Consider the following 56073-nt stretch of genomic DNA (forward strand, 5'->3'; position numbering starts at 1 on the left):
ACCGCCCTCCTTCAGATCGGTGCCGCCGCTGTAGCTGTTCTCGCCGCTGAGCGTCAAGGTGCCTGCACCTGTCTTGGTCACGACACCGCTGCCGGAGACGGTGTTGTCCAGGGTGGCGTCGTCAGGCTGCTCGATGAGGAGTGCGGCGTCGTTGGCAATGGCGCCGCTGCCGAAGCTGGCGGCGCTGCCCGCCAGGGTGCCCGCGCTGATCGTGGTGCCGCCTGCGTAAGTGTTGGTGCCTGCGAGCCTCAGCGTGCCGGCACCGGTCTTGGCGAGCGCACCAGCCCCACTGATCGCGCCCTGATGGGTCAGCGCCGTGCCCGCGAGCGTCTCGATCGCGCCGCCCCGCGCGTCGAGCGTGGTCGCACGGTTCATGGTGAGGTCGGCGGTGGTCTGCAGGGTGCCGCCGTCGAAGCGAAGGCTGCCTGCAGCATCGCCAAGGTGGGCGTTGCTGGACACGGAGAGCACGCCCGCGTCCAGGCGCGTGCCGCCCCTGTAGCTGTTGTCGGCGGTCAGGAAGGTGGTGCCGGTGCCGGATTGAATCAACCCGCCCGTGCCGCTGATCGTGTCGCCGAGCGTCAGCGTGTCGGAGCGGTTGACGGCCAGCGTGCCGCTGATGTCGATCGGCCCCGCGATCGAGCCGACGGTGCCGCCGTTGCCGAGCTGCAGCGTGCTGTCCGCGGCAATGGTCGTGCTTGCCGGAGAGAGGTCCTTGTCGATGACCCAGGTTCCACCCCCTTGCCCGAGCAGCCTGCCGGTGAAGCGGATGTCCTGGGTGACGGCGTCGGAAAGAAGCTGCCGGCCTGTTCCATCCAACGTCAGGCTGGCTGCCGTACGGCTGCCCATGTCCAGCCTGCCTTGCAACGACGAGCCCGTGAACAGCGTCGCGTCGACAGTGGGGGCCGTATCGGTCGAGTCGAGCACCGCGTCTCCGACCAGGGTGCCCTTGTTGACAAGCATCGCACTGCCGAATTCGAAAGCGACGGAAGATCTTCCGCCTCCCGCGACGATCGTCGAACCAACGTCGTTCACGAGGGTGCCACCGGCTCCCAGGACGACGCCCTGCGATCCTGACCTGATGGTGCCGCCAGCTTCGTTGACCACCGTTCCAGGGGCAGTCATCAGGATGCCGTAGCTATCGACCCCGGAGCCGGCCGACTCGATCAGGCCGCCACTGTTGGTGACGGTTCCGCCGCCGATGATCAGCACGGCGATCTCATCGCCGTTGATGGTGCCGGTCGACGAATTCGTGATCGTGGCCCCCGCGAGGTTGAAGACCCCGTATCGGCCGACCCCCGCGCGCGTGATGGCGCCGGCATTGTGCAGGGTGGCCCCGTTGACGAGGATCACCTCATTGCTTATCTGGACGCCCGCATTTACCTGAAGCGTGGCGTTCCCGTTGATGGCGTTGTCGATGTAGATTTGTCCGGCGCCGGCCGCGCCAGTCGTCACGAGTTCGAGCGTGCCGCCGTCGACGAAGGTGCCGCCGCTGTGGTTGTTGGCCGCGCCGAGCGTCAGCGTGCCGGCGCCGTGCTTGAGGAGGCTGCCTGCGCCGGAAATGACACCGTTGACAGTCAAGTCGGCATCGGCCTGAAAACTCGCCCCGTCGCCGATCGTGATGGGACGCGCCGTGGTCACCGCCGCCGTGGTCTGCAAGGTGCCCCGATCCAGGAGGTTCAGGACGCTCGACGCCGCACCCAGGTTCTGGTCTGCAGAGATCGACAGCGTCGCATCGCCCGAGACGGTGGTGCCGCCGCTGTAGGTATTGACGCCCGAAAGGGTCTGGGTGCCGCTCGACAGCGTCACCCCGCCGGTGCCGCCGATGACGCCGGCAAACGTTCCGTTCGCATTGGAGAGCGTCAGGTTCCGGTCTCCGAGCGTCACGCTGCCGCTGCCCGCCAGGCTCGCGAGCGTGGCACCGCTGAGGGTGCCGCTGATGTCGAGGTTGCCATTGGCAATGACAGCGCTCGATGCAGCGATGCTGGCCTCGCCGCTGAGCGCCAGCGAGCCGTCGCTGATGGTCGTCGTGCCGGTGTACGTGCTGTCCGCGGTGAGCGTCAGCGTGCCGTCGCCGATCTTGGTCAGCGATCCCGCGCCGCTGATCGTGCCGGCGTACACGGCAGACACGGCACTGTTGGCATTGCCGCTGCCCTGATCGAAGGTGACGCCCGGGTTGGCGGCAGGCGACGCGGGTGCGAAGTTGATGTGGCCTGCGAAGGTGTTCGCATCGCCTTGCAGCGTGCCGTCTTCGATCGTCCAGTGCTGGCCGGCGCTGCCGTTGCCCGTGAGCCGCCAGTTGCCGGCGCCGGTCTTGGCGAGGTGCGCAAAGCCCACGTACTGCGTGCCGGTGTAAGAGGCCGGCAAGGTGCTCACGATGTTGGAGACATTGAAGGCGGCCGTCGGGCTCGCATCGCCGCCGAGCACCAGCGCGTCACCGCCATAAGCCGCCGGCTTGCTGACCACATTGCCGATGAATTCGTAGCCGGCGTGGAGGATGAGCGTGTTGTTGCCACCGGACAGCTCGACGGCGTTCGCACGCGTCTTCCCGCCATTGCCGCTCAGGCCGCCGCCGATGGTGCCGGCGTTGGTGATGCTCACATTGCCGGTTGCCACCACACCGGCACCGCCAACGCCCGGGAGAACAAGAGGGCTGGAGGGGCGATTCGGGGCGTAGTGGTTCGACGAGCCCCCCTCGCCGCCCTGGATCGTGCCCGTGTTCAGTACGGTGCCACCCGACGTGAGCAGGACACCGGCGCCGCCGTTGCCGCCATTGGGCAATTCTGCGAAGTTGCCCGCGCCGCCCGCCCCTCCGGCAATGACGCCGGTGTTGTCGATCGCGCCGCCACCGGTGAGCGCGATGCCCATGCCGCCGTCGCCGCCGGTGTTCTGACCCCACGTGCCCCCGCTGGATGCCCCTCCTTTTCCCCCCGACACGGAACCACTGTTGGAAAAGCTGATGGCGTCCGTGAACAAGGCCCCGCCGCCACCGGCGCCGCCGCCGCCGCTGCCCGCGCGTTGCCCGACGCTGCCATTGATCATCATGCCCCCGAGGCCGCCGTCCCCGCCGGCACCCCCTTGGATCTCCGACGAATTGCCTGCGAGCTCTGCGCCCGAGAGGACCAGGCCAAACCCGCCGCCGCCACCACCACCGCCGCCGCCGCCGCCCTCCACTTCTCCGTCTGCACCCTGCGCGCCGTCCTGGCCTGCCGCACCGAGCAGCGGGACGGTGTTGATCCTTTGGGTCGTGCTGGCCACGCTTCCGCCGCTACCGCCCGCCCCGCCCACGCCCGTCCAATGTTCGCCATGCCCGCCCGTGCCGCCTTGGCCTCCGACACCCGTCGACAAGCTGACGCCGCCGCCGCCGCCACCACCGCCACCGTAGCCGCTGAGATCGATCGAGCCATCCGATGCATCTGGAACAGCCCATGTACCGCCGGCGGCGGCGCCGTCGCGGCCCCCTCCCTCGCCGCCTTCGAGGCCGAGGGACTGCGCACGCGCCGTTGTCGTGGTGCCCAGGGCCAGCACGACGATGCCGCCCATCGCGCCGCCGAAGGTTCCGACCGCGGACAGCGTCAATGCCTGGCCTCCCAGAGCCGCCGTCAGCATGCAGGCCCTCGCGATGCGCGAAGCGCTGCTGCGCTTGCCTCGCGCGCGGGCATTCTCCGGAGCAGCGACCCAGGCGCCCAGCGCGGGGTTCCAAAGACTGCGATGCGTTCTGTTCATGAAGGGATCTCGGGTCGTTTTCCGATCACCCGTGCAACATGCACGTGGTGGGCAACGCCGCCCGCATAGCGACCATCGCTTCCGAATACACGCCGGGAACTCAGGACGCGGTTCGTTGGATCGAGTGGCTGGCAGCCAGGGGATGCTAGAAATCTCCGACGGAACAGTCAGGGAAAAGCGACAAAAAGCGAGAATTCATCGCCTCCGGCAGTCCCCTCCGAGCACGGCCATCCGCATGACAGGCCATCTGGTTTATTGACCAGCCGGGGCAAAGCTTCTTCACTAAGGGCTGTGCAGAAACCGCCCCACCCGCCTCCCGGCCAACCCGTGCCGGGCCGGCAGCAGATCCGCTTCGCACGCGGCCACGACGGCGTGCGGCTCGCCTATGCCTTCTGCGGCCAGGGCCCGCTGCTGATCAAGGCCGCCACCTGGCTCTCGCACCTCGAGTTCGACTGGGAAAGCCCGGTGTGGCGCCACCTGCTCGACGGGCTGTCGGCCAACGCCACCTTCGTGCGCTACGACGAGCGCGGCTGCGGCCTGTCGGACTGGGAGGTCGAAGACCTCGGCTTCGACAGCTGGCTGCGCGACCTCGAGACGCTGGTCGACGCACTGGGCGCCGAGCGCTTCGGCCTGCTCGGCATCTCGCAAGGCGCCTCCATCGCCATCGCCTATGCGGCCCGGCATCCCGATCGGGTGAGCCACCTGGTGCTGCACGGCGGCTATGCGCGCGGGCGCCTGGTGCGCAATCCCACGCCCGAGCAGCGCGAAGAGGCCGAGATGATGCGCAAGCTGGCCGAGCTGGGCTGGGGCAAGCAGGACACCGCCTTCCGCCAGTTCTTCACCAGCCAGTTCATCCCCGGCGGGACGCCGCAGCAGCATCGCTGGTTCAACGAGCTGGAGCGCATCTCCACCTCGCCGGCCAATGCGGCGCGCTTCATGCGCGAGTTCGACAACATCGACGTCGTCGCCCGCCTGCCCGAGGTGCGCTGCCCCACGCTGGTGCTGCACAGCACGCGCGACGTTCGCGTGCCCTTCGCCGAGGGACGGCTGATCGCGAGCGCGATTCCCGACGCGCGCTTCGTGCCGATCGACAGCGGCAACCACCTGGTCCTGGAGCATGAGCCGGGCTGGGCTCATTGGCTGGCCGAGGTGCGCAGCTTCCTGGCCGAGGCGGCGCCCGCGCCCGCCGCTGTGTTCGAGACGCTGACGGCGCGCGAGCGCCAGCTGCTCGAGCTGCTCGCCCAGGGCCGCGACAACGCCCAGATCGCGGCCACGCTGGGCTTGTCGGAGAAGACCGTGCGCAATCGACTGACGAGCGTGCTCGCCAAGCTGGAAGTCGACAGCCGCGGCCGCGCGATCGTGCTGGCACGCGACTCCGGCTTCGGCAAGCTGCCCGCCTGAGCGCCGAGGGGCCGGCCGCGTGCGCGTGGCGCAAATGTTCAAGACCGCGCGGAAGGCGCTGCCTATCCTCGGCCTGACTTGTTCCTTCATCGACCGGATTTCGCCATGACCACCAGGCTCCTGCACCTCGCCGCCGTCACCCTCCTGGCCACGCTCGCGTTGCAAACGCCGCCGGCAGAGGCCATCGACTCGGCCTCCCTGCCCTCCTCGATCCGCCTCGCCAACGCGCGGGCGCTGATCGAGGCCAGGGACTGGAAGGGCGCCATCGCCGAGCTGCAGGGCGTGGATGCCCCCAACGACCCCGACTGGAACAACCTGATGGGCTTCAGCCACCGCAAGGCGAAGAAGCCCGACTACGTGGCGGCGGAGCGCTTCTACGATGCCGCCCTGCGCATCGAGCCCAGCCACCGGGGCGCCCTTTCGTATTCGGGCGAGCTCTACCTCATGCAGGACAACCTGGCGAAGGCCGAGCAGCGCCTCACCACGCTGAAGCTGGTGTGCAACAACGCCTGCCTCGAACAGGACCGGCTGGCCCAGGCGATCGCGCGCTACAAGGCCGCCGGCAACAAGTACGTGCCGGAGCCCGAGGAGCCTGCGCAAACCAGCGCGCGCGCTGCACAATGAGCGGATGAAACTCGCCCGACGTCTCCTCGCCTGCGCGGCGCTGGCCGCGGCTTTCCTCCACCCGGCCATCGCGGCGGACAACGAGTCCACGCCGCCAGCGCTCAAGCTGGCAGCGGCCCGCTCCCAGATCGAGGCCAAGGACTGGTCGCGCGCGATCGCCGAGCTCAAGCGGGTCGACGACCCGGGCAGCGCCGACTGGAACAACCTGATGGGCTACAGCCTGCGCAAGAGCAAGACGCCCGACTACGCATCGGCCGAGCGCTTCTACGACACGGCGCTGCGCATCGACCCCAACCACCGTGGCGCGCTGGAGTACTCCGGCGAGCTCTATCTCGTGCTGGACGATCTGCCCAAGGCCGAGGAGCGGCGCGAACGGCTGGCGCGCCTGTGCGCCCCTCCCTGCGAAGAGCTCGAGGACCTGTCCAAGGCCATCGACAAGTACAAGGCGGCCAAGGCGGCGGGCATCAAGTACGTCCCCGAAGAGTAGCGCCGGCATTCAGCCGTGCAGCAGCCAGCGCGACAGCACCTCGTGCCGGCCTTGCCCGATCAGGCTGCGCACCAGCACGAACTCGTTGGCGGTCCAGCCGATCGGCTCGATCGCGCGCGGGGCCACATGGGTGTCGTCGTAGAGCAGCGTCAGGTGCGGCGTGTAGTGGGCCGCGTCGCCGTGGTCTTCGCCGGCCCGTGCCATCGCCCGGCCGAGCGCCTGCTGGAAGGCCTTCGCCGCGATCAGGCCCTCGTCGCCCAGCAGCACCAGCGGCATGTTGCGCGGCCTGCGGGCGAAGCTTCCCACGCGATCGAAGACGAGCTTGAAGGACGGGATGGCCGTCAGCGCCTCGGCCGCTGCGCAGGCAGCGTCGGCCTCCGCCTGGGGGAAGCCCGTGAAGTTGCCCACGAGGTGCAGGGTGACGTGGAAGCGCGATGGGCCGAGCGCCTTGCCCTTGATCCCGTGATCGCGGCGCAGGTCCGCGATCAGCCGCTCGATGCGGGCGATGGCCGGCGCATCCGGCAGCAGCGCGAAGAACAGCCTGTCGGTGTAGCGCGGCGCGGGCGCAGTGCCTTCGAGCGAAGGCGGCCGCGCACCGCGCCCCGGCGTCACGACTCGTCGCCGCGCGCCTCGAGCGCCCGGTTGATGCTGAGCGCCGCCAGCGTGCACGCGGCGCCCGACAGCAGGTAGACGCTGACGTAGGCGAGCCCGAAGTTGGCCGACAGGCCCAGCGCCACCAGCGGCGCGAAGGCGGCACCGATCAGCCAGGCCAGATCCGCCGTGAGCGCGGCCCCGGTGTAGCGGTACTTGCGGATGAAGTTCGATGTCACGGTGCCGGAGGCCTGGCCGTAGGAGAGCCCCAGCAGCACGAAGCCGACCAGCATGAAGACGTTCTGCCCGAGCGTGCCGCCACCCAGCAGCGTCGGGGCGAAGCCGCTGAAGACGGCGATCATCACGGCCAGGGTGCCCAGGGTGCGGCGGCGGCCCACGCGGTCGGCGATCCAGCCCGAAGCGACGATGCCGCCGGCCGCCAGGAAGGCGCCGACGACCTGGATCATGAGGAACTGGGTGATGGACTGGTCCGAGTAGAGCCGGATCCACGACAGCGGGAAGACCGTGACCAGGTGGAACAGCGCATAGCTCGCGAGCGCCGCGAAGGCGCCGATCAGCAGATTGCCGCCCTGGGTGCGAACCAGCTCGATCACGCTGGTCGGCTCGAGCTCGCCTTCTTCCATGAGCTCCTCGTACTCGTGCGTGACCACCAGGCGCAGGCGCGCGAACAGCGCCACGACGTTGATCGCGAAGGCCACGAAGAAGGCGTAGCGCCAACCCCAGGCCAGGAAGTCGTCCAGCGACAGGCTGGCATACAGGAAGGCGAAGAGCCCGCTGGCCACGACGAAGCCCACCGGCGCCCCCAGCTGCCCGAGCATCGAGTACCAGCCGCGGCGGTTCGGCGGCGCGTTCATCGCGAGCAGCGAGGGCAGCCCGTCCCACGAGCCGCCGAGCGCCAGCCCCTGCCCGACGCGCAAGATCGACAGCAGCACGATGGAGAGCGCGCCCGCGCTCTCGTAGCCGGGCAGGAAGGCGATGCCGACCGTGGAGGTGCCCAGCAGGAACAGGGCGATGGTCAGCTTGGTCGCGCGCCCCCAGCGGCGCTGCACATGCATCGAGATCACGGTGCCGATCGGGCGTGCGATGAATGCGAACGAGAAGATGACGAAGGCGTACAGTGTGCCCTCCAGCCCCTGCTCGAAGGGAAAGAACAGGGCCGGGAAGACCAGCACCGAAGCGATGCCGTAGACGAAGAAGTCGAAATACTCGGAGGCACGGCCGATGACCACGCCGACGGCGATTTCGCCGGGGGCGACCTTGGAATGGTCGGCGGTGATGAGCCGGGCATCCCTCTCGAGGGATTCGGACGAGGGATCGGGATGGGTGTGACTGATGCTGGACATCGCGGTGCTACGGGTTCAGGGAGCCTTGCAGGAATCCATCAGGGTCGCATCAGATGCAGTTTTGCGCCATAGGACAAAACGTCCAATCGCCAACCGCCCCCGATGGGGCTACATTCTGCGCGCATTGGCCATTCGCGTCTTCTCGCGGTGCGCGCTCATCTTCCCATCCTGGCATGCCACTCCTACCCATCCTTCGCCGGTCGGCCCTGCTCGTTCTCGCCCTGCTGCTGGCGGGCTGCAACATGGTGGTGCTGAACCCCTCCGGCGACGTGGCCGCCCAGCAGGGCCGGCTGGTCGTGATCTCCACGCTGCTGATGCTGCTGATCATCGTGCCGGTCATCGCGCTCACATTTCTTTTTGCATGGCGGTATCGCCAGTCCAACACCGAGGCCACCTACAAGCCCGACTGGGACCACTCCACCCAGTTGGAGCTGGTGATCTGGGCCGCCCCGCTGCTGATCATCATCGCCCTGGGCGCCGTGACCTGGATCAGCACCCACACGCTGGACCCCTACCGGCCGCTCGATCGCATCGGCGTGGGCCGCCAGGTGCCCGAAGGCACGAAGCCCCTGGTGGTCGAGGTCGTCGCGCTCGACTGGAAGTGGCTCTTCTTCTACCCCGAGCAGGGCATCGCCACCGTGAACGAGCTGGCGGCGCCGGTCGACCGGCCGATCCAGTTCAAGATCACGGCCTCCTCGGTCATGAACTCCTTCTACGTGCCCGCCCTGGCCGGCCAGATCTACGCCATGCCCGGCATGGAGACCAAGCTGCATGCGGTCATCAACAAGCCCGGCGAGTACGAGGGCTTCTCGGCCAACTACAGCGGCGCCGGCTTCTCGGGCATGCGCTTCAAGTTCCACGGCCTGCAGGGCGGCGAGTTCGACCAGTGGGTGCAGAAGGCCAAGGCCGAGGGCAAGGCGCTCGGCCGCAACGACTACCTGCAGCTCGAGCGTCCGAGCGAACGCGAGCCCGTGCGCCGCTACGCCAGCGTCGCGCCCGGCCTGTATGACGCCATCCTCAACCGCTGCGTCGAGCCCGGCAAGATGTGCATGCGGCAGATGATGGCGGTCGACGCCACCGGTGGCGCCGGCAAGGCCGGCCTCTCGCCCCTGGCCCTGACCGAGGTGCCGCGCGGCGAGCAGGGGCTGCCGATGCGCACCGTCGCTGCCGAGATCTGCACGGCCGACAACCCGACCGGCGCGCCGCTGCCCGCCCGCACGACGATCCAGTAAGCCACCCGATCCCGGAGATCACCCCACATTCCAGGCGCGGCCCCGGGCGGCGCCTCACCCTTGGTATCCGAGACGCAAGATGCCCGACCACCCCGCCATGACCCATCCGATCTTCGGACGCCTCACCTGGGAGGCCTTCCCCTACCACGAGCCCATCCTGGTGGCGACCTTCGCCGCCGTGGTGCTGGGCGGCCTCGCGCTGATGGGCGCGATGACCTACTTCCGCGCCTGGGGCGTGCTTTGGCGCGACTGGATCACCAGCATCGACCACAAGAAGATCGGCATCATGTACATCGTGCTGGGGCTGGTGATGCTGCTGCGCGGCTTCGCCGACGCCATCATGATGCGGCTGCAGCAGGCCATCGCCTTCGGCGACAACGCCGGCTACCTGCCGCCGCACCACTACGACCAGATCTTCACGGCGCACGGCGTGATCATGATCTTCTTCGTCGCCATGCCGCTGGTCACCGGGCTCATGAACTACGTGGTGCCGCTGCAGATCGGCGCGCGCGACGTGGCTTTTCCCTTCCTGAACAACTTCAGCTTCTGGATGACCACCATGGGCGCGGTGCTGGTGATGGCGTCGCTGTTCATCGGCGAATTCGCCAAGACCGGCTGGCTCGCCTACCCGCCGCTGTCGGGCATCCTCTACAGCCCGGACGTGGGGGTGGACTACTACATATGGTCCCTGCAGATCGCGGGGGTCGGCACCTTGCTCTCGGGGGTGAACCTGATCGCGACCATCGTGAAGATGCGCGCCCCCGGCATGACCATGATGAAGATGCCCGTCTTCACCTGGACCGCGCTGTGCACCAACGTGCTGATCGTCGCCGCCTTCCCGGTGCTCACGGCCGTGCTGGCGCTGCTGTCGATGGACCGCTACGTGGGAACGAACTTCTTCACCAACGAGCTCGGCGGCAACCCGATGATGTACGTCAACCTCATCTGGATCTGGGGTCATCCGGAGGTGTACATCCTGATCCTGCCGGTGTTCGGCGCCTTCTCCGAGATCGTCTCCACCTTCAGCCGCAAGCGCCTGTTCGGCTACGCCTCCATGGTGTATGCGACGGTGGTGATCACCATCCTGTCGTACCTGGTGTGGCTGCACCATTTCTTCACCATGGGCTCGGGCGCGAGCGTCAATTCCTTCTTCGGCATCACCACGATGATCATCTCCATCCCGACCGGGGCGAAGATCTTCAACTGGCTGTTCACCATGTACCACGGGCGCATCAAGTTCGAGGTGCCGATGCTGTGGACGATCGGCTTCATGGTGACCTTCGTCATCGGCGGCATGACGGGCGTGCTGCTGGCGGTGCCGCCGGCCGACTTCGTGCTGCACAACAGCCTGTTCCTGATCGCGCACTTCCACAACGTGATCATCGGCGGCGTGGTGTTCGGCGCCTTCGCCGCCATCACCTACTGGTTCCCGAAGGCCTTCGGCTTCAAGCTCGATCCGTTCTGGGGCAAGTGCTCCTTCTGGTTCTGGCTGGTGGGCTTCTACTTCGCCTTCATGCCGCTGTACGCGCTGGGCTTGATGGGCGTGACGCGCCGCCTGAACCACATCGAAGACCCTTCGCTGCAGATCTGGTTCCAGATCGCCGCCTTCGGCGCCTTCCTGATCGCACTGGGCATCGCGAGCTTCCTCATCCAGCTCGTGGTGAGCTTCATGCGGCGCGAGTCGCTGCGCGACACCACCGGCGACCCGTGGCACGGCCGCACGCTGGAGTGGTCCACCTCCTCGCCGCCGCCGGCGTACAACTTCGCCTTCACGCCGCGCATCCATGACAACGATGCCTGGTGGGACATGAAGCAGCGCGGCTACGAGCGGCCGCAGGAAGGCTTCGCGCCGATCCACATGCCGAAGAACACCGCCGCCGGCTTCGTGCTGGCCGCCATCAGCGCGGTGATGGGCTTCGCGCTGATCTGGCACATGTGGCTGGTGGCCGGCGTGTCCTTCGCCGTGCTGATCATCGCGACCATCATCCACACCTTCAACTACAAGCGCGACTATCACATTCCGGTGGACGAGGTCGTCCGCACGGAAGCGGCGCGCACCCAACTGATGGCCGGCCATGTCTGAGATCACCGCCACCGCCCCCCGCGCCGCCGGCGCTGCGGCCACGCACGCGCACTTCCACGTCTTCGACGACCACCACCATCCCGAGAACGGCACGCTGCTGGGCTTCTGGCTCTACCTGATGAGCGACTGCCTGGTGTTCGCCTGCCTGTTCGCGATGTACGGCGTGCTGGGCCGCAGCTATGCCGCCGGGCCTTCGGGCGCCGACCTGTTCGACCTGCCGCTGGTGGCGCTCAACACCTCGCTGCTGCTGCTGTCCTCCATCACCTACGGCTTCGCGATGCTGGAGATGCTGAAGAAGCGCGTCGGCGGCACGCTGGTCTGGCTGGCCGTCACCGGCCTGCTGGGCGCGGGCTTCATCGGCATCGAGCTCTACGAGTTCGCGCACATGATCCACGAAGGCGCGGGCCCGCAGCGCAGCGCCTTCCTGTCCTCCTTCTTCACGCTGGTGGGCACGCACGGGCTGCACGTCAGCTTCGGCATCATCTGGCTCGTCACGCTGATGGTCCAGGTCGGCAAGCACGGGCTGATCCCCGAGAACCGCCGGCGCCTCCTGTGCCTGTCGATGTTCTGGCACTTCCTGGACGTCGTGTGGATCGGCGTCTTCACCTTCGTCTACCTGATGGGGACCCTGAAATGAGCGAAGCGCACGACGTTCACGACCACGACCCGCACGTCGAAGACGACCTGCACATCAGCCTCAAGGGCTACATGACGGGCTTCGTCCTGTCGGTGATCCTGACCGCCATTCCCTTCTGGCTGGTGATGGGCAACGTGTTCGACAAGCCCGGCACCACGGCCATCGTCATCCTGGCCTTCGCGGCCGTGCAGATCGTGGTGCACATGGTGTACTTCCTGCACCTGAACGCCCAGTCGCAGGGCGGCTGGAACATGCTGGCGCTGATCTTCACCGTCGTGCTGGTGGTGATCACCCTCAGCGGCTCGCTGTGGGTGATGTTCCACCTCAACCACAACATGATGCCGGCATCCATGCACGAGATGCGCAACATGCCTTGAGCCTGACGCTGCCCGACACGCCCCCGGGACCGCGTTCCACGCCGGCGCTGGCGCTGCTCGCCCTCGCCGGCGTTCTTCTTTTCGCGCTGTTCGCGGGCCTGGGCGCGTGGCAGCTCGAGCGGCGGGCGTGGAAGCTGGCGCTGATCGAGCGCGTCGAGGCACGCGTGCATGCCGCGCCCGTCGACGTGCCCGAGCCCGCGCGCTGGCCGCGCATCGATGCGGCCGACGACGAGTACCGGCATGTGCGGCTCGCGGGCGTGTTCCTGCACGAGCGAGAGACGCTGGTGCAGGCCTCGACCCGGCTGGGGCCCGGACACTGGGTGCTGACGCCGCTGCGCACCTTGCAGGGCCAGGTGGTGCTGGTCAACCGCGGCTTCGTCCCGCCGGAGCGGCGCGAGCGTGCGACGCGCAGCGGCAACGAGCCGGCCGGCGAGGTCCGCCTCACCGGCCTGCTGCGCATCAGCGAGCCCGGCGGCGGCTTCCTGCGCCGCAACGATCCGGCGGCCGGCCGCTGGTTCTCGCGCGACGTGCAGGCCATCGCCGCCGCACGCGGGCTGGCGGACGTCGCCCCCTTCTTCGTGGACGAGGACGCCCCCGCGCCGCAGCCCGCCGGCGCCGAGCCGCGCTGGCCGGTGGGCGGCCTGACGGTGATCGCCTTCCCCAACAGCCACCTGGTTTACGCCCTCACCTGGTTCGGCCTGGCGCTGGGAGTGCTGCTGGCGGCCTGGCTGGTGGCACGCGCCGACCGCGCCGCAAGAAAAGCCCGCGATGCAGCCGCAGACTGAAGCCGACGCCACCGGCCTGAAGAACATGCAGCAGCTGATTCAGCTGCGCTGGATCGCGGTCGTCGGCCAGGTCGCGACCATCCTGGTCGTCCACTTCGGCTTCGGCATCCGGCTGCCGCTCGGGCCGATGCTGGGGGCGCTGGGCTTCCTCGCCATCTTCAACCTGGTCAGCCTGTGGCGCTGGGACCGCCACGAGGACGTGACGGACCTGGAGCTCTTCGTCGCGCTCCTGGCCGACGTCGGCACCCTGACCGTGCAGCTCTACCTGAGCGGCGGCGTCACCAACCCCTTCATCTTCCTGTTCCTGCTGCAGGTGTGCCTGGGCGCGGTGCTGCTGGGGCCGGTCTATACGCGCACCCTGATCGGCGTCACGGTGGCCTGCTTCGTCGGGTTGATCCTGTTCCACCGCCCGCTGGAGATCCCGACGGAGAACGGCCGCGGCCTTGCCAGCCCCTACATCCAGGGCCTGCTGCTGTGCTTCGCGCTCGATGCCGCGCTGCTGGCCATCTTCATCGCCCGCATCAACCGCAACCTGCGTGCGCGCGACGCCCGCCTGGCCGACCTGCGCCAGCGCGCCGCCGAGGAGGAACACATCGTCCGCATGGGCCTGCTGGCCTCCGGCGCGGCGCACGAGCTGGGCACCCCGCTGGCCACGCTGGCGGTGATCCTGGGCGACTGGCAGCACATGCAGCCCTTCGCCGCCGAGCCCGAGCTGCGGCAGGAGATCGAGGAAATGCAGGCGCAGGTGGCGCGCTGCAAGACCATCGTCACCGGCATCCTGCTGTCGGCCGGCGAGGCGCGCGGCGAGGCACCCGCGCAGACCACCGTCATCGCCTTCCTCGACGAGCTGGTGGCCGAGTGGCGCGCCACCCGCCCGATCGAGGCGCTGGCCTATTCGGCGGCCTTCGGCGACGATGTGGCCATCGTGTCGGATCCGGCCTTGAAGCAGACCATCTACAACGTGCTCGACAACGCGCTGGAGGCCTCGCCCCGCTGGGTTGGCCTGGAGGCAACGCGCGACGGCGACTGGCTCAGCCTGACCGTGAGCGACGCCGGCCCGGGATTCGCTCCGGAGATGCTGGCGGAGCTCGGCAAGCCCTACCGGTCGAGCAAGGGGCGGCCCGGCGGCGGGCTGGGCCTGTTCCTGGTCGTCAACGTCGCGCGCACGCTGGGCGGCAGCGTGTCGGCGCGCAACCGCCCGGAAGGCGGCGCGGCCGTGACGCTGCGCCTGCCGCTGGCGGCGATCACGCTCGAGGATGCGAGCCATGGACGCTGAGCAACGGCTGCTGCTGATCGTCGAGGACGATGCGGCCTTCGCCCGCACGCTGAGCCGTTCTTTCGAGCGGCGCGGCTACGAGGTGCTGGTGGCCGCCGGCGCCGAGCAGGTGACGGCGCTGCTGAAGGAGCATTCGCCGGGCTATGCGGTGGTGGACCTCAAGCTGGCCGGCGGCGCCTCCGGCCTGGCTTGCGTGCAGATGCTGCACCAGCACGACGCCACGATGCTGATCGTGGTGCTCACCGGCTACGCCAGCATCGCCACCGCGGTCGAGGCCATCAAGCTGGGCGCCTGCCACTACCTGGCCAAGCCCTCCAACACCGACGACATCGAAGCCGCCTTCGGCCGCGCCCAGGGCGATGCCGAGGTGGCGCTGACCGAGCGCTCCACCTCGATCAAGACGCTGGAGTGGGAGCGCATCCACGAAGTGCTGGCGGAGACCGGCTTCAACATCTCGGAGACGGCGCGGCGCCTGGGCATGCACCGGCGCACGCTGGCGCGCAAGCTGGGGAAGCAGCGGGTCAAGTAGCGCCTTCAGTCTGCCTCGCTGTCCTCCTCCAGCGTCGAGAACAGCACCTGAAAAATCTCCCGCGTCGACAGCGAACCGTTCGCGTCCTTCTCGACCAGCAGCAGCTGCTGTGCCTCCGGCAGGCCGGCGGGGATCACCATCCGCCCGCCGGGCTTGAGCTGGTAGATGAGCGCCGGCGGGATCAGCTCCGGCGCCGCGGTGACGATCACCCGGTCGAAGGGCGCGTGCTCGGGCCAGCCGTGGCAGCCGTTGCCGACCTTGACCTCGACGTTGGCGTGACCTTGGCGGGCCAGCCGCTGGCGCGCCTGCCGGGCCAGTTCCTCGATGAGCTCGATGCTGTAGACCTGCTGCGCGAGCTCCGACAGGATCGCCGACTGGTAGCCCAGCCCGGTGCCGATCTCCAGCACGGTGTCGGTCGGCCCCACGCGCAGCAGGTCGGTCATCACGGCAACGATGAAGGGCTGCGAGATGGTCTTGCCATACCCGATCGGAAGGGGGGTATCGACATAGGCATAGGGCCGCAGCTCGATGGGCACGAAGACATGGCGCGGCACCTTGCCCAGGGCATCCATGACCCGCGGGTCGAGCGCGGCCTTGCCCAGGTACGTGGTCGCAAAAATGGTCTTGGCGGCGATCTCGGCGAGCATGCGCTGGTGCAGGGTCGTGAAATCCGGTTCGCTCATGGTGCCTCCTCGAGGCGGCGGTGCCGACGCCCCGATCGTACGCTTGCGCGCGGACGCAGGACACCGGGAGACACCTCTCCCCTTTCCGGAGGATGCAGGGCTTGCACCCCGACGATATCGTCCCGTCCGCTGTCACCGGAGGACCGGGCGCAAGCCTTGCGCCACACGGCGGCCGCGCACGACAATCCGACCCACTTCATGGCCTCGCAGGGCGTGCCGCGGCGCGTCGCGCGGCCGCCCACCGGGAGGAGGAGGCAACATGCGAGCAGAACTGGTGATCAAGGGCAAGAGCCTGACCGGCTCGAGCGACCTGACGCTGCTGGCGCCGATCAAGCCGGGGCTGGTGCCCTCGCTGGAAGCCATCACGTACAAGACGCGGGCCAAGCGCCTGCTCAAGACGCTGCAGGGCGGGCGCGCCTCGCTGCACGAGTACGCGCTGCTGCGCCCGATCTCGGATGCGGTGGAGCGCGTGGCCAAGATCCATTCCTTCCGCATCGCCGTGCTCGAGCCGGAGGACAAGATCCTGCTGGCCGTGACCTTCGACGGCACCTGGGAGGCCTACATCCGCGTGCTCTGGCAGAAGGTGGGCACCCTGCTGGACGTGATCTTCTGCAACACCGAGGGCTACGTGGTGTCGCATGACGCGGACTTCGACGCCTGGGCCGGCTGGGTGCGCCAGGTGCAGATCGAGACCGCCTTCTACTACAACACGCACGGGCTGACCGTCGAAGACGCGCGCTACCTGCGGGACGAGGAAAGCCTCCATCGCCAGCCGCCCGCGCCCTCCTCGCCGGATGCACAGGCCGAAGCGCTGGCGGCAACGCGCCTGCGCGTGCGAACCCCCGAAGAGATCGCCTGGGAGGCGGCCAGCGCCAACACGGGACTGGCGCTCGACGCCAGCCGGCAGGCGCTGCAGTCCCTGGCCGTGCTGTTCCGGCTCACGGACATGTACCTGCCGGGCACGTCCGACGGCCGGGTCCTGCAGCGGGCTGCGCGCGACATCCTGCGCGAGTTCGTGGCGCTCATGGATGACGAGGATCTGCCCGAGGAGTTGAAAGAAGCCATGAAGCTGCGCTTCGAGCGCCACCTGCGCTGGCTGATGCCGAAGGACGACCCGGAGGTCACCCGGCCGCGCGAGGTGCCCGCGCTGCCGCCCCGGGCGCAGGTGGACGATCCCGCCGACGTGCAGGGCGGCATCCTGCGGCCCTACGAAAGCATCACGCATGGCTGCCTGCTGCTGGTCGCCTTCGACGTGCGCGGCGCCGGCGCGGGCCTGCTCGACGAACTGGTCAAGTCGCTGACGAGGGCCACCGGCCAGCCTCCGGCGGGCCAGCCGATCGTCAATGTCGCGCTCACCTACGAAGGCCTGCGCTTTCTCGGCATGCCGGAGGAGCAGCTGGCCTGGTTCCCGCAGGAGTTCCGCGAGGGCATGGAGGCGCGCGCCAGCATGCTCGGGGACTTCCGCGCCAACCATCCGCGCCGCTGGCGGCTGCCGCAGCGCGTCGCGCAGGCCGGCGCACCCGCGCACGACACCGCGGTCGAGATGGCGGCCGTCCACCTCGTGATCCAGCTGCGCGTCGGGGCGCCGGGCAACGACGCGATGGACCCCACGGACGAGGGCCATCCCCTGCACGGGACGATCCGAAAGCTCTTCGGCGATTTCTTCCACGGCGGCACGCGCCAGGGCGTGCGGCTGCTGGCCATCGAGCCCTTGCGCCGCTACCTCAACGACAAGGAGCGGATCCAGGAGCATTTCGGCTTCGCCGACGGCGACGGCCAGCCGGTGCTCGATGCCGTGCCCGAGGGTGCCGTCTACCGCAACCAGGTCCACGTGGGCGAGCTGCTGCTCGGATACCCGAACGAGGCGGATGCCAAACCGCAGGGAAACAGCGAGGCGGAGCGCGAGCGCCTCCAGTTCTTCCACAACGGCAGCTTCCTGGTCGTGCGCAAGCTCCGGCAGGACGTGGCCGCGCTCTACCAGACCGTGCGCCGCGCCAGCCGCGAAACCGGGCTCGACGAGGACCTGATCTTCGCGAAGCTGATGGGGCGCCACCGGGACGGCCGGCCGCTGGTCGACGCCGAGGCGCTCAACGACTTCGACTATCGCGCCGATGCGCAGGGCAGGGTCTGCCCCTTCCATGCCCACATCCGCCGCGCCAACCCGCGGCAGGACGACATGGCCAATGCGCCGCAGGACCCGCCGGGGCGCCGGCGCCCGCGGCTGATGCGCCGCAGCATGTCCTTCGGGCCGCGATATCCGTTCCCGGATGTGGTTCCCGAACGCGGCTACGAGGACGATGGCCAGGAGCGCGGCCTGATGTTCATGGCCTACAACGCCAGCATCAGCGAGCAGTTCGAAGTGATCCAGCGCTGGCTGGTGGGCGGCAACAGCGCCGGGAATTTCTCGGGCCAGAGCGATGTGCTGCTCGGCGTGCCGGAGGTGGGCGAAAAGCGCAGCTTCCGCTTCGAGCATCCGGTGAACGGCGTGCCGCGCAGCCATCGCATCGCACTGGACGAGGCGCCCGGGCTCGACGAGGAGTCGCGGCCCTTCGTGCGCGTGGATTGGGGCGCCTACCTGTTCACGCCCTCGGTGCACGCGCTGCAGGAGCTCATCAGCCTGGCCGCGCTCGGCCCGCGTCCCCTGCCCGTCTGGTCGGCCGAGGAAGGCGAGCAACGCATCCAGGCGCTGCTGCAGCTCGAAGGGGCGGCCTGCCCGGCGGCCGCGATCCGCGCCTGGAAGAGCGTGCTCGAAGACCCGGAGGCGCAGGAAAAGTTCATCAGCGCCGGCGTCTGGGCCGCCATCCGCGAACGCCACGGCGGCGTCCTGCGCACGTCCTATGGCGTGCTGGTGGCCGATCGCGAGCGCGTGCTGGAGGTGCTGGGCGACGACGCGCACTACACGGTGGCCGGGTACCGGGAACGGATGGAGGGTTCGATCCGGCAGATCTACCTGGGCCTGGACCGCAGCGACGGCAGCGGCGAGTACGAGCGGCAATCGACCCAGGTCAACCGGGCCATCGGCGCCATCGACGAGAAGAGCGCCTTCCGCCTGGCCTTCGACTTCACCGGACAGGTGCTGCAGGAATTCATGAAGGTCGAGAAGGAGATCGCCCCCAAGCTGGGCCGCAGCCGCTGGGAGCTCAACCTCGACGTCAAGGAGGTCGCCGACAAGGTGCTGGCCCTGCTGTGCCGGGAATGGTTCGGGCTGCCCGTGCGCCGGCGCGGCGAGCCGCCGCCGCCCCTGGAGCCCGGCAGCTGGCGCTGGGACTGGAAGGAAGGCGATCCCGCCATCTATCCGAGCCAGTTCACCGCGCCCTCGCGCTACATCTTCCAGCCCCGTCCCAACGAGGACGTGAAGCACTACGGCGAGCGTTACGGCAAGGCGCTGACCCGATCGCTGCATGCCTTCATCCGGCCGTTCCAGGAAAGCAAGTCCGCGCCGAAGACGCCGCAGGGCGAGGACGCGGTGCTCGCATCGGCCATCCTCGGCGCCTTCCCGGACGCCAAGGCCGAGGACGACTTCGTGGCCCGCACCTTCGCCGGAGCGCTGATGGGCTTTCTGCCGACGGTGGACGGCAATCTGCGGCTCTCTCTCAACGAATGGCTGCGCGACGGCACCTTCTGGGCCCTGCGCACGGCCTGGGCGCAGCGCGGCGAGGGCGACGCCTACGAGAGGGCGAAGGCGCTGCTCGAGGAGCCGCTGAAGGAAGTCATGCAGCTGCGGCCCTCGCCGGAACTGGTGTGGCGCCGGGTCAAGGGCGGCGGCGTGCGGATCGGCAAGGAAAAGCTCGCCGACGGCGACACCGTGGTCCTGTCGCTGGTCTCGGCGACGCAGCAGAGCCTGCGCGAAGACAAGCCCGGAGCCAAGCGCGACGTGACGCCGATCTTCGGCGGCCGGCGCACCCCGGACGGCGCGCACCCCGCGCATGCCTGCCCGGGCTACGAGGCGGGCATGGGCGTGCTGCTGGGCATGCTGGCCGGCCTGGCGGACGTGAATGAACGCATGCGGCCCAGCCCGGCGCCGCTGGCCTTCACCTTCGAGGGCCGCCTCTGAACCACGGCGCGGCAAGGGCTGCGAAGGAGCGGGACATGAGCACCTACGACAAGGACCAGCCGGCCATCGAACGCGGGCGCCGGCTCGGCGATTTCCTGGTGGAGGGGCAGCGCCGGAGGCTGGCGCGCGGCGTCGGCGTCGCGCCCCTGGCCGCGGCGCAGAAGATGCTGGTCGCGCTGGGCGATTCCTGGTTCGCCTATTGGCCGCGGGGGGACGTGCTCGACGTGCTGGAGCGCAAGTTCCGCTACAACGTGGATTCGCGCGCCCGCGCCGGCAGCACGCTCGCGGAAATGATCTTCGAGGTGCCGCCTGGCGACCAGATCCCCGACCCGGACGACGCGGCCCAGGGCGAGCAGCTCAAGTGGCTGACCGCGCGCATCCAGGGCCTGACGCCGGAGGAGAAGAGCAGCCTGAAGGCCATCCTGCTCTCGGGCGGGGGCAACGACGTGGTGGGCGACAAGCAGACGCTCAAGTCGCTGATCCATCCGGCGGCCGACGGCCATGCGCAGCCGGTCAAGGAAGAGATGCTCGTGAAGCTCGTCGACGGGCGCCTGCGCGAGCTGTTGACGGTCATGCTTTCGGCCATCACGACCGTGAGCGTCGCCTCGGTCGGGCGCAAGGTGCCGATCCTGCTCCACGGCTACGACTACCCCGTGCCCGATGGCCGCGGCGTCTTCCTGAACGTGTGGCTGAAGCCCGGCCTGGTCGAGCTGGGCTACAACGCGCTGGAAGACCGCAAGAAGATCCTGAAGACGCTGATCGACCGGCTCAACGTGATGCAGATCGCGCTGCTGCAGAACCCGGAGTTCCAGCACGTGCTGCACGTGAACCTGCGCGGCACCCTGTCCACCCTGGATGCGGACTACCAGGAGTTCTGGCAGAACGAGCTGCATCCCACGATCCCCACCGGCTTCGAGCGGGTGGCGGACAAGGTGGCTGCGAAGATCCCGGCTTGAACCTAGAGCATGTCGCGCGTGCGCTCGGCACGCTCCAGGTGCCAGCGCATGCCCATGAGCTCGAAGGCGGTGCAGGCCGAATCGAGCAGCCGCTGCGCCTCGGCGACGCGACCGCGTCCCACCTCGATCTGCGCGCGGCACAGCTGGGTCGCCGCCAACTCGTGCGCCGAACCGCGCACCTGCGCCGAGCGCTCGGCACCGGCGAGGTAGTGCTCGGCGCGCGCAAAGTCGTTGAGCTTGGCGGCGGCACGGGCCAGGGCGCGGCAGCCCAGGGCCTCGCCGATGCGGTCGTGCTGGCGCACCCGCATGAACAGCCGCGCCGCGTGACGCCGCGCCTCCTCGTTGCGGCCGGTGGCGACCGCGCCGTCGACCAGCCAGCCATGGTTCAGCGAAGTGGCGAGCGCACCCTTGCGTGCGTCGATCCAGGCGGTCGCGTCGCGCACCGCCTGCAGGGCTTGCGGATCGCGCGTCAAGGTCCACTGTGCGTAGCCGGCCAGCGCACGGCCCATGGCGAGCTGCTGGCGGCTTCGCACGAGCTCGGCGATTTCCGAGGCGCGCTCGGCCACCCGCAGTGCCTCCTCCCAGCGCCCCTGCCACTGGTAGACCACGCTGATCCAGTGATGCACCGAGGCCGCGACCTGGTGCAGCGAATCGCCCACCAGGTGCAAGGCTTCGGCGAAGCAGTCGTCGGCCTGGGCGAAGTGCCCCTGGTCGCCGAGCAGGTAGCCCTTGCAGGCCAGCGCATAGGCCGAGCCGACGGCCAGGCTGCTGCCCGGGCGGCTCTGGCGCCGCTTGCCGTCCACCGCCGCATCCAGCAGCACCAGCGCCCGGCCGTATTCGCAGCCGGCCAGCAGCGCCTGGCCCAGCGTGGCGCGCACCTGCATGGCGAGCCGTGCGTCGCCGATCTGCGTGGCGAGGTCCAGCGCGGCTTCGCCGTGCGCGATCGCCGCCTTCGACATGCCCTTGGCATAGCAGATGTAGCCGAGCCAGTAGGAGGCCCGGGCGATCGCGTCCATGCTGCCGCTCTGGCGCGCCAGCGTCAGCCCGCGCTCGAAGATCGCCACGCCGTCGGCCAGGCCCAGCGGATCGAACACGCAGGCCATGCCGAGCTTCTGCGCGATCGCGCACCAGCGCAGCGCCAGCTCGCGCGAGGGCGGGCCCAGCTCGTCCAGCGCCTTCAGCGCGGCCGAGTACTGGGCCCGCGCGCGGTCCAGCGCCGAGGCGGCCATGGCCTTGTCGCCGGCGAGCTCGGCATAGCGCGCCGCCGGCTCGGACAGCGCGGCGGCGGCACAGTGGTAGGCCAGGGCCTCGTAAAGCTCCCCCTGGGCCGCGCCTTCGCCGCGCCCTTCGAGCACCTGCGCGATGCGGCGATGCATCTCGCGGCGCCGGTGCAGGCCGACCGCCTCGTAGATCACCTCGCGGGTGATGCCGTGCTTGAAGCGCAGCGTTCCGGGCTGCTCGCCCGCGAAGAGGAAGTCCTGCTCGGCCAGCGCCGCGACCAGCGGATCGTCGGCTCCGTGCCCGGTGAGCTGTTCGAGCAGCCAGGCCGGAAAGACGCCGCCGATGACGGCCGCCGCCCGCAGCAGTTCGGCTTGCGCCGGCGGCAGGCGGTCGACCCGCGATTCGATCAGGGCCGTGAGCCAGGCCGCGCTGCCCAGCCGGAGCTCGCGCAGCCACTGCGCGCCCTGGGCCGAAGCCGAGTGGCAGAGCTCCTCGATGAAGAGCGGGATGCCGCCGGCGTAGCGCTGGATCTCGGCGACCACGAAGGGATCGGCACCGGGCAGCAGGTGGCGGGTGGCCCGGGCGGCCTCGCCGTCGTCCAGCGGCTGCAGCTCGAGCGTGGTGACGGGTGTGAGGAACAGGCTCTCGCTGATCGCCGTGCGCGTGGCCGCGATGACGAAGATCGGGCCGCGCAGCGACAGCACCGCATCGAGGGCCTGCTGGCTCGCCTCGTCCGCCCACTGCCAGTCGTCCACCACCAGCAGCAGCGGCTGGCGGGCCGCGAGACGCTCGAACAGGCTTCGCAGCGCCGGCACCGTGGCGCCGGGGCTCAGCGGGCCCGCCTCTTCGCGCGGCGTCACCAGTTGCCGCGCCTGGGCCAGCACGGCGGCGCCGCCCTCCTCCTGCTCCAGCGCCGCCAACAGGGGATGCGCCTGCGCGGGCTCGGCCGGCAGGCCCGGCGAGAGGCCGAACAACGCGCGCAGCATGTGCAGAAAGGGTTGCAGGGGTTCCGCGAGGTAGGTGCCGCAGTAGCCCTGGAGCGCGAGGCATTCGCCGGCGGCGGCATGGCGGCGCAGTTCGTCGACCAGGCGCGTCTTGCCGACTCCGGGGCCGCCCGACAGGAGGACGCACTGCGCATCGCCGGCGATCGCCATGCGCAGGCGATCGCGCAGCAGGCGCAGCGCCGGCTCGCGGCCGACGAAGGGGCAGAGGCTGCGCCGCTCCATCGCCTCCAGGCGCTGCGGCGCGGGCGCGCGGGCGAGCACCCGGCGCACGGCCAGCGCCGGCGTGCTGCCCTTGAGCTGCACCAGTGCCGGCTCGCTGCAGGTGAAGAAGTGGGCGTGCGGCCCGAGCGTCTCCTCGCTGACGCAGATGTCGTCGCGCTCGGCGAGGTCCGACAGGCGCGCGGCGATGTTCGGCACGTTGCCCAGCAGCTCGAAGCGGCCGCGCTCCACGTCGCCGTCGGACAGGAGGACCAGCCCGGCATGGATGCCGGAATGCAGGGTCAGCGCGCCGGCCGGGAAGCGCGCGCCGGCGATGGCCATCCGGCTCACGGCCGCGTGCAGCTCGAGCGCGGCCTCGGTCGCGCGGCGGCCGTCGTCCTCGCGGGTTTCGGGATAGCCGAAGAAGGCCAGCACGCCATCGCCCTGGATGCGGGCGATGTTGCCGCCGTGGCGCGGAATGATCTCGCGGCACAGGCGGCGCAGCTGGGCGAGCATGCCGGCGTAGAGCTCGGACTCCATCAGCTCGCCGAGACGGGTGGATTCGGAGAGGTCCGAGAAGAGGATGGTCAGGTACCGGCGCCGCCCGGGAGCGTCGTCGGTCGGATCTTCGTCCGCAGCGGGTACTTCTTCGAAAGGTCGGAGCATGTGTCAGGGGCCGAGGGGGAGCATGCGGTCGGCGCCCGCCTGCGCTGGGATCGCCAAAACCTAGTACCTTCGTAGTCTAGGCTGTCACTGGGCGATTGGAAGCGCGGGGTATCCCACAAAAGCGTCATGCCGTCCAGCACGCGGGGGACCGACGGCCTGTCCGACCCCCTCGGACACCCGACCCGGCCACCGGCGCCCTCACTCCCACTCGATCGTCGCCGGCGGCTTGCTGCTCACGTCGTAGGTCACCCGGTTGATCCCGCGCACCTCGTTGATGATCCGCCCCGACACCTTCTTGAGCAGCGCATAGGGCAGCTCGGCCCAGTCGGCGGTCATGAAGTCGCTGGTCTGCACGGCGCGCAGGGCGACCACGTAGTCGTAGGTGCGGCCGTCGCCCATCACGCCCACGCTCTTGACCGGCAGGAACACGGTGAAGGCCTGGCTGGTCAGGTCGTACCAGCTCTTGCCGCTCGACGCGTCCTTGAAGTTGCGCAGCTCCTCGATGAAGATCGCGTCGGCGCGGCGCAGCAGCTCCGCATACTCCTTCTTCACCTCGCCGAGGATGCGCACGCCCAGGCCGGGACCGGGGAAGGGGTGGCGGTAGACCATCTCGGGCGGCAGGCCCAGGGCCACGCCGAGCTCGCGCACCTCGTCCTTGAACAGGTCGCGCAGCGGTTCCAGCAGCTTCAGGCCCAGCTGCTCGGGCAGGCCGCCCACGTTGTGGTGGCTCTTGATGGTGACGGCCTTCTTGCTCTTGGCGCCGCCGGACTCGATCACGTCGGGGTAGATGGTGCCCTGGGCCAGCCACTTGGCACCCTTGGCACCCGCGCTGGTCAGCTTGGCGGCCTCCTGCTTGAAGACGGTGACGAATTCGCCGCCGATGATCTTGCGCTTGGCCTCGGGATCGCTCACGCCGGCGAGCTTGCCCAGGAAGAGCTCGCTCGCGTCGACGCGGATCACCTTGGCGTGGAGCTGGCCGACGAACATGTCCATCACCATGTCGCCTTCGTTCAGCCGCAGCAGGCCGTGGTCGACGAAGACGCAGGTCAGCTGGTCGCCGATGGCGCGGTGGATGAGCGCCGCGGCCACCGAGGAATCGACGCCGCCCGAGAGGCCGAGGATCACCTCCTCGTCGCCGACCTGCTGGCGGATCGCCTCCACCGCCTCGGCGACGTGGTCGCGCATCACCCAGTCGGGCTTCGCGCCGCAGATGCCGAGCACGAAGCGCTCGAGGATCGCCTTGCCCTGCTGCGTGTGCGTGACTTCGGGGTGGAACTGCACGGCATAGAAATGCCGCTCCTCGTCGGCCATGCCCGCGATCGGGCAGCTGTCGGTCGAGGCCATCAGCTTGAAGCCGGGCGGCAGCTCGGTGACCTTGTCGCCGTGGCTCATCCAGACGTTGAGCATGCCGTGCCCCTCGTCGGTGGTGAAGTCGGCGATGTCGCGCAAGAGCTCGGTGTGGCCGCGCGCGCGCACGGCCGCAAAGCCGAACTCGCGCTTGTGGCCGCCCTCGACCTTGCCGCCCAGCTGGTGCGCCATGGTCTGCATGCCGTAGCAGATGCCCAGCACCGGCACGCCGAGCTCGAACACCGCCTGCGGCGCCTTGTCGGTGGTCTCTTCGTAGACGCTCGCGTGGCTGCCGGACAGGATCACGCCCTTGAGCGTGCCGTCCTTCGCATATTCGCGCACCCACTCGTCGCTGACGTCGCACGGGTGGACTTCGGAGAACACATGGGCCTCGCGCACGCGCCGCGCGATCAACTGCGTCACCTGGGAGCCGAAGTCGAGGATGAGGATTTTCTGGTGTTGCATGGCTAGAGGGTCGAAAGGTCCAGGATCTCGACGCCGCACGAAGGCGCGGCGACGAGCATCTTCTTGTCGAAGGTGGCGAGAGGAAGGTTGAGCGATCGCGCCAGCCACACGTAGCCCGCGTCGTAGGCCGAGAGGCCGGCATCCATGGCGATCCCGAGCCCCGCCTTGTGTTGCGGCGGCGCGAGCTCATGGAGCTCGACGCGGTGACGCACGGCCTCCAGCACGGCCCAGAGCCCCTCGACCGCCTCGGTGGGAATGCGACCGCGACGCACGCCGTTGGCAATGATGTTGGCGCACTCCCATTGCCAGAGGTTGGGCGCTTGGGGTTCGACCTGGTCACGCCGGATCATCGCGTAGAGACGCCGGGTCTGTTCTGTCGCCTCGTCCGGAAGCAGCCAGGCTGCCGTCACGGAGGCATCGAGCACGAAGGCCGTCATTCCTGACGGCCTTCGTCGCGCAGCTCGCGCACCGTCGGACCAGGACGGATCATGGCGTGCAGCGCATCGATCTGGCTCAGCTCGCGCTCGATCTGCTCATCCGTGATCACCGGCTTGCGGCGCACGGGGAGCATGCGCACCACTTCCTTGCCATGGCGGGTGATGCGAACTTCCTCGCCCTTCTCGACCATCTCGATCAGGGCAGAGAAGTTGTTCTTGGCTTCATAAATGCCGGTGTACTGCATAAAAAATGGCCAGAGGCAAAAAGTCTGGCCATTTTAACGACACTCAGGCCAGATATCCAAATCTGGCCAGAACAGAGCTATTCGGCGCGGTAGTTCGGCGCTTCCTTGGTGATCTGCACGTCGTGCACGTGGCTCTCGCGAATGCCGGCGGTGGTGATCTCGACGAACTCGGCCTTGTTCTTCATGTCCTCGATCGTGGCGCAGCCACAGTAGCCCATGCTGGCGCGCAAGCCGCCGGACATTTGGTAGATGATCGAGACCATCGAGCCCTTGTAGGGCACGCGGCCTTCGATGCCCTCGGGCACCAGCTTGTCGGCGTTCGGATTGCCGGTGGTCGATTCCTGGAAGTAGCGGTCGGCGCTGCCCTGCTGCATCGCGCCGATGGAGCCCATGCCGCGGTAGCTCTTGTAGCTGCGGCCCTGGAACAGCACGATCTCGCCCGGCGCTTCCTCGGTGCCGGCGAACATGCCGCCCATCATGACGGTGCTGGCACCGGCCGCGATGGCCTTGGCGATGTCGCCGGAATAGCGAACGCCGCCGTCGGCGATCAGCGGGATGCCGCTGCCCTGCAGCGCGGTGGCCACGCTGTCGACCGCCATGATCTGCGGCACGCCCACGCCGGCCACGATGCGCGTGGTGCAGATGGAGCCCGGGCCGATGCCGACCTTGACCGCATCGGCGCCCGCATCGGCCAGCGCGCGGGCAGCGTCGCCGGTGGCGATGTTGCCGCCGATCACGTCGACCTGCGGATAGTTCTTCTTGACCCAGCGCACGCGCTCGATGACGCCGGCACTGTGGCCGTGCGCGGTGTCGACCACGATGGCATCGACGCCGGCCTTGACCAGCGCCTCGACGCGCTCCTCGGTGCCCTCGCCCACGCCGACCGCCGCGCCCACGCGCAGCCGGCCGCTGGCATCGCGCGCGGCGTTGGGGAAGCTGGTCTGCTTGGTGATGTCCTTGACGGTGATCAGGCCCTTGAGCTCCCAGGCGCTGTTGATCACCAGCAGGCGCTCGAGCTTGTGCTTGTTGAGCAGCGCCTTCGCTTCGCTCAGCGTGGTGCCGTCGGGCACGGTGATGAGCTTCTCGCGCGGCGTCATGATCTCGCTCACCGGCACGTCGTAGCGATTTTCGAAGCGCAGGTCGCGGCCGGTCACGATGCCCACCACCTTGCCGCCGTCCACCACGGGGAAGCCAGAGATGCCGAGCTCATCGGACAGCTGCATGACTTGCAGCACGGTGTGGGTGGGGGTGATCACCACCGGGTCTCGCAGCACGCCGGATTCGTAGCGCTTGACCTTGGCCACGTGCGCGGCCTGCTCGGCGGGGGTGAGATTCTTGTGCACGATCCCGATGCCGCCTTCCTGCGCAATGGCGATGGCGAGGCGGGCTTCGGTCACGGTGTCCATGGCCGCGGAGACGAGCGGCAGGTTCAGCGTGATGTTGCGGGAGAGTTTGGTGGCGAGGGAGGTGTCCTTGGGCAGGACCTGGGAGAAGGCTGGCACCAGCAACACGTCGTCGAAGGTGAGCGCTTTGCCGAGAAGGCGCATGGGTGAGGCTCCAAAAGACGGATTGTAACGATGGCGCCATGCCCGCCCGGCGCGCGGGTTCATCCGGATGTTGGCCAAATGCCTCGCAACCGCGGCAAATGCTCGCCGGGAAACGTTGCAAAACGTAAGTCGAAGCTAAACTGCCACCCATGAAGCTCGCGCACCTGTTCATACTCGGATCGGCCTGCCTCCTCATGGCGACGGCCGCCCAGGCCCAATGGCAATGGATCGATCAAAACAACAAAAAGGTCTTCAGCGACACCGCGCCGCCGCCGGACATCCCGGAAAAGAACATCCTTCGCCGCCCGGGGCCCGCCGCATCGTCGCGCGCCACATTCAGTCCCGCGCCCGCTGCCGCACCGGATGCCGGCGCCCAGGCCGCGGCCCCAGCCGCTGCGCCCCGCCCGGCCGGCAGCCCCAAGCCCGCCGGCGTGGACAAGGAACTCGAGGAAAAGGCCCGCAAGGCCGAGGAAGCCGAGAAGGCCAAGCAGGCCGCCGAAGCGCAGAAGGTGGCGCAGGCCAAGTCCGAGAACTGCCAGCGCGCACGCCAGGGCAAGGCCACCATGGACAGCGGCATGCGCGTCGCCCGCCTCAATGCGCAGGGCGAACGCGAGATCATGGACGACAAGATGCGCGCCGCAGAGAACCAGCGCCTTCAGTCTGTGATCGACAGCGACTGCAAGTAGCCCGCGCGACCGCCTCAGTACCCCGCCTTGCCGCCCTTGCGCCGGCGCGCGAAGAGTCCCGTCCCCCTCGCCCCCTGCTGCTTGAAGCGCTCGCGCCGCGCGAGCTTGGGGTCGACCGTGAGCGGGCGGCACAGCTCGATGCGGTCGAGCGACTGCACCGGCTGCTCCCATTCCGCGGCCCGGCCCCAGATGCCCGGCACGAGCGCCTGCCAGTCGAGTTGCGGATAGCGTGCGGCCAGGCTGCTCGCCAGCACCGCATCGCGCACCGTGGCGCCGTCGGCCACGCCGAGCACCTCTTCGAACACCTCGCGCGGGGCCGGCGAATACGCGACCGTGACCTGGAGCATCAGCAGTAGATGTGCTCGGCGCGCTTGACGAAGGCTTCGACCAGGTTGGAGGCGATCTTGTCGAACACCGGCCCAACCAGGGCCTGCAGCGCGAAGTTGTTGAAGCCGTAGCTGAGGTTCAGCTCGACACGGCAGGCCCGCTCGCCCTCTTCCCCCACCGGCGTGAACTTCCAGACGCCGTCGAGATTGGAGAAGGGCCCATCGACCAGCCGCAGATGCACCTCGCGTCCCGGCACATGGGTGTTGCGGGTGGTGAAGCTGTGGTGGAAGCCGCTGAAGGCGAGGCCGACCTCGGCTGTCATGCCTCCTGCGTCCTGCTCGATCACGCGGGCCTTGTCGCACCAGGGGAGGAACTCGGGATACTTCGTCACGTCGGTGACCAGCTTGTACATCTCCTCGGCGCTGTACCAGATCAGGATGGACTTGTGGACTGCTTTCATGAAAAACGAATGGGGGCTGCGTTCCATTGTATGAAGGCCGCCGCGCGCCGCCGCACAGCAGCCCCGTTCGGCACCGCTGCCTCATTTCATAGAATCGGGCGGGTGTGTGCGTTTGACGGTTGTATGGATGCCATGCGCCCCCAAATCACGAAGCCATGGCCACCAAAAAACAAGACACTTCCTCCCGGATCGCGGACAACAAGAAGGCCGCGTACAACTACTTCTTCGAGGAGCGCTTCGAGGCCGGCATGGTGCTGGAAGGCTGGGAGGTCAAGTCCCTGCGCGAGGGCAAGGTGCAGTTGACCGACGGCTATGTCGTGATCCGCGACGGCGAGCTCTTCGTCATCGGCTGCCAGATCAACCCGCTGAAGTCCGCCTCGACGCACATCAACCCCGACTCGGTGCGCACCAAGAAGCTGCTGCTGCACAAGGAGCAGATCAAGCGCCTGGTCGGCAAGGTCGAGCAGAAGGGCTACACGCTGGTGCCGCTCAACCTGCACTGGAAGGCCGGCAAGGTGAAGTGCGAGATCGCGCTGGCCAAGGGCAAGGCCGAGCACGACAAGCGCGACACCATCAAGGACCGCGAAGGCAAGCGCGAGGTCGAGCGCGCGATGAAGAGCCGCCACCGTTGACAGCGTCCCCCAAAGGAACCACCGCCATGGCAGCCCAACCCCTCGATGCCGAGCGAACCAACCCCCTGCAGGGCGGGCCCAGCTTCTCGCTGCGCAACAGGCTGCTGCGCGCCGCCTGGAACGTGAGCTGGGCGCTGCTGGCCTCCTGGACGCCGCCGCAGATGCGCTTCTGGCGCCGCTTCCTGCTCAAGCTCTTCGGTGCGCAGCTGGGCGAATCGAGCGACGTGCGCGGCAGTGCGCGCGTCTGGTATCCACCCCACCTGCACCTGGCCGACCGCGCCCTGCTGGCGGAGCGGGTGAATTGCTACAACATGGCACCGATCACGCTGGGGCGTGCCGCGCTGGTCTCGCAGGGCGCCCACTTGTGCGCCGGCACCCATGACATCGCCTCGGCCACCTTCCAGCTCACGGCCAGCCCCATCCGCATCGGCGCAGGCGCGTGGATCGCGGCGGAGGCCTTCGTCGGCCCCGGCGTCGAGGTGGGCGAAGGCGCGGTGCTGGGCGCGCGCGGCGTGGCCTTCCGCTCGCTCGAGGCCTGGACGGTCTACGGCGGCAATCCAGCCAAGGCGATCAAGCCGCGGGTGCTGCGCGCCGAACGCTGACGATGTTTTTTTCGCGGCGCCGGGAATAAGCTGCGGGTTTCCGGCGTTCATGCAGCAATGGACTCACGCGCGCTCATCGACCAGATCCCCAGCCTCAGGCGCTATGCACGCGCGCTGACCGGCGATGCCTGGGCGGCCGACGACCTCGTGCAGGACACGCTGGAGCGCGCCTGCCACAAGTGGCAGCTCTGGATCGTCGGCAGCGATCTGCGTGCATGGCTTTTCACGATCATGCACAACGTGTATGCGAGCCAGGCACGGCGCGCGCCGCCACCGCGCGCCATGGTGGACATCGACGAGGTCGCCGCGCAGATGCCCGGCGCGGAAGGCGCGCGCGACCGCGCCATCGACCTGCAGCGCTGCCTGCTGCTGCTGCCCGAGGAGCAGCGCGCCGCGCTGCTGCTGGTGGCTCTGGAGGACATGTCCTATGCGCAGCTGTCCCGCGTGTTGAACGTGCCGCTGGGCACTGTCATGTCGCGCCTCGCACGGGCGCGCGTGCGCCTGCAGGACCTGATGGAAGGCGCACCGCCGCCGGCGGCCGGCCGTCCCGGGCTGCGCCGGCTCAAGTGAAGGCAGTGCCGTGAAGCCGCCGTCCTCCTCGGCGCCCGACACCGACCAGCCCGCCTGGCGAGCCCAGCGTGACGCACTGCGCCGGCTGCACGGCGAGGTGCTCGACGAGCCGATTCCGCCTTCCCTGCTGGCGGCCGCGGAGATGGTCGCGGCGCGCCAGGACCAGCATGCGCGCTGGATGCGCTGGAGCGGCATTGCCGCCGGCCTGCTGATCGCTTTCGGCGCCGGCTGGCTTGGGAGCCTGGAGTGGACCCACCAGCGCCGGGCCTTGCTGGCCAGCGGGTCCGCGACCCAGGCGTTCGTGCATGCCGCCGCGGTGGCCCATGTCGTCTATGCGCCCGAGAAGCGCCATCCCGTCGAGGTCGCGGCGACCGAGCAGCAGCACCTGGTGCAGTGGCTCTCGAACCGGCTCGACAAGCCGCTCAAGGTGCCCGATCTGTCGGCCCAGGGCTACGCGCTGGTCGGCGGTCGTCTGCTGCCCGGCGGCGAGGGGGCCCGGGCACAGTTCATGTTCGAGCGCAGCGACGGCCAGCGCCTGACCCTCTACATCGGCAGCCTGGACGCCGCAGCCGCCCAACAGCCGCGGTCTGGAGAAAGCGCATTCCGCTATTCGCAAGAAGGCCCGGTGCCGAGCTTCTATTGGGTCGACCAGGGTTTCGGCTATGCGCTGACGGGCAAGCTGCCCCGGGAGGTGCTGCTCAGCCTGGCCGGCGCCGTGTACCGTCAGCTCTGATGAATGGCCAGGACGCAAGACCGCCCCGCCATTTCCAACCTGTTTGTTCAACCAAGGAGAAACTTCTCATGAGACTGCTCAGCGCTTCGATCCTCGCGGCCGCCCTGCTCGCCGGCTGCGGCGGCATGTCAAGAACCGCATCGGTGCCGGACGCGCCGACCCGCACCGCCGACGGCGTGCTGATCGGCCCCTCCGGCATGACGCTCTACACCTTCGACCGCGATGTCGCCGGCAGCGGCAAATCGACCTGCAACGGACCCTGCGCGACCAACTGGCCGCCCCTGATGGCAGCAGACTCGGCCAGGCCGATGGGCCCCTACACCATCGTCGTGCGCGACGACGGCAAGCGCCAGTGGGCCTACAAGGGATGGCCGCTCTACTACTGGGCCAAGGACACGAAGGCCGGCGACAAGACGGGCGACGGCGTCAACAACGTCTGGAAGGTCGCGCGGCCCTGACCGGCCCGCAGGGGTGCTGCGCTCAGCAGTTCCCCTTCTTGGCCTGCCCCGGCGGGCAGTGATAGCCGCCGTGGTGGCCGCCGTCATGGCCGCGATGGCCATGACGATCGTCGTGCCGGTCGTGCCGGTCGTGGCGGTCGTCCCTGTAGGCACGCCTTTCGGCACGCCGCCAGTTGGGCTCGGCCCAGCGCCAGCCTCCATCCGCCCGCACCCACTTGCCCGGCGCATAGACATAGTCCGGCCGCGCGCGCTCCCAGTAGCCAGCCCGCCAGCCATAGGCGCTCTGCTGCCATTGCCAGTTGCCGGGCACCCAGACGAAGCCCGAACGTGGCGCCGGCACGACCTCGTAGCGCGGCGCCGGCGGCGCCACTGCGATGAGGCCCGGCACGTTGATGTTGACCGATACCTGGGCCGAGGCCCCCAAGGATGCCGCAGCCGCCGCGGCAGCCAGCAGGAAGGCGGAAAGTCGCATCGCTATCTCCCTCATTGGATGAAAAGTCTTGAACGCGCCCGAGTTCGGGCGCGAAACAGGTGAAAGCCCGGATGCTACCGGGTTCCCGGCAGGGCCACGGCCGCCGCGCGCCGGTCGCGCAGCCCGAGCCATTCGTTGAACACCAGCGCACCGATCACTAGCGCGCCGCCGGCCAGCACGCTCGACGACGGCGCCTCGCCGGCACCGAGCCAGGCCAGGGTGATGCCGAAGATGATCTCCAGCAGCGCCAGCAAGGCCACCTCCGGCGCCTTCAGCACCCGTGCGCAGAGCACCGAGAGCACGCAGGGAATCGCCAGCTGGAACACGCCCAGGAAGGCCAGCAACGCCACGTCGTGCGTGTTGGCCTGGAAAGGCCAGGCCAGCGGCAGCGTGAGCAGCGAGGACATCGCGGCGCCCACCAGCACCGAAGGCACCAGGTCCACCTCGGTCCCCTTCGCATGGGCATGTTGCACCACGGTCCAGTTGCAGGCGCCGGCCAGCGGCACGCAGAGCGCCACCAGGGTGCCGGCCAGCAGCCCGTCGCCCAGCTGGGTGCCGTACATCCAGGCGATGCCGAGGCCGGCCACCACGATCGCCGCCCAGGTGCGCGGCGGCAGCCGCTGGCCGATGAAGATCCGCGCGGCAAGCGCAGTCAGAAGAGGCCCGAGCGCCATGGTCACGAGCACGTTGGCCACGCTGGTCAGCGTGAGCGCCACCATGAAGGCGGTGAACATCACGCACCAGCAGACGCCTGAGATCCAGAGCGCCCGGCCGCCCCTGCGGATCTTCGCGAACACGGCCCGCCCCTGCCAGACCGGCAGGATCACGAGCAGGGCCGCGAGCGTGAAGAAGCTGCGCCAGAAGGTGATCTCGAAGCTGCGCGCATGCTCGAGATGGCGCGTGACCACGCCCGCCGTGGCCCACATCAGGGTCACGGCGACCATCAGCCAGACAGCGCGGCCGTGCGTGAGCACCGTGTTAGACAGTGGCCTCGCGGCTGGCCCGCTTGCGCTCATGCTCCTTCAGGTGGCGCTTGCGCAAGCGCACGCTCTTGGGCGTGATCTCGACCAGCTCGTCGTCCTCGATGAACTCCACGCCGTATTCGAGCGTGAGGTCGATCGGCGGAGTGATCTTGATCGCGTCTTCCTTGCCGGACACCCGGAAGTTGGTGAGCTGCTTGGTGCGCGTGGCGTTGACCACCAGGTCGTTGTCGCGGCTGTGGATGCCGACGATCATGCCCTCGTACACCGGGTCGTTCGCCCGCACGAACATGCGGCCGCGATCGTCCAGCTTGCCCAGCGCATAGGTGAAGATCTCGCCGTCGTCCATGGAGATCAGCACGCCATTCTTGCGGCTGCCGATCTCGCCCTTGTGCGGCTCGTAGCTGTCGAAGATGTTCGAGATCAGGCCCGAGCCGCGCGTCAGGTTCAGGAACTCGTTGGTGAAGCCGATCAGGCCGCGCGCCGGAATGCGGTATTCGAGGCGCACGCGGCCGCGGCCATCCGGCTCCATGTTGACCAGTTCGCCCTTGCGTTCGCCCAAGGCCTGCATCACGCCGCCCTGGTGCTGGTCCTCGATGTCGGCGGTCACCATCTCGATCGGCTCGTGCCGCACGCCGTCGATGTCGCGGAACACCACGCGCGGCTTGGAGACGGCCAGCTCGTAACCCTCGCGGCGCATGTTCTCCAGCAGGATCGTGAGGTGCAGTTCGCCCCGGCCCATGACCTCGAACACGCCCTCTTCGTCGGTCTCCTTGACGCGCAGGGCCACGTTGTGCTGCAGCTCCTTCTGCAGGCGGTCCCAGATCTGGCGGCTGGTGACGAACTTGCCTTCGCGGCCGGCCAGCGGGCTGGTGTTGACGCAGAAGTTCATCGTCAGCGTCGGCTCGTCGACCTTGAGCATGGGCAACGGCGCCGGCGTCACCGGATCGGTGACGGTCACGCCGATGCCGATGTCGGCAATGCCGTTGATCAGCACGATCTCGCCCGGGCCGGCTTCGGTGGCCTGCACGCGCTCCAGCCCCTGGAATGTCAGCACCTGGTTGACCCGGCCCTTGAAGGACTTGCCGTCAGGGCCTTCCATCACGACCACATCCATCATGGGGCGGATGGTGCCGGCGTTGATGCGGCCGACGCCGATGCGGCCCACGAAGGTCGAGAAGTCGATCGCCGAGATCTGCAGCTGCAGGGGCGCATCCGGATCGCCGGCGTGGGCCGGCACGTGCTCGAGGATGGTGTCGAACAGGGCCGACATGTCAGGACCCCACTGCTCGCCCGGCGCGCCCTCTTCCAGCGACGACCAGCCGTTGATGCCCGAGGCGTAGACCACGGGGAAGTCCAACTGCTCGTCCGTTGCGCCCAGCTTGTCGAACAGGTCGAAGGCGGCATTGACCACGTGGTCCGGGCGCGCGCCCGGCTTGTCGACCTTGTTCACCACCAGGATCGGCTTCAGGCCCAGGGCGAGCGCCTTCTTGGTGACGAAGCGGGTCTGGGGCATCGGCCCTTCCTGGGCGTCGATCAGCAGGACCACGCCGTCCACCATGCTGAGCGCACGCTCCACCTCGCCGCCGAAGTCGGCGTGGCCGGGGGTGTCGACGATGTTGATGTGCATGCCCTTCCACGTCACGGCACAGTTCTTGGCCAGGATGGTGATGCCGCGCTCTTTCTCGATGGCGTTGTTGTCCATCACGGTGTCGACCACTTTCTCGTGCGCCGCGAAGGTGCCGGACTGGCGCAGCAGCTGGTCGACCATCGTGGTCTTGCCATGGTCCACGTGGGCAATGATGGCGATGTTGCGGATCTGATTGGTGCTCATGGTGTGGCTTCGGTCAAAAGTGTCTGCTGGATTTCGATGGGGTTCAGCAAGCGCCCCGGGATCAGTTCGCCGGCCTTCACGTGGGCCGTGCCGAGAAAGGCGGGCGGGGCCTGGCCGAAGACGGCGACCTCCGCTGCATCGGGCCAGGCGCCGCGGCGGCGCAGGCCCGACAGGAAACGTGCCGCATCTTCGGCGCAGAGCGTGACGCAGGTGTGGCCGGCGACCAGGGCCTCGGTCGGCAACAGCCGGGCGATGCGCTGCGCCTCGCTCATCGCCTCCAGCGCCTCCAGCGTGACGCACTGCGAGGCGTCGAAGCTGCCGGTGGCCGTGCGGCGCAAGGCGCTGAGATGGGCGCCGCAGCCGAGCGCCGTGCCGATGTCCTCGCCCAGCGTGCGGATGTAGGTGCCCTTGCTCACGCTGGCCCGGATGCGAATCTCTTGCGCCGACAGCTGAACGAGCTCCAGCGCGTGGATCACGACATCGCGCGCCGCGCGCTCGACCTCGATGCCTTCGCGGGCATACTCGTAGAGCGCCTTGCCGTCTTTCTTGAGGGCGCTGTGCATCGGCGGCACCTGGCGGATCGGGCCGGTGAACTTTGCCTGCACGCGCGCCAGGTCCGCGGGCGTAACGGCAACCGGGCGCTCCTCGATCACCTCGCCCTCGGCGTCGCCGGTGGAGGTCCGGATGCCCAGCCGGGCAGTGGCTTCGTAGGTCTTGTCCGCGTCGAGGTGCAGCTGGCTGAACTTGGTCGCCGCCCCGAAGCACAGCGGCAGCACGCCGCTGGCCAAGGGATCGAGCGTGCCCGTGTGCCCGGCCTTTTCGGCGCGCAGCAACCACTTGGCCTTCTGCAAGGCCTGGTTGCTGGACAGGCCCAGCGGCTTGTCGAGCAGAAGCACCCCATGCACAGGGCGCCGCTGCACCCTTGTGCGTGGCGCGTTCATCCTCAGTCTTCTTTGGAACGGGAGGCGACGGCCTGCGCGATCAGCGCATTCATGTCGGCGGCGCGCTCGGTGGTGCGATCGAACTGGAAATGCAGCGTGGGCACGGTATGGATGTGCAGCCGCTTGAAGAGGCCGTTGCGCAAGAAGCCGGCCGCCTGGTTCAGCGCCTCGGTGGTTTCCACCGGATCGCCCACCAGCAGGCTGAAGAAGACCTTCGCGTGCGCGTAGTCGGGCGTGACCTCGACCGCCTGGATCGTGACCATGCCCACCCGCGGGTCCTTCAACTCGCGCGCGATCAGCTCCGTCAGATCGCGCTGGATCTGATCGGCGACCTTGAAGGCGCGATTGGGGGTTGCGGCTTTTCTCTTGGGCATGGCCAGGATTCGTGACGCTTGGTGACGCCTTACAGCGTGCGCGCGATCTCCTTGATCTCGAAGAACTCCAGCTGATCACCTTCCTTGATGTCGTTGTAGTTCTTGAGCTTGATACCGCACTCGAAGCCTTCGCGCACTTCGCGCACGTCGTCCTTCATGCGCTTGAGCGACTCCAGCTCGCCGGTGTAGACGACAACGTTGTCGCGCAGCAGGCGGAAATGCGCGCTGCGGGTCACGTAGCCCGAGGTGACGTAGCAGCCCGCGACCGTGCCGATCTTGGACGCCACGAACACGGTGCGGATCTCGGCCGAGCCGATGACCTCTTCGCGTCGCTCCGGCGCCAGCATGCCGGCCATCGCCGTCTTCAGCTCGTCCACCGCGTCGTAGATGATGCTGTAGTAGCTGATGCCGACGTTGTTGCCCTCGGCCAGGCGGCGCGCGCCGGCGTCGGCCCGCACGTTGAAGCCGATGACCGTCGCCTTGGAGGCGATCGCGAGGTTGATGTCCGACTCGCTGATGCCGCCCACCGCTGCGTACACCACCTGCACCTTGACCTCATCGGTCGAGAGCTTGAGCAGCGACTGCGCGAGCGCTTCCTGCGAGCCCTGGACGTCGGCCTTGATGATGATGGGCAGCGTCTTGACCTCGGCGCCCAGTTCCGAGAACACGTTCTCGAACTTGGCGGCCTGCTGCTTGGCCAGCTTGGTGTTGCGGAACTTGCCCGCGCGGTAGGTCGCGATCTCGCGCGCACGGCGCTCGTCGCCCATCACCATGAACTCGTCGCCGGCCTGCGGCACCTCGGTCAAGCCCTGGATTTCCACGGGGATCGAGGGGCCCGCCTCCTTGGTCGGCTTGCCGTCTTCGTCCAGCATGGCGCGCACGCGGCCGTAGGTCGAACCCGCCAGCACCACGTCGCCGATCTTGAGCGTGCCGGACTGCACCAGCACGGTCGCGACCGGGCCGCGGCCCTTGTCCAGTTGTGCTTCGATCACCAGGCCCTTGGCGGCGGCATCGACCGGCGCCTTGAGCTCCAGCACCTCGGCCTGCAGCAGCACCTGCTCGAGCAGGTCGTCCACGCCCTGGCCGGTCTTCGCAGACACCGACACGAAAGGCGTTTCGCCACCGTACTCCTCGGGCACCACTTCCTCGGCCACCAGTTCCTGCTTGACGCGGTCGAGGTTGGCATCGGGCTTGTCGATCTTGTTGATCGCCACCACGATCGGCACCTTGGCCGCCTTGGCGTGGCTGATGGCTTCCTTGGTCTGGGGCATGACGCCGTCGTCCGCAGCCACCACCAGGATCACGATGTCGGTTGCCTGGGCACCGCGAGCCCGCATCGCCGTGAAGGCCTCGTGGCCCGGGGTGTCCAGGAAGGACACCATGCCGCGATCGGTGTGCACGTGGTACGCACCGATGTGCTGCGTGATGCCGCCGGCCTCGCCCGCCGCGACCTTGGTGCGGCGGATGTAGTCCAGCAGCGAGGTCTTGCCGTGGTCGACGTGGCCCATCACGGTCACGACCGGCGCACGCGGCAGCGCCTCGGCCTGCTGCGCCGACACGTCCTCGTCTGTGAAGGCTTCCGGATCGTCCAGCGCGGCGACGACCGCGCTGTGGCCCATTTCCTCCACGATGATCATCGCGGTGTCCTGGTCCAGCGACTGGTTGATGGTCGCCATCTGTCCCAGCTTCATCAACTGCTTGATGACTTCCGAGGCCTTGACGGCCATCTTGTGCGCCAGCTCGGAAACCGTGATGGTCTCGGGCACGTGCACTTCGAGCACGCGCGCCTCGACCGGCGCGGCCTGCACGCGTTCTTCCTGGCCGCCACGGTCATTGCCGCGACGCCCGCGCGGGCCGCCGCGCCAGTTGCCGCGGCCGACGCCGCCGCTGGCATCGCCGCGGGTCTTGATTTCCTTCTTCTTGGCGGTGTCGCCGGCCCAGCTCGAGGAGAGCTTGGCCGACTTGACTTCCTTGCCCGCACCGGGCGCCGCCGGGGCGCCGGGTGCGCCGGGCGCCGCCGTGCGGGCGGCCGGTGCGGCCGGCTTGTGCAGCGTTCCCTTGACGCCTGCGGCCTTGGCTTCCGGCGCCGGCTTCTCGGGTGCCTTGTGCGGGACCAGCACACGGGCCGGTGCATTCATCATGGCGCGAATGGCTTCGGCCTCGGCGAGCGCCTTGCGGCGGCGTTCGTCGAGGTCCTTGGCGCGCGCCGCTTCCTCGTCTGCACGGGCCTTCGATTCGGCGGCCGCCTTGGCCTTGGCGTCTTCCTTGACCTGGGCGGCAGCGGCCTCGGCGGCGGCCTTGCGGTCGGTCACGGCCGGGGCTTCCTCGGGCGCTTCGGGCGCGCCTTCGGTCACGGCGGCGGCAGCCTTCTCGGCCGCTGCCTTGGCACGCGCGGCGCGGGCAGCCTGCTCGGCCTGCTCGGCGCGCTCGACCTTCTCGCGCTCGCGCGCTTCGGCTTCCTCGCGCAGACGTCGCTTCTCGACCAGCTCTTCCTCCTGGCGGCGGATCAGCTCGGCCTGGCGGCGCGCCTCTTCCTCGCGGCGCGCGAGCTCGGCTTCGTCGATGCGCGGCGCGGCGGGCTCGGCAGCGACGGACTCCGGGGCGGCAGCGACCGCCTTCACCGGCTCAGGCGTGGCCGGGTGACCCTCGTCACGCTGGATGAAGGTGCGCTTCTTGCGCACCTCGACCTGGATCGTGCGCGCACGGCCAGTGGCGTCGGCCTGCTTGATCTCGGTGGTCGACTTCTTGGTCAGCGTGATCTTCTTGCGCTCGGGGTCGACCGTGCCATGGCTGGCTTTCAGGAAGCCGAGCAGGCGCTGCTTGTCGGCCTCGGTGAGCGCGTCGGTGACGGCAGCCTTGGTCACGCCCGCGCTCTTGAGCTGGTCAAGCAGGATTTCGGGCGTCTTCTTGAGCTCGTTCGCGAACTCGGCGACAGTGGTACTGGACATATTGCTTTCGTGCCTCCATGACCGTCACTCTTGGCCGGCGAACCAGTGTTCGCGGGCCTTCAAGATGAGGTTCTTGGCTTCATCGGCGCTCTGGCCGGTGATTTCGGTGAGTTCGTCGACCGCGAGGTCGGCCAGGTCGTCGCGCGTGTGCACGCCGGCATCGGCCAACTTCGGGATCAGGGCGGGGTCGAGGCCCTCGAGGTCGCGCAGGTCCTGCGAGACGCTCTCGACGTTCTCTTCCCGGGCGATTTCCATGGTGAGCAGCGCATCCTTGGCACGCGAGCGCAGCTCGTTGATGGTGTCTTCGTCGAAGCTCTCGATCTCGAGCAGCTCGGAGATCGGCACATAGGCCACCTCTTCCAGGCTGGTGAAGCCCTCGGAGATCAGGATGTCGGCGATTTCCTCGTCGACATCGAGCTTCTCCATGAAGAGCTTGCGGCTGGCGTCGGTCTCGCTCGCCTGCTTCTGGGCCGACTCGTTGGCGTCCATGATGTTGATCTTCCAGCCGGTCAGCTCGGAAGCGAGCCGCACGTTCTGGCCGCCGCGGCCGATCGCGATCGCGAGGTTTTCCTCGTCGACCACCACGTCCATGGCGTGCTTTTCCTCGTCGACCACGATCGAGGACACGTTGGCCGGGGCCAGCGCACCGATCACGAACTGGGCCGGGTCCTCGCTCCACAGCACGATGTCCACGCGCTCGCCGGCGAGCTCGTTGGTGACGGCGTTGACGCGCGTGCCGCGCACGCCGACGCAAGTGCCGATGGGGTCGACCCGCTTGTCGTGCGAGAGCACGGCGATCTTGGCGCGCGAGCCGGGGTCGCGGGCGCAGCTCTTGATCTCGAGCAGGCCCTGCTCGATCTCGGGCACTTCCTGGCGGAACAGCTCGATCATGAACGCGGGCGCCGCGCGCGACAGGATGATGGGCGCGCCGCGCAGCGTGAGGTCGACCTCCATGATCATGGCCCGCACGCGGTCGCCGTTGCGCAGGTTTTCCTTGGAGATCATCTCGCTGCGGCGCAGGCGACCCTCGACGCGGCCGGCCTCGACGATGATGTCGCCCTTGTCGAGGCGCTTGACGGTGCCGGTGAAGATCTTCTCGCCGCGCGACATGAAGTCGTTGAGCAGCATCTCGCGCTCGGCGTCGCGGATCTTCTGGAGGATGACCTGCTTGGCCGCCATCGCGCCGATACGGCCGATCGGCACCGATTCCACCGACTCCTCGATGTACTCGTCGACCTCGATGTCGGGCATCTCTTCCTTGGCCTCGAACAGCAGGATTTCCTGGTCGGGCAGCTGCAGGCCGGCTTCGTCGGGCACCACGTGCCAGCGGCGGAAGGTCTCGTAGTCGCCGCTGTCGCGGTCCACCGCGACGCGGATGTCCACATCGCCCTGGTAGAGCTTCTTGGTGGCTTGCGCCAGGGCGGACTCGACCGCGCCGAAGACCACGTCACGCTCGACGTTCTTCTCTCGCGAGATCGCATCCACCAACATCAACATTTCGCGATTCATGCCACCACTCTCCTTGTTCATTCCGACGCCGTCATGTCGGGTTTGGGCCTGCGCCCCTTGAAATCCACGATCGGGGCGAGCCGCGCCTCGCGCAGCTCGTCCAGCGTGAAGCCGAGCGCCTGCATCGGCGCGGGCGCGCGCTTCCTGCTGACTTTCTGACCGGGCTTCGGCGCCGTCTTTCCTTCGGGCTCCTGGTTCCAGACGATCTGCCAGCCCTGGGCGCCGTCTGCCCCTGCGACCCGCTCCAGAGTGCCGCGAAACTTCTTGCGGTTGGCCGCCACCTGGCCAGCCGCGGCGGCGCCCATGGGCGCCTTCAGCGTGATGTCGATCACCTCGCCGATGAATCGTTCGAAATCCTGCTCATTGCGCAGCGGCCGGTCAATCCCCGGCGAAGAAACCTCGAGCCGCTTGTAGTCGATGCTGTCCACCTCGAGCGCAAACTGCAGCTGGCGGGTGACCTTCTCGCAGTCCTCGACGGTGACGAAAGCCTCGGGCACTTCGGGCGCCACCGCATCCGATGTGGGGCCGCTCCAGGGCAAATCAATCGTGACACGCAGCAATCCTCCCGCCGAGCGTTCGATCTCGACCAGGTCGTAGCCGAGGCCGGCCACGGTTCGTTCCACTGTCTGCTGCAATGCCACGTGCTTGAGTGCGCCTTCTGCTTCTGTCTGTGTGTGCCCGGTGCGCCGCCCGCTCGGCGCTCCGGAAAAATGCTTCGACCAATAAAAAACGGGCGGTAAGTACCCGCCCGTTTGGTCGTGAGCCTCGAATTATATGCCAAACACGTCAGGAAACGCGGGGTTCTACGCGGCAAATGCGCCTGCCGGCCGCCTGGAGCGCCACCAGACCCAGGCGAACAGCAGTGCGCCGAGCGCCAGCGCACCGGCCGCCGCCAGCAGCGGCACGGCGAAGGAGCCGGTGCGCTGCGCCAGAGGCGCGGCGAAGAGCGGCCCCAGGATCTGGCCGACGCCGTAGGAGGCGGTGGCATAGCCGATCAGCCCGGCCGCCGCGTTGCCGCGCAGGCGGCGCGCATCCCGCATCGCGAACAAGGTAATCGCCGTGAAAGGCAGCCCCAGCAGCAGGCTGCCCAACAGAAAACCGGCGATGCTGGGCCAGGCCACCGACAGCAGCACGCCGAGCGCCTGCAGCCCGTAGGCGAGCGCGAGCAACAGCCGGTTGTCCCACTGCACCGGCGCCCGCGCGCCGATGAGCGCGCCCGGGACCACCGCCAGGCCGAACATCGGCCAGAACAAGTCCGGCCAGGACGAGCCCGTCAGCGCCTGGCGCGCGATCACGGGCAGGAAGGTGGCGGTGATGATGTAGCCGAAGCCGGCCAGGCCATAGAGCGCGATCAGCCAGCGCGCATCGCTGCGGGCCGTGGCGTACTCGCCCTGTCCGGCGGCCGCTGCGCCCGCAGCCGGTGCGGCCACATGGGAATGGGCGCCATCGCCGAAGATGCGCCACACGCCGGCGATCAGCACCCCCGAGAGCAGGCCGAAGCCGATCCAGCCGGCTTCCGAGCCCCAGCGCCCGATCGTGCTGCCCAAGAGCCCCGTGACCACGATTCCGATCCCGGGCCCCGTGTAGATCACGCCCTGCAGCGTCGGCGCATGCGTCTCGGCGAGGCGCCTGAGGCCCCATCCCGAGGCAAAGACGAAGGTCCAGGCGCTGACCACTCCGGCCGCCGTGCGCAGCACGCCCCAGACGGTGAAGTCGTCCCAGAGCCCCATCCCCAGCAGCAGCGCCGCCGTGGCGACCAGTCCGCCGCGCACCATGGCAGTGGCCTCGAGCCGGATCGCCGCACACGACAACGCACCCGCGAAATAGCCCAGGTAGTTGAGCGAGGCCAGCAGGCCGCCTTCCTGCAGGTCCAGCTTGCCCTCGTGCAGCATGACCGGCAGCATGGGCGTGAAGGCGAAGCGCCCCAGGCCCATCGCCACCGCCAGTGTCACCATGCAGGCCAGCGCCGCACGCCAGGCGCCGCGCCGCTCGCTTCCGATTGTCGACATCGATTCGTCCCGTGTTCTTCCAATCAGCCAACGGCCGCGGCCACCAGCTTCTGCGTATAGGGATGTTCGGGTGCATCGAGGACCCGCAGGGCGGCGCCGGATTCGAGGATGGCCCCATCCTTCATCACGATGACCTGGTGCGCCATGGCGCGGATCACCTCGACGTCGTGCGTGATCAGCAGGTAGCTCAGGCCGCGCTCGCGCTGCAGGCGCTGCAGCAGCCCCAGCACCTGCTTCTGGATGGTGACGTCCAGCGCGCTGGTGGGCTCGTCCAGCACCAGCAGCCGCGGGTCGACGATCAGCGCCCGCGCGATGGCCAGCCGCTGGCGCTGGCCGCCCGAGAACTCGTGCGGGTAGCGGTCGAGCAGCGACGGGAACTGGGTCTCGCTCAGGCCCACGTCGGCCAGCGCCGCCAGCGCCCGCGTGCGGCGGGCAGCGACGTCCAGTTCCGGCGCATGGACGGTCAGGCCCTCGCCGACGATCTGCTCCACCGTCATGCGCGGCGAGAGCGAGGAAAACGGGTCCTGGAACACCACCTGCATCTGCCGGCGCAGCGCGCGATTGCTTGCCCCGCCCGCGTTCCAGCGCTGGCCCGCGACTCCCAGGCTGCCGCTGTGCTTGAGCAGGCCCAGCGCAGCCAGCGCCAGCGTCGACTTGCCCGAGCCCGACTCGCCCACCACGCCCAGGGTCTCGCCCTGCGCGATGCGGAAATCGGCGCCCTGCACCGCCACGAACTCGCCCTTGCGGAACCAGCCGGCCAAGCCGGGCCGCGAGACCGGATAGCTCACGCGCAGTCCCTCGGCCTCGAGCACCGGCGGCTCATCGGTGTACCTTGTCCCTCGGCTCCGGTTTTCGCCTGGGGAGCGGCCCGGCGGCTCGTCCCGCGCCGGCACGGGCGGCACGTCGCGCACCGGCCGGCTGTCGATCAGCTTGCGGGTGTAGGGATGCTGCGGAGCGCCGAACACGGTGGCCACCGCGCCCTGCTCGACGATGTGGCCGTCCTCCATCACCGCCACGCGATCGGCGAATCGGCGCACCAGGTTCAGGTCGTGGGTGATCATCAGCACCGCCATGCGGTGCTTGTCCTGCAATTCGGCCAGCAGCTCCAGGATCTGCGCGCGCACGGTCACGTCGAGCGCGGTGGTCGGCTCGTCGGCCAGCAGCAACCGCGGCTTGCATGCCAGGGCCATCGCGATCATGGCGCGCTGGCGCTGGCCGCCGGAGAGCTGGTGCGGAAAGGCCCGCGCCCGCCGCTGCGGCTCGGGAATGCCGGTGTCGGCCAGCAGCTGCACTGCAGCCTCTTGCGCCGCCCGCTTCGGCATCGCCTCGTGCAGCTCCAGCACCTCCGCAATCTGGTCGCCGACGCTGTAGAGCGCGTTGAGCGCGGTCATCGGCTCCTGGAAGATCATGGCGATTTCCTTGCCGCGGATGGCACGCAGCTCGCGCTCGGGCAGGGACAGCAGGTCGCGTGGACCGGCCCGGTCGTCGGAAGCCGCGAAGGCTGCATGGCCCGACACTTCGGCGTACTGGGTCAGCCGCAGCAGGCTCAACGCGGTCACGGTCTTGCCGGAACCCGATTCGCCCACCAGCGCCACCTTCTCGCCCGCGGCAAGCTGCAAATCGACGCCATGCACCACCTCCTTGCCGCCGAAGGCGACCCGCAGCCCCTTGACGTCGAGCAACAGCCCCTTGTTGTTCATTGCTCCGCCTTTCGCGGATCGAGCGCGTCGCGCAGCGCGTCGCCCATGAACGTCAGCAGCATCAGCGTGACGACGAGAACGCCGAAAGTGGAAATCGAGATCCACCAGGCATCGATGTTGGCCTTGCCCTGGCTCAGCAACTCGCCCAGCGAAGGCGTCCCGGGCGGCACGCCCAGGCCCAGGAAGTCCAGCGAGGTCAGCGCCAGGATCGCCGCGCTCATGCGGAAAGGCAGGAAGGTTACGACCGGCGTCATGCTGTTGGGCAGGATGTGGCGCCACATGATCTGCAGGTTGCCCACGCCGAGCGCGCGCGCGGCGCGCACATAGTCCATCTGCCGGTTGCGCAGGAACTCGGCGCGGACGTAGTCCGACAGGCCCATCCAGCCGAACAGGCTCAAGAGGATCAGCAACAGCGCGACACTCGGCGCGAACACGGCGCTAAAAATGATCAGCAGGTACAGCTCCGGCATCGAACCCCAGATCTCGATGAAGCGCTGGAACGCGAGGTCGATCTTGCCGCCGAAAAAGCCCTGGATCGCGCCCGTGATGATGCCCAGCACCACGCCGATGACGGTCAGCGCCAGTGCGAACAACACGCTCACGCGGAAGCCATAGATCAATTGCGCCAGCAGGTCGCGGCCGCGGTCGTCGGTGCCGAAGAAGTTCTCGCCGGAGGGTGCAGCGGGGTTAGGCGACCTGGCGAAGTAGTTGAGCGTCTTGGGGCCGTAGGGATTGGGCGCGTAGAGCGCCCAGTTGCCGCCTTGCGTGATGCGCTCGCGGATGAAGGGATCGAGGTAGTCGGCCGGCGTCTCGAAATCGCCGCCGAAGGTTTTTTCGGAGTAGTCGCGCAGCACGGGGAAGTAGGTCTGCCCCTCATAGCGCACAACCAGCGGCTTGTCGGTCGAAATCAGTTCGGCAAACAGGCTCAACACCACCAGGACGCTGAAGAGCATCAGGCTCCAGAAGCCGAGCTTGTTGCGCTTGAAGCGGAGCCAAGCGCGGCGGGCGGGGCTGAGACTGCCGGTCGTTCCGGCCCGGCCGGCCGGTGCCCGCGCTTGCCTTTCGGACCGCTCCGAAAGATCGGCGCTGATGGGCGACTCAATCGAACTTGACACGCGGATCCACCCACACGTAGCAAAGGTCGCTGATCAGCTTGGTCACCAGGCCGATCAGAGTGAAGAGATAGAGCGTGCCCAGGACCACGGGATAGTCGCGCCGAATCACGCTTTCGTAGCTCAGGAGGCCGAGTCCGTCGAGGGAGAAAAGGGTTTCGATGAGCAGCGAGCCTGTGAAGAAGGCGCCGATGAAGGCGGCCGGAAAGCCCGTGATGATGGGGATCAAGGCGTTGCGAAAGATATGCTTCCAGAGCACCCGGCGGTCGCTCAGGCCCTTGGCGCGCGCCGTCAGCACGTACTGCTTGCGGATCTCCTCGAGAAAGGAGTTCTTGGTCAGCATGGCTGTCACTGCGAAGCTGCCGAGCACCATGGCCGTGACCGGGAGTGCGATGTGCCAGAGGTAGTCGACGATGCGGGCGCCCCAGCTCATGCTTTCCCAATTCGACGAGGTCAACCCCCGCAGCGGGAACCACTGCAACTGGCCGCCGAAGATCACGAGCAGCGCTACGCCGAGAACGAAGCCCGGAATGGCGTAGCCGATCAGAACGATGAGCGTCGTGATGAAGTCGAAGCGCGTGCCCGCGCGCACGGCCTTGGCGACGCCCAGCGGCACGGCGATCAGGTAGCTGATGAAGAAGGTCCACAGGCCCAGGCTGATCGAGACCGGCAACTTCTCCTTGACCAGTTCCCAAACGGCCTTGCGCTGGTAGAAGCTGTTGCCGAGGTCGAACCGTGCATAGCCCTTGAGCATCTGCCAGAAGCGTTCAAGCGGCGGCTTGTCGAAACCGTAGAGCTGCTTGATTTCCTCGATGCGCCGGGGGTCCAGCCCTTGGCGGCCGCGGTAGCCCGCGCCCCCGGTCGCAGCCCGTTCGCCGCCGGAGTCGCGGCCCTGCAATTGCGACACCATCTGCTCCACCGGGCCGCCCGGCACGAACTGGATCACGCCGAAGGTCAAGATCAGCACGCCCAGCAGCGTCGGCACCATCAGCAGCAGGCGTTTGAGAATGTAGCTGGCCATGGAGGGTGCCTCACTTGTTGGAGGGCGAAGCCCACCACGTCGACACGGCCCAGGTGCCGGCGTCGTAATACGGCGGCAGCGGCTTGGGCAGCACGAAGCGCCCCGGACGATAGCCGACCAGGAAGCTGTTGCTCGTCCATTGAGGGATCGAGTAATAGCCGTGGGAGAGCACCCGGTCGAGCGAGCGCATGGCGGCAGACAGTTCAGGCCTCGTGGTGGCTTCCACCACCTTCTGCAGCAACGCATCGACCGCCGGATCGCGGATGCCCCAGATGTTGGCAGAGCCCGATGTATCGGCCGCCTTGGAGCCGAAATAGTCGAACAACTCGCCGCCGGGTGCCGTGGTGCCGGGCTTGCGCAGGCTGCTGAACTCGAAGTCGAATTCGTCCATGCGCTGCTGGTAGAGCGAGCCGTCCACGTTGCGGATGGTGAGCTCGATGCCCAGCTTGCGCATCGCGGCCTGCATGGGCAGCACCAGCCGGTTGCCGGAGGGCTGCGCGTTCAGGTACTCGATGGTCATGGCCTCGCCCTTGGCGTTGCGCAGCGAGCCGTCGCGATAGGTCCAGCCGGCCTCGGCCAACAAGGCGCGCGCCTTGCGCAGGTTTTCGCGCAAGCTGGAGGGAGGATCCGTGCTGGGTGGCACCGGCGCCGGACCGAAGACCTCTGGCCGAAGCTGCTTGCGCAGCGGCTCGAGCAACGCAAGTTCATCCGGGCCGGGCAAGCCTGCTGCATGGAAATCGCTGTTGGGGAAGTAGCCGACGGCCCGCTTGTACAGGCCATAGAACATCTGCCGGTTGAGCCACTCGAAATCCATGGTCAGGCCCAATGCCTGCCGCACCCGGATGTCCTGGAACTTCGGCTTTCGCAGATTGAAGATGTAGCCCTGGAAGTCGCCGGGGTTGCGGTTCTCGAAGGCCTGCTTCCTGAGCTCGCCGGTCTCGAAGGGCTTGCCGTAGTACTGGCGCGCCCAGTTGCGTGAGATGAACTCGCGCATGAAGTCGAACTCGCCTGCCTTCAGTCCTTCGAAGCGCGCCGTCTCGTCGAGGTAGAGCTTGTAGGTGACGCGGTCGAAGTTGAGCTGGCCCCTTCGAACCGCCAAGTTCGCGCCCCAGTACCTGGGATCGCGCACGTAGGTGATGTCGCGTCCCAGGCGCGCGCTGGCCGGCTGGTAGGGTCCCGACGCGATCGGCAGCTCGGCGTTGATCTGGTCGAAAGGCTTGCCGCCACCCCAGGCGCGGCTGAAGACCGCCATGCCGCCGACCACCAGCGGGAGCTCCCTGTTGCTGCTCGCAAAATCGAATCGCACGGTGCGCTCACCCAGCGCCTTCACGCCCTTCACTTCGGCATAGATGGTCTTGAACTGTGGCGCCGCGAGTTTGCCGGTCAAGGTCTCGAACGAATAGACCACATCGGCCGCGAGCACGGGCGTGCCGTCGTTGAAGCGCGCCTCGGGCCGGATCCTAAAGGTCGCGGAGCGCCTGTCCGGCGCCACTTCCACGTCCTCGGCCAGCAGACCGTAGGCCGTAGTGGGCTCCTCGTCGTTGCCAATGAGCAGGCTCTCGAACACCAGTTGCCCCAGGCCGGCCGGCGGGGTGCCTTTGAGGGTGAAGGGGTTGAACTTGTCGAAGTTGGTGACGGCAATCGGAGGCACCATGCGGATCTCGCCGCCCTTGGGCGCCTCGGGGTTCACGTAGTCGAAATGCGTGAAGCCCGGCGGGTACTTGATATCCCCGAATTGCGCGTACGCATGGGCGGCCCACGAGGGAGCAGCCGAGAGCGCCAACACCAAGAGCAGCCAACCTCGCATGCGAGAATTCTGCCCAAGATTTTCACGAGGTCGCTTCATGGGCTTTCTTTCCGGCAAAAAATTCCTGATCACCGGCGTGTTGAGCAATCGCTCCATCGCCTACGGCATCGCCAAGGCCTGCCACGAGCAAGGCGCGGAACTCGCTTTCAGCTACGTGGGCGAGCGCTTCAAGGACCGCATCACCGAATTTGCCGCAGACTTCGGCTCCAAGCTGATCTTCGACTGCGATGTCGGCGACGACGCCCAGATCGCCAGGCTGTTCGACGACCTGTCGCAAACATGGCCCAAGTTCGACGGCTTCGTGCACAGCATCGGCTTCGCGCCGCGCGAGGCGATCGCCGGGGACTTCCTCGAAGGCCTGTCGCGCGAGGGCTTCAAGGTGGCGCACGACATCAGCGCCTACAGCTTCCCGGCCATGGCCAAGGCGGCCCTGCCCTACCTCAACGACAAGTCGGCCCTGCTGACGCTGACCTACCTGGGCTCGCTGCGCGTGCTGCCCAACTACAACACCATGGGCCTGGCCAAGGCCTCGCTCGAGGCCTCGGTGCGCTACCTGGCCGAGTCGCTCGGCCCCAAGGGCATGCGCGTCAACGGGATCAGCGCCGGGCCGATCAAGACGCTGGCGGCCAGCGGCATCAAGGGCTTCGGCAAGATCCTCTCCGTGGTGGCCGAGGTCTCGCCGATACGCCGCAACGTGACCATCGAGGAAGTGGGCAATGTCGCCGCCTTCCTGCTGAGCGACCTGGCCAGCGGCGTCACGGCCGAGATCACCTACGTGGACGGCGGTTTCAGCCAGGTGGTGGGCGGCATCGCCGAGTAGCCGCACCATCCGCGGCCTTCTGCCGGCGGCGGACCGGCCTGGTGCCGACAAGAAGATCAGTTCAGGGAACAACACATGGATCGTCGAAAGCTTCTGCTTCTTGGCCCGGCGCTCGCGCTGGCGCCCTTCACCCTTGCGCAAGCCGCGGCCGCACCGGCCCTCATGCTGGCCGATGTCTATCGCCGCGGCATGCCGCTGGCGGACTACTGGGTCAGCGAGAAGTACGACGGCATGCGCGGCTACTGGGACGGAAGGCAGCTCTGGACGCGCGGCGGCGAGCGCGTGGCCGCCCCCGCCTGGTTCACCGCCCACCTGCCGGCGGTGCCGATGGACGGCGAGCTGTGGGCCGGCCGAGGGCGCTTCGCGGAAACCGTGTCCACGGTGCGCGACCAGACGCCGAACGAGGCGGCCTGGCGCAACATCCGCTTCATGGTCTTCGACCTCCCGGCGCAGCCCGGCGACTTCACGGCGCGGCTGGCGGCGCTGCGCAAGCTGCTGCCCTTGACGGCGGCGCCCTGGGTGCTGCCGGTGCCCCAGGAGCGCGCCACCACGCACGAGGACCTGCAGGCGCTGCTCGACAAGACGGTGCGCATGGGCGGCGAAGGCCTGATGCTGCACCGGGGTTCGTCCGTCTACCGCGGCGAACGATCCGCCGACCTGCTCAAGGTCAAGCCCTACGAGGATGCCGAGGCCCGGGTGCTGGCGCACGTGCCGGGGCGCGGGCGCCATACCGGCCGCATGGGCGCGCTGCTGGTCGAGACGCCCGAGGGCCGGCGCTTCAAGCTGGGCGGCGGCTTCAGCGACGCGCAGCGCGAGCAACCGCCGGCCGTGGGAAGCTGGGTCAGCTACCGCTACAACGGCACGAACCCCGGCGGCCTGCCGAGGTTCGCGCGCTTTCTGAGGGTGCGGGAGGACCTCGCGTCCTCCTCCTGAGTCGCCGCCGCGCCCTACTTGGGCAGCAGCACCTTGTCGACCACGTGGATCACGCCATTGGACTGGTAGACGTCGGCCGTGCCCACGGTGGCCCAGCCACCCTTCTCGTCGCCGACCCAGATCTTTCCGCCGTTTTCCTTCACCGTCAGCGTGCCGCCGGCGGCCGTCTTGAGCGTCGCCATGCCCTTGCCGTCCATGATCTGGCTGCCCAGGGCCGCGGCGTCGAGCTTGCCGGGCACCACGTGATAGGTCAGCACGGCCGTCAGACTGCCCTTGTTCTCGGGCTTGAGCAGCGTGTCCACCGTGCCGGCCGGCAAGGCGGCGAAGGCCGCGTTGGTGGGGGCGAACACGGTGAAGGGGCCGGGGCCCTTGAGGGTCTCGACCAGCCCGGCCGCCTTGACCGCGGCCACCAGCGTGGTGTGGTCCTTCGAATTGACGGCGTTGTCGATGATGTCCTTGGTCGCGAACATCGGCGCGCCGCCGACCATGACCTGCGCGGAGGCCGCGGCGGCGCCTGCGGCCATTGCGACGGCCAGGGCGATGGATGCGAGGCGGTGGAATCTGCTGCTCATGATGAAAGGCTCCTTGGGGGTTGAGACCGGCGCCGGAATGGCGGCGGCTGCAACCAATACGAGTGCCGTGCCCGTTCGGATTCATTGCATGCCGGGCAATGCTGCATTTCAAGCCCGTTACGATCAGCGCATGTTCCCTCCCCTTCCGACGCACGCCGCGCGCACCAGCCACCGCTGCCTCGAAGCGCGCGCGCGGTGGCCTTGAGCGGCCCCATCGTCCTGGCGGTCCTCTTCGGCGCCCTGCTGCACGCCGCCTGGAACGCGCTCATCAAATCCGGCCGCGACAAGGCGCTGGACACCGCGCTGGTCCACAGCGTGGGCATCTTCATCGCCGTTCCGCTGGTGATGGTCACGGGCCTGCCGCCGATGGCTGCCTGGCCGTACTTGGCCGCTTCGCTGCTGATCCACATCGGCTACTACATCGCGCTCAGCGGCGCCTACAAGCATGGGGATCTGAGCCTCACCTACCCGGTAATGCGCGGCTGCTCGCCGCTGCTGGTGGCGCTGGGCAGCCTGAGCTTCATCGGCGAGGCGATCTCGGCAACCGCCTGGGCCGGTGTCGCCCTGCTGTGCGTGGGAGTGGTCACGCTGGGCCTGTCGCCCTCGGCCCTGCGCGAGAACGACGAGGGCCGGCGCGGCAAGGCCCTGGCCTTCGCACTGGCCAATGCGGCCATCATCGCGCTCTACACCGTCATCGACGGCCTCGGCGTGCGCATCTCGGGCGATGCGCTGGCCTACGTCGCGACGCTGTTCCTGTTCGACGGCATTCCGTTCCTGCTGCTGGTGCTGTGGCGCCGGCCCGGCCAGCGCCGCGCCGCCCTGTCGTACATGGCGGGACGATGGAAGCTGGCGCTGGTCGGCAGCGCCGCCTCGCTGGGCAGCTACGGCATCGCCCTGTGGGCCATGACGCGCGCACCGATCGCGATCGTCGCGGCCCTGCGCGAGACCTCGGTGCTGTTCGCCGCGCTGATCGGCGCGCTGTTCCTGCGCGAGGCCTTCGGCTGGCAGCGCGCCGCGGGCACGCTGGTCATCGTGGCCGGCGTGGTGATGCTGCGCCTGGGCTGAAGAAGCTCAGGCGGCGCGAACGCAATCCGCGTAGTAGCGCTTCCTGCCGTTCTCGTCGATGCGCGCCACCAGCCCATGGATGTCGGTCTCGAAGCCCGGGCACTCCTTGTTGAACTCGCGCGCGAACTTGAGGTAGTCGACGATCTTCTTGTTGAAGACCTCGCCCGGGATCAGCAGCGGAATGCCCGGCGGGTAAGGCGTGATCAGGCTGGTGGTGATGCGGCCCTCGAGCTCGTCGATCTCCACCCGCTCGGTCTTGCGGTGCGCGATGTGGGCGAAGGCGTCGCTCGGCTTCATGGCCGGCGTCAGGTCGCTCAGGTACATCTCGGTGGTGAGCCGCGCCACGTCGGAGCGCGCATAGAGCTCATGGACGTGCTGGCACAGGTCGCGCAGCCCCAGGCGCTCGTAGCCCGGGTGGCTCTGGCAGAACTCGGGAAGAATGCGCCACATGGGCTGGTTGCGCGCGTAGTCGTCCTTGAACTGCTGCAGCGCCGTGAGCAGCGTGTTCCAGCGGCCCTTGGTGATGCCGATGGTGAACATGATGAAGAAGCTGTAGAGCCCGGTCTTCTCCACGATCACGCCGTGCTCGGCCAGGAACTTGGTCACGATGCTGGCCGGGATGCCGGTGGCAGCGAACTTGCCGTTCAGGTCCAGCCCCGGCGTCACGATGGTCGACTTGATCGGGTCGAGCATGTTGAAGCCGTCGGCCAGCTTGCCGAAGCCGTGCCAGTGGCGCGAGCCGTTCTTGCCGTTCGCGCTGCGCGCCTCGCCGTGCATGATCCAGTCGCTGGCACGGCCGATGCCCTCCTCCACCAGCTTCTCGGGCCCCCAGACCTTGAACCACCACTCGTCCTTGCCGAACTCCTCCTCCACCTTGCGCATTGCGCGGCGGAAGTCCAGTGCCTCCAGGATGCTCTCTTCCACCAGTGCGGTGCCCCCCGGCGGCTCCATCATCGCGGCGGCCACGTCGCAGCTGGCGATGATGGCGTACTGCGGGCTGGTCGAGGAGTGCATCAGGTAGGCCTCGTTGAAGAGGTCGCGGTCGAGCGCGCGGTTCTGCGAGTCCTGCACCAGCACGTGGCTGGCCTGGCTGATGCCGGCCAGCAGCTTGTGGGTGGACTGGGTGGCGAACACCAGCGACTCCTTCGGCCGCACGCGCCGCTTGCCCATGGCGTGGTAGGCGCCGTAGAACGGATGGAAGGCGGCGTGCGGCAGCCAGGCCTCGTCGAAGTGCAGTGTGTCGACGTAGCCGTCGAGCATGCCCTTGATGGTCTCGGTGTTGTAGATCACGCCATCGTAGGTGGACTGCGTCAAGGTCATGACCCGCGGTTTGACCTTGTCGGCATCGACATGCGAGAGCAGCGGATTGGCGCGGATCTTGTCCTTGATGGCGGACTGCTCGAACTCGCTCCGCGGAATCGGCCCGATGATGCCGAAGTGATTGCGCGTCGGCTTCATGAAGACGGGGATCGCGCCGGTCATGATGATGGCGTGCAGCACCGACTTGTGGCAGTTGCGGTCCACCACCACCACGTCGTCCGGCGCCACTGTGTGGTGCCACACCATCTTGTTGCTGGTGCTGGTGCCGTTGGTCACGAAGAAGCAGTGGTCGGCGTTGAAGATGCGCGCCGCGTTGCGCTCGCTGGCTGCCACCGGGCCGGTGTGGTCGAGCAGCTGGCCCAGTTCCTCCACGGCGTTGCAGACGTCGGCGCGCAGCATGTTCTCGCCGAAGAACTGGTGGAACATCTGGCCGACCGGGCTCTTGAGAAAGGCCACCCCGCCCGAGTGGCCCGGGCAGTGCCAGGAATAGGAGCCATCTTCCGCGTAGTCGATCAGCGCCTTGAAGAAGGGCGGCTGCACCCCTTCCAGGTAGGACTTGGCTTCCCGGATGATGTGGCGCGCCACGAACTCCGGCGTGTCCTCGAACATGTGGATGAAGCCGTGCAGCTCGCGCAGGATGTCGTTGGGCAGGTGGCGCGAGGTCTTGGTCTCGCCGTAGATGTAGATCGGAACGTCCGCGTTCTTGCGCCGCACCTCGCCGATGAAGTTGCGCAGGTTCAGCACTGCCGGGTCGAGGTCGGGGCCGGGGGTGAACTCCTCGTCGTCGATCGACAGGATGAAGGCGCTGGCACGGCTCTGCTGCTGAGCGAACTGGCTCAGGTCGCCGTAGCTGGTGACGCCCAAGACCTCGAAGCCTTCGCTCTCGAAGGCCTGCGCCAGGGCGCGGATGCTGAGGCCCGAGCTGTTCTCGGAGCGGAAGTCCTCGTCGATGATGACGATCGGAAAGCGGAATTTCATGGGGGGCTCCGGGGGCGGGACAAGCAAACAGGCGCGAAGTGTACGGAATTCAGATGAAGGAACCGCAGCCCTTTTGACACAGAATGTCGTGCCTTCACTTAGAGAGGAGTCGTGACATGGCGAGTTCCACCGTCTGGTGGCTGATTGCGGGGGGAGCCATCGTGCTGGAGCTGCTGTCCGGCACCGTCTACCTGCTGCTTTTGAGCGCGGGTTTCGCCGCCGCGGCCGTCTCCGCGCATGCCGGCGCGGGGCTGGGCACCCAGCTGGTCGTGGCGGCGGTGGTCGGCGTCGGCGCAGTGGTCGCCTGGCACCTGATCCGCCGCAAGCGCCCCGCCGAGCCGCCGGCTGCCGCCAACCGCGACATCAACCTGGATATCGGCGAGAGCATCTACATCGATGCCTGGAACCCCGACGGCACCGCCACCGTGCGTTACCGCGGGGCGCAATGGACCGTCGTCCCCCGCGCCGGCACCACGCCCGCCGTCGGCGAACACCGCGTGGCCGAGGTGGTCGGCAGCCGCCTGGTGGTCGACAAGATCTGATACCCAAGCAACAAGCACAAAGAGGAAGCAACTTCATGGAATTCACCGTCCCCCTGGTCCTGCTGGTCATCGCGATCATCGTCATCAGCCAGTCGATCAAGTTCGTGCCGCAGCAGAACGCCTGGGTGCGCGAGCGCCTGGGCAAGTACCACAACACGATGACGCCCGGGCCCAATTTCCTGATCCCCTTCATCGACAAGGTGGCCTACAAGCATAGCCTGAAGGAAATCCCGCTGGACGTGCCCAGCCAGATCTGCATCACCCGCGACAACACGCAGCTTCAGGTGGACGGCATCCTCTACTTCCAGGTGACCGATCCGATGCGCGCAAGCTACGGTTCGTCGAACTACATCGTTGCCGTCACGCAACTGGCCCAGACCTCCCTGCGCAGCGTGATCGGCAAGCTCGAGCTCGACAAGACCTTCGAGGAGCGCGACATCATCAACGCGCAGGTGGTGGCCGCCATCGACGAGGCGGCGCTGAACTGGGGCGTGAAGGTGCTGCGCTACGAGATCAAGGACCTGACCCCGCCCAAGGAAATCCTGCAGGCCATGCAGCGCCAGATCACGGCCGAGCGCGAGAAGCGGGCGCTGATCGCGGCCTCCGAAGGTCGCCGCCAGGAGCAGATCAACATTGCCACCGGCGAACGCGAGGCCTTCATCGCGCGCTCGGAGGGCGAGAAGCAGGCCCAGATCAACAATGCCCAGGGCGAGGCCGCGGCCATCACCGCGGTGGC

General features: G+C 68.2%; 49 protein-coding genes (2 of these 49 running past the window's edge). 23 read left to right on the top strand and 26 right to left on the bottom strand.

All coding sequences use genetic code 11. From position 1 onward, the window contains the following. A protein-coding gene (locus AC3A6Y_RS16975) for an autotransporter outer membrane beta-barrel domain-containing protein (RefSeq protein ID WP_487869397.1) crosses the window boundary here: on the bottom strand, window positions 1-3723 show its 5' portion. It extends 1785 nt beyond the left edge of the window; 3723 of the gene's 5508 nt are visible here — the first part of the coding sequence; its start codon is at window positions 3721-3723; its stop codon lies beyond the left edge, outside the window. 291 nt (window positions 3724-4014) lie between these two features. Between AC3A6Y_RS16975 and AC3A6Y_RS16980 the strand changes: the two genes are divergently transcribed. The 3 genes from AC3A6Y_RS16980 (at window position 4015) to AC3A6Y_RS16990 (ending at window position 6235) form a co-directional block, all read left to right on the top strand. Then, on the top strand, window positions 4015-5124 hold the full coding sequence (locus tag AC3A6Y_RS16980; RefSeq protein ID WP_487869398.1) for an alpha/beta fold hydrolase: 1110 nt from the start codon (window positions 4015-4017) through the stop codon (window positions 5122-5124). 105 nt (window positions 5125-5229) lie between these two features. Next, window positions 5230-5748, top strand: coding sequence for a tetratricopeptide repeat protein (locus tag AC3A6Y_RS16985; protein WP_487869399.1), 519 nt, complete (start codon window positions 5230-5232; stop codon window positions 5746-5748). 4 nt (window positions 5749-5752) lie between these two features. Further along, a complete protein-coding gene (locus tag AC3A6Y_RS16990) occupies window positions 5753-6235 on the top strand; it encodes a tetratricopeptide repeat protein (RefSeq protein WP_487869400.1) in 483 nt (160 codons plus the stop codon). Window positions 6236-6244: 9 nt separating this feature from the next. Here the strand turns inward: AC3A6Y_RS16990 and AC3A6Y_RS16995 are convergent, their stop codons facing one another. Beyond that, a complete protein-coding gene (locus tag AC3A6Y_RS16995; protein WP_487869401.1) occupies window positions 6245-6847 on the bottom strand; it encodes a 2'-5' RNA ligase family protein in 603 nt (200 codons plus the stop codon). Next, window positions 6844-8190 carry an MFS transporter gene (locus tag AC3A6Y_RS17000; RefSeq protein WP_487869402.1) on the bottom strand — a complete coding sequence of 449 codons (1347 nt, stop codon included), beginning with the start codon at window positions 8188-8190 and terminating at the stop codon, window positions 6844-6846. The genes AC3A6Y_RS16995 and AC3A6Y_RS17000 overlap by 4 nt, the downstream gene beginning before the upstream one ends. Window positions 8191-8363: 173 nt before the next feature. Between AC3A6Y_RS17000 and cyoA the strand changes: the two genes are divergently transcribed. The 7 genes from cyoA (at window position 8364) to AC3A6Y_RS17035 (ending at window position 15109) form a co-directional block, all read left to right on the top strand. Continuing rightward, entirely contained in the window at window positions 8364-9422 is a 1059-nt protein-coding gene (gene cyoA, locus AC3A6Y_RS17005) for a ubiquinol oxidase subunit II (RefSeq protein WP_487869403.1), read from the top strand. A gap of 79 nt (window positions 9423-9501) precedes the next feature. After that, window positions 9502-11505 carry a cytochrome o ubiquinol oxidase subunit I gene (gene cyoB / locus AC3A6Y_RS17010; RefSeq protein ID WP_487869404.1) on the top strand — a complete coding sequence of 668 codons (2004 nt, stop codon included), beginning with the start codon at window positions 9502-9504 and terminating at the stop codon, window positions 11503-11505. Then, window positions 11498-12142 carry a cytochrome o ubiquinol oxidase subunit III gene (gene cyoC / locus AC3A6Y_RS17015; protein ID WP_487869405.1) on the top strand — a complete coding sequence of 215 codons (645 nt, stop codon included), beginning with the start codon at window positions 11498-11500 and terminating at the stop codon, window positions 12140-12142. The genes cyoB and cyoC overlap by 8 nt, the downstream gene beginning before the upstream one ends. Continuing rightward, window positions 12139-12519 carry a cytochrome o ubiquinol oxidase subunit IV gene (gene cyoD / locus AC3A6Y_RS17020; protein WP_487869406.1) on the top strand — a complete coding sequence of 127 codons (381 nt, stop codon included), beginning with the start codon at window positions 12139-12141 and terminating at the stop codon, window positions 12517-12519. Before cyoC ends, cyoD begins: the two co-directional genes overlap by 4 nt. Then, window positions 12516-13304, top strand: a complete 789-nt coding sequence (locus AC3A6Y_RS17025; protein WP_487869407.1) for an SURF1 family protein — start codon at window positions 12516-12518, stop codon at window positions 13302-13304. The genes cyoD and AC3A6Y_RS17025 overlap by 4 nt, the downstream gene beginning before the upstream one ends. Beyond that, window positions 13288-14580, top strand: a complete 1293-nt coding sequence (locus AC3A6Y_RS17030) for an ATP-binding protein (RefSeq protein WP_487869408.1) — start codon at window positions 13288-13290, stop codon at window positions 14578-14580. The genes AC3A6Y_RS17025 and AC3A6Y_RS17030 overlap by 17 nt, the downstream gene beginning before the upstream one ends. After that, the gene (locus AC3A6Y_RS17035; protein ID WP_487869409.1) at window positions 14570-15109 is read left to right on the top strand and encodes a response regulator transcription factor; all 540 of its coding nucleotides are present in this window, start codon (window positions 14570-14572) and stop codon (window positions 15107-15109) included. Before AC3A6Y_RS17030 ends, AC3A6Y_RS17035 begins: the two co-directional genes overlap by 11 nt. 5 nt (window positions 15110-15114) lie before the next feature. On the opposite strand, the gene AC3A6Y_RS17040 is transcribed toward AC3A6Y_RS17035, so the two are convergent. Beyond that, complete coding sequence (locus tag AC3A6Y_RS17040) at window positions 15115-15792, bottom strand: protein-L-isoaspartate(D-aspartate) O-methyltransferase (protein ID WP_487869410.1); 678 nt, start codon at window positions 15790-15792, stop codon at window positions 15115-15117. Window positions 15793-16051: 259 nt separating this feature from the next. Between AC3A6Y_RS17040 and AC3A6Y_RS17045 the strand changes: the two genes are divergently transcribed. Both AC3A6Y_RS17045 and AC3A6Y_RS17050 read left to right on the top strand, forming a co-directional pair. Then, on the top strand, window positions 16052-19846 hold the full coding sequence (locus tag AC3A6Y_RS17045; RefSeq protein ID WP_487869411.1) for a Dyp-type peroxidase: 3795 nt from the start codon (window positions 16052-16054) through the stop codon (window positions 19844-19846). A 35-nt stretch (window positions 19847-19881) separates the two neighbouring features. Continuing rightward, a complete protein-coding gene (locus AC3A6Y_RS17050) occupies window positions 19882-20802 on the top strand; it encodes a hypothetical protein (RefSeq protein WP_487869412.1) in 921 nt (306 codons plus the stop codon). Between the two features lie 2 nt (window positions 20803-20804). Here the strand turns inward: AC3A6Y_RS17050 and AC3A6Y_RS17055 are convergent, their stop codons facing one another. From AC3A6Y_RS17055 to guaB, 5 genes are all read right to left on the bottom strand, one after another. Continuing rightward, window positions 20805-23891, bottom strand: a complete 3087-nt coding sequence (locus tag AC3A6Y_RS17055) for an ATP-binding protein (RefSeq protein WP_487869413.1) — start codon at window positions 23889-23891, stop codon at window positions 20805-20807. Between the two features lie 198 nt (window positions 23892-24089). Next, window positions 24090-25703, bottom strand: a complete 1614-nt coding sequence (guaA, locus tag AC3A6Y_RS17060; RefSeq protein WP_487869414.1) for a glutamine-hydrolyzing GMP synthase — start codon at window positions 25701-25703, stop codon at window positions 24090-24092. A 2-nt stretch (window positions 25704-25705) separates the two neighbouring features. Then, window positions 25706-26140: a type II toxin-antitoxin system VapC family toxin gene (locus AC3A6Y_RS17065; RefSeq protein WP_487869415.1), complete on the bottom strand. Its 435-nt coding sequence runs from the start codon at window positions 26138-26140 to the stop codon at window positions 25706-25708. After that, on the bottom strand, window positions 26137-26385 hold the full coding sequence (locus AC3A6Y_RS17070) for a type II toxin-antitoxin system Phd/YefM family antitoxin (RefSeq protein ID WP_487869416.1): 249 nt from the start codon (window positions 26383-26385) through the stop codon (window positions 26137-26139). The genes AC3A6Y_RS17065 and AC3A6Y_RS17070 overlap by 4 nt, the downstream gene beginning before the upstream one ends. 77 nt (window positions 26386-26462) lie before the next feature. After that, window positions 26463-27932, bottom strand: a complete 1470-nt coding sequence (gene guaB / locus AC3A6Y_RS17075) for an IMP dehydrogenase (protein ID WP_487869417.1) — start codon at window positions 27930-27932, stop codon at window positions 26463-26465. A 149-nt stretch (window positions 27933-28081) separates the two neighbouring features. On the opposite strand from guaB, the gene AC3A6Y_RS17080 reads away from it, so the two are divergent. Beyond that, the gene (locus AC3A6Y_RS17080; RefSeq protein WP_487869418.1) at window positions 28082-28618 is read left to right on the top strand and encodes a DUF4124 domain-containing protein; all 537 of its coding nucleotides are present in this window, start codon (window positions 28082-28084) and stop codon (window positions 28616-28618) included. Between the two features lie 14 nt (window positions 28619-28632). Here the strand turns inward: AC3A6Y_RS17080 and AC3A6Y_RS17085 are convergent, their stop codons facing one another. After that, window positions 28633-28965 (bottom strand): RnfH family protein, encoded by a 333-nt coding sequence (locus AC3A6Y_RS17085; RefSeq protein WP_487869419.1) that lies wholly within the window; start codon window positions 28963-28965, stop codon window positions 28633-28635. Continuing rightward, complete coding sequence (locus tag AC3A6Y_RS17090; RefSeq protein WP_487869420.1) at window positions 28965-29405, bottom strand: type II toxin-antitoxin system RatA family toxin; 441 nt, start codon at window positions 29403-29405, stop codon at window positions 28965-28967. Before AC3A6Y_RS17090 ends, AC3A6Y_RS17085 begins: the two co-directional genes overlap by 1 nt. 155 nt (window positions 29406-29560) lie before the next feature. Between AC3A6Y_RS17090 and smpB the strand changes: the two genes are divergently transcribed. The 5 genes from smpB (at window position 29561) to AC3A6Y_RS17115 (ending at window position 32400) form a co-directional block, all read left to right on the top strand. After that, window positions 29561-30037, top strand: coding sequence for an SsrA-binding protein SmpB (gene smpB, locus AC3A6Y_RS17095; protein WP_106556681.1), 477 nt, complete (start codon window positions 29561-29563; stop codon window positions 30035-30037). Between the two features lie 26 nt (window positions 30038-30063). Further along, window positions 30064-30639 (top strand): LbetaH domain-containing protein, encoded by a 576-nt coding sequence (locus AC3A6Y_RS17100; protein ID WP_487869421.1) that lies wholly within the window; start codon window positions 30064-30066, stop codon window positions 30637-30639. A 57-nt stretch (window positions 30640-30696) separates the two neighbouring features. After that, window positions 30697-31209, top strand: coding sequence for a sigma-70 family RNA polymerase sigma factor (locus AC3A6Y_RS17105; protein WP_487869422.1), 513 nt, complete (start codon window positions 30697-30699; stop codon window positions 31207-31209). 10 nt (window positions 31210-31219) lie between these two features. After that, on the top strand, window positions 31220-31942 hold the full coding sequence (locus AC3A6Y_RS17110; protein WP_487869423.1) for an anti-sigma factor family protein: 723 nt from the start codon (window positions 31220-31222) through the stop codon (window positions 31940-31942). Between the two features lie 68 nt (window positions 31943-32010). Further along, complete coding sequence (locus AC3A6Y_RS17115; RefSeq protein WP_487869424.1) at window positions 32011-32400, top strand: COG4315 family predicted lipoprotein; 390 nt, start codon at window positions 32011-32013, stop codon at window positions 32398-32400. A gap of 22 nt (window positions 32401-32422) precedes the next feature. Here AC3A6Y_RS17115 and AC3A6Y_RS17120 read toward each other — a convergent pair whose 3' ends face one another. The 13 genes from AC3A6Y_RS17120 to AC3A6Y_RS17180 form a co-directional block, all read right to left on the bottom strand. After that, window positions 32423-32872, bottom strand: coding sequence for a hypothetical protein (locus tag AC3A6Y_RS17120; RefSeq protein WP_487869425.1), 450 nt, complete (start codon window positions 32870-32872; stop codon window positions 32423-32425). A 74-nt stretch (window positions 32873-32946) separates the two neighbouring features. Next, a complete protein-coding gene (locus AC3A6Y_RS17125; RefSeq protein ID WP_487869426.1) occupies window positions 32947-33888 on the bottom strand; it encodes a DMT family transporter in 942 nt (313 codons plus the stop codon). After that, window positions 33851-35686 (bottom strand): translational GTPase TypA, encoded by a 1836-nt coding sequence (gene typA / locus AC3A6Y_RS17130; protein ID WP_487869427.1) that lies wholly within the window; start codon window positions 35684-35686, stop codon window positions 33851-33853. The genes AC3A6Y_RS17125 and typA overlap by 38 nt, the downstream gene beginning before the upstream one ends. Further along, window positions 35683-36627: a tRNA pseudouridine(55) synthase TruB gene (gene truB, locus AC3A6Y_RS17135; protein WP_487869428.1), complete on the bottom strand. Its 945-nt coding sequence runs from the start codon at window positions 36625-36627 to the stop codon at window positions 35683-35685. Before truB ends, typA begins: the two co-directional genes overlap by 4 nt. A gap of 2 nt (window positions 36628-36629) precedes the next feature. Next, complete coding sequence (rbfA, locus tag AC3A6Y_RS17140; RefSeq protein WP_487869429.1) at window positions 36630-37001, bottom strand: 30S ribosome-binding factor RbfA; 372 nt, start codon at window positions 36999-37001, stop codon at window positions 36630-36632. Window positions 37002-37030: 29 nt separating this feature from the next. Then, entirely contained in the window at window positions 37031-39949 is a 2919-nt protein-coding gene (infB, locus tag AC3A6Y_RS17145; protein WP_487869430.1) for a translation initiation factor IF-2, read from the bottom strand. A gap of 24 nt (window positions 39950-39973) precedes the next feature. Further along, a complete protein-coding gene (gene nusA, locus AC3A6Y_RS17150) occupies window positions 39974-41458 on the bottom strand; it encodes a transcription termination factor NusA (RefSeq protein WP_487869431.1) in 1485 nt (494 codons plus the stop codon). Between the two features lie 17 nt (window positions 41459-41475). After that, window positions 41476-42099: a ribosome maturation factor RimP gene (gene rimP / locus AC3A6Y_RS17155; protein WP_487869432.1), complete on the bottom strand. Its 624-nt coding sequence runs from the start codon at window positions 42097-42099 to the stop codon at window positions 41476-41478. 162 nt (window positions 42100-42261) lie between these two features. Continuing rightward, on the bottom strand, window positions 42262-43467 hold the full coding sequence (locus tag AC3A6Y_RS17160; RefSeq protein WP_487869433.1) for a YbfB/YjiJ family MFS transporter: 1206 nt from the start codon (window positions 43465-43467) through the stop codon (window positions 42262-42264). Window positions 43468-43490: 23 nt separating this feature from the next. After that, window positions 43491-45167, bottom strand: a complete 1677-nt coding sequence (locus AC3A6Y_RS17165) for an ABC transporter ATP-binding protein (protein ID WP_487869434.1) — start codon at window positions 45165-45167, stop codon at window positions 43491-43493. Continuing rightward, window positions 45164-46282, bottom strand: a complete 1119-nt coding sequence (locus AC3A6Y_RS17170) for an ABC transporter permease (RefSeq protein WP_487869435.1) — start codon at window positions 46280-46282, stop codon at window positions 45164-45166. The genes AC3A6Y_RS17165 and AC3A6Y_RS17170 overlap by 4 nt, the downstream gene beginning before the upstream one ends. Then, a complete protein-coding gene (locus tag AC3A6Y_RS17175; RefSeq protein WP_487869436.1) occupies window positions 46266-47300 on the bottom strand; it encodes a microcin C ABC transporter permease YejB in 1035 nt (344 codons plus the stop codon). Before AC3A6Y_RS17175 ends, AC3A6Y_RS17170 begins: the two co-directional genes overlap by 17 nt. A gap of 10 nt (window positions 47301-47310) precedes the next feature. Next, the gene (locus tag AC3A6Y_RS17180; RefSeq protein ID WP_487869437.1) at window positions 47311-49107 is read right to left on the bottom strand and encodes an extracellular solute-binding protein; all 1797 of its coding nucleotides are present in this window, start codon (window positions 49105-49107) and stop codon (window positions 47311-47313) included. A gap of 37 nt (window positions 49108-49144) precedes the next feature. Between AC3A6Y_RS17180 and fabI the strand changes: the two genes are divergently transcribed. Continuing rightward, on the top strand, window positions 49145-49927 hold the full coding sequence (fabI, locus tag AC3A6Y_RS17185) for an enoyl-ACP reductase FabI (RefSeq protein ID WP_487869438.1): 783 nt from the start codon (window positions 49145-49147) through the stop codon (window positions 49925-49927). Between the two features lie 75 nt (window positions 49928-50002). Next, window positions 50003-50860, top strand: a complete 858-nt coding sequence (locus tag AC3A6Y_RS17190) for a DNA ligase (RefSeq protein ID WP_487869439.1) — start codon at window positions 50003-50005, stop codon at window positions 50858-50860. Between the two features lie 14 nt (window positions 50861-50874). Here AC3A6Y_RS17190 and AC3A6Y_RS17195 read toward each other — a convergent pair whose 3' ends face one another. After that, window positions 50875-51432 (bottom strand): fasciclin domain-containing protein, encoded by a 558-nt coding sequence (locus AC3A6Y_RS17195; protein ID WP_487869440.1) that lies wholly within the window; start codon window positions 51430-51432, stop codon window positions 50875-50877. Window positions 51433-51627: 195 nt separating this feature from the next. Here AC3A6Y_RS17195 and AC3A6Y_RS17200 point away from each other — a divergent pair, with 195 nt between their 5' ends. Continuing rightward, window positions 51628-52497 carry an EamA family transporter gene (locus tag AC3A6Y_RS17200; RefSeq protein ID WP_487869441.1) on the top strand — a complete coding sequence of 290 codons (870 nt, stop codon included), beginning with the start codon at window positions 51628-51630 and terminating at the stop codon, window positions 52495-52497. A gap of 6 nt (window positions 52498-52503) precedes the next feature. On the opposite strand, the gene AC3A6Y_RS17205 is transcribed toward AC3A6Y_RS17200, so the two are convergent. Next, window positions 52504-54795: an Orn/Lys/Arg family decarboxylase gene (locus AC3A6Y_RS17205; RefSeq protein ID WP_487869442.1), complete on the bottom strand. Its 2292-nt coding sequence runs from the start codon at window positions 54793-54795 to the stop codon at window positions 52504-52506. Window positions 54796-54911: 116 nt separating this feature from the next. Here AC3A6Y_RS17205 and AC3A6Y_RS17210 point away from each other — a divergent pair, with 116 nt between their 5' ends. After that, the gene (locus AC3A6Y_RS17210) at window positions 54912-55337 is read left to right on the top strand and encodes an NfeD family protein (protein WP_487869443.1); all 426 of its coding nucleotides are present in this window, start codon (window positions 54912-54914) and stop codon (window positions 55335-55337) included. Window positions 55338-55372: 35 nt separating this feature from the next. Beyond that, a protein-coding gene (locus tag AC3A6Y_RS17215; RefSeq protein WP_106556659.1) for an SPFH domain-containing protein crosses the window boundary here: on the top strand, window positions 55373-56073 show its 5' portion. The gene runs 229 nt beyond the window's last position; the window shows 701 of its 930 coding nt (coding positions 1-701); the start codon lies at window positions 55373-55375; its stop codon lies beyond the right edge, outside the window.

The organism is Variovorax sp. Soil_C_17 (assembly GCF_057657265.1).

What these genes read in the sequence shown, in the direction of transcription:
- AC3A6Y_RS16985 (WP_487869399.1), top strand. Translation starts at nt 5,230, where the DNA reads ATGACCACCAGGCTCCTGCACCTCGCCGCCGTCACCCTCCTGGCCACG.
- AC3A6Y_RS16990 (WP_487869400.1), top strand. Translation starts at nt 5,753, where the DNA reads ATGAAACTCGCCCGACGTCTCCTCGCCTGCGCGGCGCTGGCCGCGGCT.
- AC3A6Y_RS17000 (WP_487869402.1), bottom strand. Translation starts at nt 8,190, where the DNA reads ATGTCCAGCATCAGTCACACCCATCCCGATCCCTCGTCCGAATCCCTC.
- cyoA (WP_487869403.1), top strand. Translation starts at nt 8,364, where the DNA reads ATGCCACTCCTACCCATCCTTCGCCGGTCGGCCCTGCTCGTTCTCGCC.
- cyoB (WP_487869404.1), top strand. Translation starts at nt 9,502, where the DNA reads ATGCCCGACCACCCCGCCATGACCCATCCGATCTTCGGACGCCTCACC.
- cyoC (WP_487869405.1), top strand. Translation starts at nt 11,498, where the DNA reads ATGTCTGAGATCACCGCCACCGCCCCCCGCGCCGCCGGCGCTGCGGCC.
- cyoD (WP_487869406.1), top strand. Translation starts at nt 12,139, where the DNA reads ATGAGCGAAGCGCACGACGTTCACGACCACGACCCGCACGTCGAAGAC.
- AC3A6Y_RS17030 (WP_487869408.1), top strand. Translation starts at nt 13,288, where the DNA reads ATGCAGCCGCAGACTGAAGCCGACGCCACCGGCCTGAAGAACATGCAG.
- AC3A6Y_RS17035 (WP_487869409.1), top strand. Translation starts at nt 14,570, where the DNA reads ATGGACGCTGAGCAACGGCTGCTGCTGATCGTCGAGGACGATGCGGCC.
- AC3A6Y_RS17040 (WP_487869410.1), bottom strand. Translation starts at nt 15,792, where the DNA reads ATGAGCGAACCGGATTTCACGACCCTGCACCAGCGCATGCTCGCCGAG.
- AC3A6Y_RS17045 (WP_487869411.1), top strand. Translation starts at nt 16,052, where the DNA reads ATGCGAGCAGAACTGGTGATCAAGGGCAAGAGCCTGACCGGCTCGAGC.
- AC3A6Y_RS17050 (WP_487869412.1), top strand. Translation starts at nt 19,882, where the DNA reads ATGAGCACCTACGACAAGGACCAGCCGGCCATCGAACGCGGGCGCCGG.
- AC3A6Y_RS17055 (WP_487869413.1), bottom strand. Translation starts at nt 23,891, where the DNA reads ATGCTCCGACCTTTCGAAGAAGTACCCGCTGCGGACGAAGATCCGACC.
- guaA (WP_487869414.1), bottom strand. Translation starts at nt 25,703, where the DNA reads ATGCAACACCAGAAAATCCTCATCCTCGACTTCGGCTCCCAGGTGACG.
- AC3A6Y_RS17065 (WP_487869415.1), bottom strand. Translation starts at nt 26,140, where the DNA reads ATGACGGCCTTCGTGCTCGATGCCTCCGTGACGGCAGCCTGGCTGCTT.
- AC3A6Y_RS17070 (WP_487869416.1), bottom strand. Translation starts at nt 26,385, where the DNA reads ATGCAGTACACCGGCATTTATGAAGCCAAGAACAACTTCTCTGCCCTG.
- guaB (WP_487869417.1), bottom strand. Translation starts at nt 27,932, where the DNA reads ATGCGCCTTCTCGGCAAAGCGCTCACCTTCGACGACGTGTTGCTGGTG.
- AC3A6Y_RS17080 (WP_487869418.1), top strand. Translation starts at nt 28,082, where the DNA reads ATGAAGCTCGCGCACCTGTTCATACTCGGATCGGCCTGCCTCCTCATG.
- AC3A6Y_RS17085 (WP_487869419.1), bottom strand. Translation starts at nt 28,965, where the DNA reads ATGCTCCAGGTCACGGTCGCGTATTCGCCGGCCCCGCGCGAGGTGTTC.
- AC3A6Y_RS17090 (WP_487869420.1), bottom strand. Translation starts at nt 29,405, where the DNA reads ATGAAAGCAGTCCACAAGTCCATCCTGATCTGGTACAGCGCCGAGGAG.
- smpB (WP_106556681.1), top strand. Translation starts at nt 29,561, where the DNA reads ATGGCCACCAAAAAACAAGACACTTCCTCCCGGATCGCGGACAACAAG.
- AC3A6Y_RS17100 (WP_487869421.1), top strand. Translation starts at nt 30,064, where the DNA reads ATGGCAGCCCAACCCCTCGATGCCGAGCGAACCAACCCCCTGCAGGGC.
- AC3A6Y_RS17105 (WP_487869422.1), top strand. Translation starts at nt 30,697, where the DNA reads ATGGACTCACGCGCGCTCATCGACCAGATCCCCAGCCTCAGGCGCTAT.
- AC3A6Y_RS17115 (WP_487869424.1), top strand. Translation starts at nt 32,011, where the DNA reads ATGAGACTGCTCAGCGCTTCGATCCTCGCGGCCGCCCTGCTCGCCGGC.
- AC3A6Y_RS17120 (WP_487869425.1), bottom strand. Translation starts at nt 32,872, where the DNA reads ATGCGACTTTCCGCCTTCCTGCTGGCTGCCGCGGCGGCTGCGGCATCC.
- AC3A6Y_RS17125 (WP_487869426.1), bottom strand. Translation starts at nt 33,888, where the DNA reads ATGAGCGCAAGCGGGCCAGCCGCGAGGCCACTGTCTAACACGGTGCTC.
- typA (WP_487869427.1), bottom strand. Translation starts at nt 35,686, where the DNA reads ATGAGCACCAATCAGATCCGCAACATCGCCATCATTGCCCACGTGGAC.
- truB (WP_487869428.1), bottom strand. Translation starts at nt 36,627, where the DNA reads ATGAACGCGCCACGCACAAGGGTGCAGCGGCGCCCTGTGCATGGGGTG.
- rbfA (WP_487869429.1), bottom strand. Translation starts at nt 37,001, where the DNA reads ATGCCCAAGAGAAAAGCCGCAACCCCCAATCGCGCCTTCAAGGTCGCC.
- infB (WP_487869430.1), bottom strand. Translation starts at nt 39,949, where the DNA reads ATGTCCAGTACCACTGTCGCCGAGTTCGCGAACGAGCTCAAGAAGACG.
- nusA (WP_487869431.1), bottom strand. Translation starts at nt 41,458, where the DNA reads ATGAATCGCGAAATGTTGATGTTGGTGGATGCGATCTCGCGAGAGAAG.
- AC3A6Y_RS17160 (WP_487869433.1), bottom strand. Translation starts at nt 43,467, where the DNA reads ATGTCGACAATCGGAAGCGAGCGGCGCGGCGCCTGGCGTGCGGCGCTG.
- AC3A6Y_RS17165 (WP_487869434.1), bottom strand. Translation starts at nt 45,167, where the DNA reads ATGAACAACAAGGGGCTGTTGCTCGACGTCAAGGGGCTGCGGGTCGCC.
- AC3A6Y_RS17175 (WP_487869436.1), bottom strand. Translation starts at nt 47,300, where the DNA reads ATGGCCAGCTACATTCTCAAACGCCTGCTGCTGATGGTGCCGACGCTG.
- AC3A6Y_RS17180 (WP_487869437.1), bottom strand. Translation starts at nt 49,107, where the DNA reads ATGCGAGGTTGGCTGCTCTTGGTGTTGGCGCTCTCGGCTGCTCCCTCG.
- fabI (WP_487869438.1), top strand. Translation starts at nt 49,145, where the DNA reads ATGGGCTTTCTTTCCGGCAAAAAATTCCTGATCACCGGCGTGTTGAGC.
- AC3A6Y_RS17190 (WP_487869439.1), top strand. Translation starts at nt 50,003, where the DNA reads ATGGATCGTCGAAAGCTTCTGCTTCTTGGCCCGGCGCTCGCGCTGGCG.
- AC3A6Y_RS17195 (WP_487869440.1), bottom strand. Translation starts at nt 51,432, where the DNA reads ATGAGCAGCAGATTCCACCGCCTCGCATCCATCGCCCTGGCCGTCGCA.
- AC3A6Y_RS17205 (WP_487869442.1), bottom strand. Translation starts at nt 54,795, where the DNA reads ATGAAATTCCGCTTTCCGATCGTCATCATCGACGAGGACTTCCGCTCC.
- AC3A6Y_RS17210 (WP_487869443.1), top strand. Translation starts at nt 54,912, where the DNA reads ATGGCGAGTTCCACCGTCTGGTGGCTGATTGCGGGGGGAGCCATCGTG.